The organism is Martinezella tropici (genome assembly GCF_003287875.1).
GTDB lineage: Bacteria > Pseudomonadota > Alphaproteobacteria > Rhizobiales > Rhizobiaceae > Rhizobium > Rhizobium tropici_C.
On record NZ_QMKK01000052.1, the window covers coordinates 57672 to 114450 of the forward strand.

Annotated in this window: 53 protein-coding genes, 1 tRNA gene and 1 pseudogene (2 of these 55 only partly in view); 37 read left to right on the forward strand and 18 right to left on the reverse strand. The window is 60.6% G+C overall.

Annotated features, from left to right (window positions below; genetic code table 11):
• Together DQ393_RS24730 and DQ393_RS24735 are read left to right on the forward strand one after the other, a co-directional pair.
• Positions 1–1226, forward strand: the 3' portion of a protein-coding gene (locus DQ393_RS24730) for an acetoacetate--CoA ligase (protein ID WP_112344339.1). The gene continues 727 nt to the left of window position 1, outside the view; 1226 of the gene's 1953 nt are visible here — the last part of the coding sequence; the start codon falls outside the window, past its left edge; it ends in the stop codon at positions 1224–1226.
• 354 nt (positions 1227–1580) lie between these two features.
• Complete coding sequence (locus DQ393_RS24735) at positions 1581–3500, forward strand: DEAD/DEAH box helicase (RefSeq protein ID WP_112344410.1); 1920 nt, start codon at positions 1581–1583, stop codon at positions 3498–3500.
• Between the two features lie 86 nt (positions 3501–3586).
• Here the strand turns inward: DQ393_RS24735 and DQ393_RS24740 are convergent, their stop codons facing one another.
• A complete protein-coding gene (locus DQ393_RS24740) occupies positions 3587–4609 on the reverse strand; it encodes a class I SAM-dependent methyltransferase (protein ID WP_112344340.1) in 1023 nt (340 codons plus the stop codon).
• Positions 4610–4946: 337 nt separating this feature from the next.
• On the opposite strand from DQ393_RS24740, the gene DQ393_RS24745 reads away from it, so the two are divergent.
• The 3 genes from DQ393_RS24745 (at position 4947) to DQ393_RS24755 (ending at position 7697) form a co-directional block, all read left to right on the forward strand.
• Positions 4947–5759 carry a chromate resistance protein ChrB domain-containing protein gene (locus tag DQ393_RS24745; RefSeq protein ID WP_112344341.1) on the forward strand — a complete coding sequence of 271 codons (813 nt, stop codon included), beginning with the start codon at positions 4947–4949 and terminating at the stop codon, positions 5757–5759.
• 6 nt (positions 5760–5765) lie between these two features.
• On the forward strand, positions 5766–7169 hold the full coding sequence (gene chrA, locus DQ393_RS24750) for a chromate efflux transporter (RefSeq protein WP_112344342.1): 1404 nt from the start codon (positions 5766–5768) through the stop codon (positions 7167–7169).
• Between the two features lie 126 nt (positions 7170–7295).
• Entirely contained in the window at positions 7296–7697 is a 402-nt protein-coding gene (locus DQ393_RS24755) for a GFA family protein (RefSeq protein ID WP_112344343.1), read from the forward strand.
• Positions 7698–7717: 20 nt separating this feature from the next.
• On the opposite strand, the gene DQ393_RS24760 is transcribed toward DQ393_RS24755, so the two are convergent.
• Entirely contained in the window at positions 7718–11371 is a 3654-nt protein-coding gene (locus DQ393_RS24760; protein WP_112344344.1) for an ATP-binding protein, read from the reverse strand.
• A 223-nt stretch (positions 11372–11594) separates the two neighbouring features.
• Here DQ393_RS24760 and DQ393_RS24765 point away from each other — a divergent pair, with 223 nt between their 5' ends.
• Both DQ393_RS24765 and DQ393_RS24770 read left to right on the forward strand, forming a co-directional pair.
• Positions 11595–12041, forward strand: a complete 447-nt coding sequence (locus DQ393_RS24765) for a phasin (RefSeq protein WP_112344345.1) — start codon at positions 11595–11597, stop codon at positions 12039–12041.
• Between the two features lie 221 nt (positions 12042–12262).
• Positions 12263–12339, forward strand: a tRNA-His gene (locus DQ393_RS24770).
• A gap of 47 nt (positions 12340–12386) precedes the next feature.
• On the opposite strand, the gene DQ393_RS33530 is transcribed toward DQ393_RS24770, so the two are convergent.
• Entirely contained in the window at positions 12387–12536 is a 150-nt protein-coding gene (locus DQ393_RS33530; protein ID WP_181592417.1) for a hypothetical protein, read from the reverse strand.
• A gap of 191 nt (positions 12537–12727) precedes the next feature.
• Here DQ393_RS33530 and DQ393_RS24775 point away from each other — a divergent pair, with 191 nt between their 5' ends.
• Complete coding sequence (locus DQ393_RS24775; RefSeq protein ID WP_112344346.1) at positions 12728–12937, forward strand: hypothetical protein; 210 nt, start codon at positions 12728–12730, stop codon at positions 12935–12937.
• A 12-nt stretch (positions 12938–12949) separates the two neighbouring features.
• Here the strand turns inward: DQ393_RS24775 and DQ393_RS24780 are convergent, their stop codons facing one another.
• Positions 12950–13831 carry a LysR family transcriptional regulator gene (locus DQ393_RS24780; protein WP_112344347.1) on the reverse strand — a complete coding sequence of 294 codons (882 nt, stop codon included), beginning with the start codon at positions 13829–13831 and terminating at the stop codon, positions 12950–12952.
• Positions 13832–13956: 125 nt separating this feature from the next.
• Here DQ393_RS24780 and DQ393_RS24785 point away from each other — a divergent pair, with 125 nt between their 5' ends.
• The 11 genes from DQ393_RS24785 to DQ393_RS24835 all read left to right on the forward strand — a co-directional run bounded on the left by DQ393_RS24785 (position 13957) and on the right by DQ393_RS24835 (position 25430).
• Entirely contained in the window at positions 13957–15453 is a 1497-nt protein-coding gene (locus DQ393_RS24785; protein ID WP_112344348.1) for a CoA-acylating methylmalonate-semialdehyde dehydrogenase, read from the forward strand.
• A gap of 143 nt (positions 15454–15596) precedes the next feature.
• Complete coding sequence (locus DQ393_RS24790) at positions 15597–15944, forward strand: VOC family protein (RefSeq protein WP_112344411.1); 348 nt, start codon at positions 15597–15599, stop codon at positions 15942–15944.
• A 227-nt stretch (positions 15945–16171) separates the two neighbouring features.
• A complete protein-coding gene (locus tag DQ393_RS24795) occupies positions 16172–17233 on the forward strand; it encodes a YjgN family protein (protein ID WP_112344349.1) in 1062 nt (353 codons plus the stop codon).
• On the forward strand, positions 17205–18308 hold the full coding sequence (locus DQ393_RS24800; RefSeq protein WP_112344412.1) for a M48 family metallopeptidase: 1104 nt from the start codon (positions 17205–17207) through the stop codon (positions 18306–18308). The genes DQ393_RS24795 and DQ393_RS24800 overlap by 29 nt, the downstream gene beginning before the upstream one ends.
• 117 nt (positions 18309–18425) lie before the next feature.
• Complete coding sequence (gene rirA, locus DQ393_RS24805) at positions 18426–18914, forward strand: iron-responsive transcriptional regulator RirA (RefSeq protein ID WP_112344350.1); 489 nt, start codon at positions 18426–18428, stop codon at positions 18912–18914.
• Between the two features lie 339 nt (positions 18915–19253).
• Complete coding sequence (locus DQ393_RS24810; protein ID WP_112344351.1) at positions 19254–20849, forward strand: ABC transporter substrate-binding protein; 1596 nt, start codon at positions 19254–19256, stop codon at positions 20847–20849.
• Positions 20850–20938: 89 nt separating this feature from the next.
• The gene (locus DQ393_RS24815; protein ID WP_112344352.1) at positions 20939–21943 is read left to right on the forward strand and encodes an ABC transporter permease subunit; all 1005 of its coding nucleotides are present in this window, start codon (positions 20939–20941) and stop codon (positions 21941–21943) included.
• Between the two features lie 10 nt (positions 21944–21953).
• On the forward strand, positions 21954–22862 hold the full coding sequence (locus tag DQ393_RS24820) for an ABC transporter permease subunit (RefSeq protein ID WP_112344353.1): 909 nt from the start codon (positions 21954–21956) through the stop codon (positions 22860–22862).
• The gene (locus DQ393_RS24825; protein WP_112344354.1) at positions 22862–23878 is read left to right on the forward strand and encodes an ABC transporter ATP-binding protein; all 1017 of its coding nucleotides are present in this window, start codon (positions 22862–22864) and stop codon (positions 23876–23878) included. The genes DQ393_RS24820 and DQ393_RS24825 overlap by 1 nt, the downstream gene beginning before the upstream one ends.
• Positions 23875–24828, forward strand: a complete 954-nt coding sequence (locus DQ393_RS24830) for a peptide ABC transporter ATP-binding protein (protein WP_112344355.1) — start codon at positions 23875–23877, stop codon at positions 24826–24828. The genes DQ393_RS24825 and DQ393_RS24830 overlap by 4 nt, the downstream gene beginning before the upstream one ends.
• A 74-nt stretch (positions 24829–24902) precedes the next feature.
• Complete coding sequence (locus DQ393_RS24835; RefSeq protein WP_112344356.1) at positions 24903–25430, forward strand: gluconokinase; 528 nt, start codon at positions 24903–24905, stop codon at positions 25428–25430.
• Positions 25431–25439: 9 nt separating this feature from the next.
• On the opposite strand, the gene DQ393_RS24840 is transcribed toward DQ393_RS24835, so the two are convergent.
• The 3 genes from DQ393_RS24840 to DQ393_RS24850 all read right to left on the reverse strand — a co-directional run bounded on the left by DQ393_RS24840 (position 25440) and on the right by DQ393_RS24850 (position 28368).
• Positions 25440–26687, reverse strand: a complete 1248-nt coding sequence (locus DQ393_RS24840) for an NAD(P)/FAD-dependent oxidoreductase (RefSeq protein ID WP_112344357.1) — start codon at positions 26685–26687, stop codon at positions 25440–25442.
• Between the two features lie 131 nt (positions 26688–26818).
• Complete coding sequence (locus tag DQ393_RS24845) at positions 26819–27316, reverse strand: isoprenylcysteine carboxyl methyltransferase family protein (protein ID WP_112344358.1); 498 nt, start codon at positions 27314–27316, stop codon at positions 26819–26821.
• The gene (locus DQ393_RS24850; RefSeq protein WP_112344359.1) at positions 27316–28368 is read right to left on the reverse strand and encodes a type III polyketide synthase; all 1053 of its coding nucleotides are present in this window, start codon (positions 28366–28368) and stop codon (positions 27316–27318) included. The genes DQ393_RS24845 and DQ393_RS24850 overlap by 1 nt, the downstream gene beginning before the upstream one ends.
• A gap of 198 nt (positions 28369–28566) precedes the next feature.
• Here DQ393_RS24850 and DQ393_RS24855 point away from each other — a divergent pair, with 198 nt between their 5' ends.
• From DQ393_RS24855 to DQ393_RS24875, 5 genes are all read left to right on the forward strand, one after another.
• Positions 28567–29109 carry a tetratricopeptide repeat protein gene (locus DQ393_RS24855; protein ID WP_112344360.1) on the forward strand — a complete coding sequence of 181 codons (543 nt, stop codon included), beginning with the start codon at positions 28567–28569 and terminating at the stop codon, positions 29107–29109.
• A 62-nt stretch (positions 29110–29171) separates the two neighbouring features.
• Entirely contained in the window at positions 29172–29816 is a 645-nt protein-coding gene (locus DQ393_RS24860; protein ID WP_112344413.1) for an RNA polymerase sigma factor, read from the forward strand.
• Entirely contained in the window at positions 29809–30612 is an 804-nt protein-coding gene (locus DQ393_RS24865) for an anti-sigma factor family protein (RefSeq protein WP_245430447.1), read from the forward strand. The genes DQ393_RS24860 and DQ393_RS24865 overlap by 8 nt, the downstream gene beginning before the upstream one ends.
• Positions 30613–30756: 144 nt before the next feature.
• Positions 30757–32337, forward strand: a complete 1581-nt coding sequence (locus DQ393_RS24870; RefSeq protein ID WP_112344361.1) for a Ppx/GppA phosphatase family protein — start codon at positions 30757–30759, stop codon at positions 32335–32337.
• Complete coding sequence (locus DQ393_RS24875) at positions 32334–33071, forward strand: RlmE family RNA methyltransferase (RefSeq protein ID WP_112344362.1); 738 nt, start codon at positions 32334–32336, stop codon at positions 33069–33071. Before DQ393_RS24870 ends, DQ393_RS24875 begins: the two co-directional genes overlap by 4 nt.
• Before the next feature lie 80 nt (positions 33072–33151).
• Here DQ393_RS24875 and DQ393_RS24880 read toward each other — a convergent pair whose 3' ends face one another.
• Positions 33152–34582: an MFS transporter gene (locus DQ393_RS24880; protein WP_112344363.1), complete on the reverse strand. Its 1431-nt coding sequence runs from the start codon at positions 34580–34582 to the stop codon at positions 33152–33154.
• Positions 34583–35026: 444 nt separating this feature from the next.
• Between DQ393_RS24880 and DQ393_RS24885 the strand changes: the two genes are divergently transcribed.
• Entirely contained in the window at positions 35027–35899 is an 873-nt protein-coding gene (locus DQ393_RS24885; protein WP_112344364.1) for an MBL fold metallo-hydrolase, read from the forward strand.
• Positions 35900–36074: 175 nt separating this feature from the next.
• Here the strand turns inward: DQ393_RS24885 and DQ393_RS24890 are convergent, their stop codons facing one another.
• On the reverse strand, positions 36075–37004 hold the full coding sequence (locus tag DQ393_RS24890; RefSeq protein ID WP_112344415.1) for a LysR family transcriptional regulator: 930 nt from the start codon (positions 37002–37004) through the stop codon (positions 36075–36077).
• A gap of 31 nt (positions 37005–37035) precedes the next feature.
• Here DQ393_RS24890 and DQ393_RS24895 point away from each other — a divergent pair, with 31 nt between their 5' ends.
• Positions 37036–38577 carry an MFS transporter gene (locus tag DQ393_RS24895; RefSeq protein WP_245430448.1) on the forward strand — a complete coding sequence of 514 codons (1542 nt, stop codon included), beginning with the start codon at positions 37036–37038 and terminating at the stop codon, positions 38575–38577.
• 42 nt (positions 38578–38619) lie between these two features.
• A pseudogene (locus DQ393_RS24900) lies at positions 38620–38915 on the forward strand (MBL fold metallo-hydrolase); the annotation flags it as partial.
• 53 nt (positions 38916–38968) lie between these two features.
• Here the strand turns inward: DQ393_RS24900 and plsY are convergent.
• Entirely contained in the window at positions 38969–39634 is a 666-nt protein-coding gene (gene plsY, locus DQ393_RS24905) for a glycerol-3-phosphate 1-O-acyltransferase PlsY (RefSeq protein ID WP_112344365.1), read from the reverse strand.
• A gap of 15 nt (positions 39635–39649) precedes the next feature.
• The gene (locus DQ393_RS24910) at positions 39650–40021 is read right to left on the reverse strand and encodes an NIPSNAP family protein (protein WP_112344366.1); all 372 of its coding nucleotides are present in this window, start codon (positions 40019–40021) and stop codon (positions 39650–39652) included.
• Between the two features lie 367 nt (positions 40022–40388).
• Between DQ393_RS24910 and guaB the strand changes: the two genes are divergently transcribed.
• From guaB to DQ393_RS24935, 5 genes are all read left to right on the forward strand, one after another.
• Positions 40389–41873 carry an IMP dehydrogenase gene (guaB, locus tag DQ393_RS24915; protein ID WP_112344367.1) on the forward strand — a complete coding sequence of 495 codons (1485 nt, stop codon included), beginning with the start codon at positions 40389–40391 and terminating at the stop codon, positions 41871–41873.
• Positions 41874–41998: 125 nt separating this feature from the next.
• Positions 41999–42571, forward strand: coding sequence for a hypothetical protein (locus DQ393_RS24920; protein WP_112344368.1), 573 nt, complete (start codon positions 41999–42001; stop codon positions 42569–42571).
• 42 nt (positions 42572–42613) lie between these two features.
• Entirely contained in the window at positions 42614–43036 is a 423-nt protein-coding gene (locus DQ393_RS24925) for an MAPEG family protein (RefSeq protein ID WP_112344369.1), read from the forward strand.
• Positions 43037–43180: 144 nt separating this feature from the next.
• Entirely contained in the window at positions 43181–44062 is an 882-nt protein-coding gene (locus DQ393_RS24930; protein WP_112344370.1) for a dienelactone hydrolase family protein, read from the forward strand.
• 206 nt (positions 44063–44268) lie between these two features.
• Positions 44269–44901 (forward strand): TetR/AcrR family transcriptional regulator, encoded by a 633-nt coding sequence (locus DQ393_RS24935; protein ID WP_112344371.1) that lies wholly within the window; start codon positions 44269–44271, stop codon positions 44899–44901.
• Positions 44902–44937: 36 nt separating this feature from the next.
• On the opposite strand, the gene DQ393_RS24940 is transcribed toward DQ393_RS24935, so the two are convergent.
• Positions 44938–45891, reverse strand: coding sequence for a LysR substrate-binding domain-containing protein (locus DQ393_RS24940; protein ID WP_112344372.1), 954 nt, complete (start codon positions 45889–45891; stop codon positions 44938–44940).
• Positions 45892–46091: 200 nt separating this feature from the next.
• On the opposite strand from DQ393_RS24940, the gene DQ393_RS24945 reads away from it, so the two are divergent.
• The 3 genes from DQ393_RS24945 (at position 46092) to DQ393_RS24955 (ending at position 48905) form a co-directional block, all read left to right on the forward strand.
• A complete protein-coding gene (locus DQ393_RS24945) occupies positions 46092–46388 on the forward strand; it encodes a DUF1127 domain-containing protein (protein ID WP_112344417.1) in 297 nt (98 codons plus the stop codon).
• A gap of 195 nt (positions 46389–46583) precedes the next feature.
• A complete protein-coding gene (locus DQ393_RS24950; RefSeq protein WP_112344373.1) occupies positions 46584–47156 on the forward strand; it encodes a dienelactone hydrolase family protein in 573 nt (190 codons plus the stop codon).
• 150 nt (positions 47157–47306) lie between these two features.
• Positions 47307–48905, forward strand: coding sequence for an ABC-F family ATP-binding cassette domain-containing protein (locus tag DQ393_RS24955; RefSeq protein WP_112344418.1), 1599 nt, complete (start codon positions 47307–47309; stop codon positions 48903–48905).
• Positions 48906–48914: 9 nt separating this feature from the next.
• Here the strand turns inward: DQ393_RS24955 and DQ393_RS24960 are convergent, their stop codons facing one another.
• The 3 genes from DQ393_RS24960 to DQ393_RS24970 all read right to left on the reverse strand — a co-directional run bounded on the left by DQ393_RS24960 (position 48915) and on the right by DQ393_RS24970 (position 52296).
• On the reverse strand, positions 48915–49793 hold the full coding sequence (locus tag DQ393_RS24960; RefSeq protein ID WP_112344374.1) for an aldo/keto reductase family oxidoreductase: 879 nt from the start codon (positions 49791–49793) through the stop codon (positions 48915–48917).
• A gap of 124 nt (positions 49794–49917) precedes the next feature.
• Positions 49918–50787: a DUF937 domain-containing protein gene (locus DQ393_RS24965; protein WP_112344375.1), complete on the reverse strand. Its 870-nt coding sequence runs from the start codon at positions 50785–50787 to the stop codon at positions 49918–49920.
• A gap of 135 nt (positions 50788–50922) precedes the next feature.
• A complete protein-coding gene (locus tag DQ393_RS24970; protein WP_112344376.1) occupies positions 50923–52296 on the reverse strand; it encodes a glutamate--cysteine ligase in 1374 nt (457 codons plus the stop codon).
• Between the two features lie 243 nt (positions 52297–52539).
• Between DQ393_RS24970 and DQ393_RS24975 the strand changes: the two genes are divergently transcribed.
• A complete protein-coding gene (locus DQ393_RS24975) occupies positions 52540–53154 on the forward strand; it encodes a LysE family translocator (protein ID WP_112344377.1) in 615 nt (204 codons plus the stop codon).
• A gap of 4 nt (positions 53155–53158) precedes the next feature.
• On the opposite strand, the gene DQ393_RS24980 is transcribed toward DQ393_RS24975, so the two are convergent.
• From DQ393_RS24980 to DQ393_RS24990, 3 genes are all read right to left on the reverse strand, one after another.
• Positions 53159–53896 (reverse strand): 16S rRNA (uracil(1498)-N(3))-methyltransferase, encoded by a 738-nt coding sequence (locus DQ393_RS24980; RefSeq protein ID WP_112344378.1) that lies wholly within the window; start codon positions 53894–53896, stop codon positions 53159–53161.
• A gap of 68 nt (positions 53897–53964) precedes the next feature.
• Positions 53965–55500: an inorganic phosphate transporter gene (locus DQ393_RS24985; protein WP_112344379.1), complete on the reverse strand. Its 1536-nt coding sequence runs from the start codon at positions 55498–55500 to the stop codon at positions 53965–53967.
• A gap of 96 nt (positions 55501–55596) precedes the next feature.
• Positions 55597–56055: an NUDIX hydrolase gene (locus tag DQ393_RS24990; protein ID WP_432422028.1), complete on the reverse strand. Its 459-nt coding sequence runs from the start codon at positions 56053–56055 to the stop codon at positions 55597–55599.
• Between the two features lie 302 nt (positions 56056–56357).
• Here DQ393_RS24990 and DQ393_RS24995 point away from each other — a divergent pair, with 302 nt between their 5' ends.
• A protein-coding gene (locus DQ393_RS24995; protein ID WP_112344381.1) for a LysR substrate-binding domain-containing protein crosses the window boundary here: on the forward strand, positions 56358–56779 show its beginning. The gene runs 484 nt beyond the window's last position; 422 of the gene's 906 nt are visible here — the first part of the coding sequence; its start codon is at positions 56358–56360; its stop codon lies off the right edge, out of view.

The window sequence follows — 56779 nt, forward strand, 5'->3', positions numbered from 1 at the left end:
TTGAGGATATGGTCGCGCCCTTCGAGGTGAAGGCCGTCGAATTTGTGCCTGTAGCGTTCTCCCACCCGCTGTTCATCCTGTTTTCCTCCGGCACCACGGGCGTTCCGAAGTGCATCGTGCATTCCACCGGCGGCGCACTGCTGCAGCTGATCAAGGAACACCGCCTGCATTGCGGCGTCGTGCCGGGCGAGAAGGTCTTCTACTTCACCACCTGCGGCTGGATGATGTGGAACTGGCTGGCGACCGGCCTTGCCGCCGGCGCGACGCTCTGCCTCTACGACGGATCGCCCTTCGCGCCCGACGGTAACGTCCTGTTCGACTACGCGCAGGAAGAAAAATTCGCAGTCTTCGGTACCTCGGCCAAATATATCGACGCAGTTCACAAGAGCGGCCTTACGCCGAAGACGTCGCATGACCTTTCGAGCCTGCGATTGATGACCTCTACCGGCTCGCCGCTATCGCCCGAGGGCTTCACCTTCGTCTATGAGGGGATCAAGGACGATATCCAGCTGGCCTCGATTTCCGGTGGCACGGATATCGTCTCCTGTTTCGTGCTCGGCAATCCCCTGCAGCCCGTCTGGCGCGGCGAGATCCAAGGGCCGGGGCTTGGCCTCGCCGTCGATGTCTGGAACGACGAAGGCAAGCCGGTGCGTGGCGAAAAGGGCGAACTCGTCTGCACGAAGGCCTTCCCCTCCATGCCGGTCATGTTCTGGAACGATCCGGAGCGCGCCAAATATCGCGCCGCCTATTTCGAGCGTTTCGACAATATCTGGTACCACGGCGATTTCGCCGAATGGACCGTTCATGGCGGCCTCATCATCCATGGCCGCTCGGATGCGACACTCAATCCCGGCGGCGTGCGCATCGGCACCGCCGAGATCTACAATCAGGTCGAGCAGATCCCCGAAGTTCTGGAAGCGCTGTGCATCGGCCAGGATTGGGACGACGATGTCCGTGTCGTGCTCTTCGTACGGCTTGCTGCGGGCGTGTCGCTGACGGAGGATCTCGTCAAGGCGATGAAGACCCGCATCCGCACCGGCGCTTCGCCGCGTCATGTGCCGGCCAAGATCATCGCCGTTGCCGATATTCCGCGCACGAAATCCGGCAAGATCGTCGAGCTTGCCGTGCGCGAGGTGGTGCATGGCCGCCCGGTCAAGAACAAGGAGGCGCTCGCCAATCCGGAAGCGCTGGATCTCTTTGCCGGGCTGGAAGAACTCAAAAGCTGAGCTCGTCCCTAAAATTGAGGGGCAAACGATGACCCTCCGCTGGTAACCCCGTGTTAAGAAAGCTTGGTCAAAGGTAAAGGCCAACTTGAGACCGTTCGCATGAGCTGGAGCGGATTGGAGCCGCCCTGGCTCCCGAGACATGAAGTTCACCGACTCGAGCTTGCTTTAGACAGCATCAACTTCAAAGGCAGCGCGGTTCGCTGCCTTTTTTTCGTTTCACCGTGCAGGAAAGCGCCTCTGCTCTGTACATCGGCCTGCCGAACAAGTATGTGCAGGCCTGAAGAAGAGGTTCGCGACGTGCGAACCACGATGATCGCCGCCTGAGGGTGTGCGAAGAATTCCGAAAGACAGATGATGACTGATTTCGAAGGCATCGCTCCTGCGATTGCCGAGGCTTTGTCGAAGCGTGGTTATGAAACGCTGACGCCGGTACAGAAGGCGATGCTCGATCCCGGCCTCGCCGGCAAGGATGCCCTTGTCTCGGCTCAGACCGGTTCAGGCAAGACGGTTGCCTTTGGTCTGGCGTTGGCGCCCGGCCTGCTCGACGGTGCCGAACGCTTCGGCCGCGCCGGCGCTCCGTTGGCGCTGGCGATCGCGCCGACCCGCGAACTGGCGCTGCAGGTCCAGCGCGAGCTGGAATGGCTCTACGGCCTGACGGGGGCGACGATCGCCTCCTGCGTCGGCGGCATGGACATGCGTACGGAGCGGCGGACATTGGAACGCGGTGCCCATATCGTCGTAGGCACGCCGGGGCGTCTCTGCGATCATATTCGCCGCAATTCGCTCGATATCTCCGAACTGAAGGCCGTCGTGCTTGATGAAGCCGACGAGATGCTCGATCTCGGTTTCCGCGAAGATCTGGAGTTCATTCTGGAAGCAGCACCCTCCGAGCGCCGCACCCTGATGTTTTCCGCAACCGTGCCGCGCTCGATCGCCAAGCTTGCCGAAAACTACCAGCGCGATGCCGTCCGCATCGCCACCGCCTCCGAGGCCAAGCAGCATGTCGATATCGACTATCGCGCGCTGACCGTGGTACCGAGCGACAGGGAAAACGCCATCATCAACGTGCTGCGCTACTATGAGGCGCGCAACGCCATCGTCTTCTGCTCGACGCGCGCTGCCGTCAATCATCTGACGGCGCGGTTCAACAATCGCGGCTTTTCGGTCGTAGCCCTGTCGGGTGAGCTCAGCCAGAACGAGCGCACGCACGCCCTGCAGGCCATGCGCGACGGCCGCGCCCGCGTCTGTATCGCAACGGACGTCGCGGCCCGCGGTATCGATCTGCCGGGGCTGGAACTGGTCATTCATGCCGATCTGCCGACCAATCCGGAAACGCTGCTGCATCGCAGCGGCCGCACCGGCCGCGCCGGCAACAAGGGCGTCAGCGCCATGATCGTGCCGCTGAGTGCCCGTCGTCGCACCGAACGCCTGCTGGAAGCCGCCCGCATCCGCGCCACCTGGGCAAAGCCGCCGTCGGCCGACGAGGTGAGCCAGCGTGACGACGAGCGTCTTCTCGCCGATCCCGTCTTTACTGCTGCGCTTGCCGAAGACGAGCAGTCGATCGTGCAGCAGCTGCTGCAGCGCCATGGCGCCGAGCAGGTCGCCGCCGCGTTCCTGCGGCAATACCGCGCCGGTCACTCCGCGCCCGAGGAATTGCAGGACGTGCCGGCAGAAGGCGAGCGCAGAAAGCCGCGTCGGGATGACTTTCCGGTCACGCCTCGCGATGAGGGCTCGTCTGCGGGACGCAACGATTTCACCGATGGAGCCTGGGTATCGCTCTCTGTCGGACGCAAGCAGAATGCCGAGCCGCGCTGGCTGATTCCCATGCTCTGCCGCAACGGCAACCTGACCAAGCGCGACATCGGTGCCATCAAGATGCAGCCCGAGGAGACTTTCGTCGAGCTCTCTCAGGAGAGTTTCGAGCGCTTCCTCGCGGCCATCGGCCCGGACAAGACGCTGGAGCGCGGTATCCGCGTCAAGCCGCTTGCCGGCATGCCGGATTTCCAGCAGGCCAAGCGGGAAGGCGGCTTCGCAAAGAAGAAGCCCTTCGCCGACAAGGGACCGCGTTCGAATGACGGCCCGAAGCCGAAATGGAAGTCCGACCGCAAACCGGAGCGGGCGCATGCAGGCGAGGGCGGCGTTTCCGAGCGCTCCGACAAGAAGCCCTGGGCGAAAAAGCCCGGCAAGCCGGGCTTCGCCAAGAACGACGGCCCGCCAGCAGGCAAACCGAATTCAAGGGCCAAGCGCAAGGCCGAGCGGGCGCAGGGAAATTAATTTCTATCTCCGTGTTCAAGGGGGCGGCCGCCCCCTTGGCGCTGTCTCCACATCTCCCGGCAAGAGGAGACCGGTGTTCCGGCCTGCTACTCGAAGAAGATCAGGCTTGCCGGCGATGGTGGTAGCGGCTTTATCCTCACATTATGAAAACCGGCGCGCCTAGCCATCTCGGCCAGGTCCTTCTGCGTGTAGGCCTCGCCTCTTGGCGTACTCGCCAGCATCTCCCATGAGAAAGCGGCTGGGAAGGGCGGCGATATGAGATCGTCGTTCGGCACGAAGTCCACCGCAACCACCTTGCCCTCGGCGCTCAGGGTAGCCCGGCTCTTCCTGAGCAATCCGGCGCAGGTTTCCAGGTCGAAGTGATGAAGGAAGTTCGGCAGCAGGATAAGATCATAGTCCGTGCCCCAGTCGACTTCGAATGCGCTGCCCGGAACGAGCTTGTAGCGTTCGGCAACGCCAAATTGCTGCGCGTTTTGTTTGGCCAATTCCAGAACGGAGCCCCAATCGACTGCAACGATCTCGGCCGAAGGAAAAGCCTTCGCCATCTCGATCCCGAAAAGTCCGTGCCCTGCGGCAATATCAAGTATCTTCCTTGGCTGTATGGGCAAGTTGGCCATTTCGGCGGCGAGGCCGATCGCGCTGCCGCCTATGAACGAGCCCATGCCGCGAGCAAATTTCACCCACACCGGATTGTCCGGAGACATGTTTGCCAATCCAATGGACCCGCCATTGCGGACATAAGAAGCCGGATCGCCCAGGATCTGCCTGAGGATTTCCGGTGCGGCCAGGAACTCGATGGCCGCGCCCATATAGGCCGGCGAATGCCGGTCGAGGAAGGCTCGGCTGGATGGTGTCAGAGCGTATTGATTGCCTGTTTTCGTGAGAAAGCCGTTCACAACGAGATAGTCGCACAGAATGCGCACGCCTCTTTCAGCTGCATTTGTTGCGGCCGCCAAGGATGCCGCATTGCTGCCGTCACCGATCAGAGTAAAAAGATCGAGTTCTATGGCGGCTACGATGGCAGCCGTCTTTCGGCACGCAAACATCGCATCGACCACCAGATTAGGTGAAACTTCGCCCACGTCTGCTTCTACTGCCGTCGTTGACATTGGATCCCCCCCTTATGTGCCCAATGACCGACCGGAATAGTCGGTCGCAATGATGAGTTATCTCACAAAAGGCGACTGAGTTTAAGTTTGTCGTCGCTAATACTGCCGAGACACATCAGATATTCTGGCGGCACGGCCGAAGTCATTCATGCGGCCCCAGCATCACTGGCAGGCCTATGAACATCGTCCATGGTTCGGAAAACAGCGGCAGCAAGCGGTTATCCGGCTTGACATTTGGATAATGTCGAGCAGAAAATTAATTATGGGGTTGCGATCACCCCACGAGGCTACGGCTGAAGAATCGCGTCCGTGAAACCGAGCCAACGGAGGACGCGCTATGCCGTCATTTCTGGAAATTACACCTGACAAGCTGAACCGTATTATCGGCACGCCCAACCTGCCGACGATCATCGACGTCCGCACCGACGAGGATTTCGCTGCCGATCCCCGTCTCATTCCCGGCTCGATTCGTCGCGACTATCGGACGGTCACCGACTGGGCGAGCGAATTGGCTGGGCCAGCCATCGTCCTCTGCCAGAAAGGACAGAAACTCGGTCACGGGGTTGCCGCTTATCTCCGGATCTTCGGAAAGGAAGCGGAGGTTCTTGAAGGCGGTTTCGAGGCATGGCGGAGCGCAAGAGGCGCGCTGATCCCCGAAGAGAAACTGCCCCCTCGCGATGACAAAGGGCGGACCGTATGGGTAACAAGGGCGCGGCCGAAGATCGATCGCATTGCTTGCCCATGGCTGATCCGGCGCTTCGTCGATCCCTCAGCGATCTTCCTGTTCGTTCCGGCGGTCGAAGTTACGGCTGTCGCTGATCGCTTCAAGGCGGTACCCTTCGACATCGAGGATGTCTTCTGGAGCCATCGCGGCGAGTTGTGCACCTTCGATGTCATGGTCGAAGAGTTCGGCCTCGGCACCGAGCCTCTTCTTCACCTTGCGACCATCGTTCGTGCCGCGGACACATCTCGGCCCGAATTGGCGCCTGAAGCACCCGGACTGCTTGCAGCCTCGCTCGGGCTTTCGCGGATGTTCAACGACGACTTGGAGCAACTGGAGGCCGGCATGACATTGTATGACGCCTTCTATCGTTGGTGCCGCGACGCGACGGAAGAGACGCACAATTGGCCCAACCCGAGGAAGGCATAAGAGACCATGACGGACCTCATAAAGAACACGGCCGCGCGACCAAGCGCGGCTGAACAGGATATCGTTCCCCTCAGCGAAGCCATAAAGGTCTGGACCCGTGTAGCCGCCCTAAGTTTCGGCGGACCGGCTGGGCAGATCGCCGTCATGCACCGCATCGTCGTCGATGAAAAGAAATGGGTAGGAGAGCATAGGTTCCTTCATGCCCTGAACTACTGCATGTTGCTGCCGGGTCCGGAAGCGCATCAGCTTGCCATCTATATAGGCTGGCTGCTGAACAGGACCCTGGGCGGCATGATCGCGGGTATTCTATTCGTGCTGCCGGGCTTCCTGGCGATCCTCGCGCTCAGTTATGTCTACGTCCTGTTCGGGAACCTGACCTTCATCGAGGGGATGTTCTTCGGGCTCAAATGCGCCGTGCTGGCGGTCGTAATCCAGGCCGTCTTCCGCATCGGCAGCCGAGCCCTCAAAAACAACGTTATGGTTGCATTGGCCGCCGTAGCTTTCGTGGCGATCTTCTTTCTGCACGTTCCGTTTCCGCTCATCATCGTTGGGGCCGGACTTATCGGCTATCTCGCCTCTCGCGGAGGGATCGCTGCTTTCAGGATAGGTGGCGGACACAAGTCGGGCTCCGGGACGATCCTCGAGGATAGCGACTCCGTTCTTGGCGAGGAGATCCCCTTGCACGCTCGACCGAACCTCGCATGGTCTCTGAAGACGTCAGGTGCATTGGCGGTCGCCTGGCTCATTCCGGTTGCGGCCCTCCTGCTGACCCTCGGTCCCGATAACGTTTTTTCCAAGATCGGCATATTCTTCAGCGAAATGGCAGTCGTAACCTTCGGCGGCGCCTACGCCGTGCTGGCCTATGTCGCGCAGGAGGCCGTGCAGCAGTTGGGCTGGCTGCGGCCGGGCGAGATGCTGGACGGACTGGGAATGGCGGAAACGACCCCTGGACCGCTGATCATGGTCACGCAGTTCGTTGGGTTCCTGGCGGGTTATCGCAGTCCCGGTACCCTCAACCCTCTCGCGGCAGCAACCTTTGCCGCCTTGCTGACGACATGGGTCACCTTCCTGCCGAGCTTCCTTTGGATTTTCGCGGGCGCGCCATTCATCGAGAAGATGCGTGGGAATGTCGCGCTGACCGGCGCCATGTCGGCGATAACGGCGGCGGTAGTGGGCGTCATCCTCAATCTCGCGATTTGGTTCGGGCTCCATGTGCTGTTCCGTGAGACAGCAAGTTTCACCTATGGTTCATGGACGATGGACGTGCCCGTCCTGACGTCGCTTTCACCGCCCTCGCTCATGCTGACCCTGTTGGCAGCGATGGCCATCTTTCGCTTGAAGATGTCAGTGATATCGACCTTATTGGCATCCGCCGCTTTGGGCGTCGGCTGGACTGTCTTCGTTTCCTGACGGCAGAGACACTCACCGCGCTAGTGGCCCGGAGTGGAGATTCGTCTCCTCCCGGTAATTTGCAGGGATCTCGCGACTGAGGCAGAATGCAGCCTTCGAGCAGGGAGTGAATGGAGTGGCGTGCCCATGCTGATCGGCTCATGTCATTGCGGCAAGACGGGCTGGAGGCTCGAAGGCGATCCAGGCTCGATTACGGCCTGCAACTGCACGCTCTGCCGGCGCTACGGCACGCTGTGGGCCTATGATTACGAAGGAGAGCGGGTCTCCGTCACTGGCCGGACCGCCTCCTACACCCGCGTCGGCAAAGACAAGCCATCCCTCGAAATATTGTTCTGCCCATCCTGCGCCTGCGTCGTGAGCTGGCGCGGCCTGCGGCTGCAAAAGGATGGTCGCCGGCGCATGGCCGTCAACGTGCGGCTGGCGCCGCCGGATCTCGTCGCCGACCTGCCGATCGATCATTTCGATGGGCTCGACACGTTTGAAGACTTGCCTTCCGACGGGCGATGCGTGCGCGATCTCTGGTTCTGATAGGGGGTAGGCGATCTCTCTCAGTTCGCCAACACCCTCGGCGATGGGAAGGTGATCTCGACCAGCGTGCCCTCGTTCGGAGCTGAGTTGATCGCGAAGGTCGCCCGATTGGCATCGACCATGGCCTTGGTCAGCGGCAGGCCGAGGCCCGTGCCGTCGCCGCGCTTGCGGGCATTGGTGGAGACCTGCCGGAACGGCTTCATGGCCTGCTCGAGCTCCGAGCGCGTCATGCCGACACCGGTATCCCTGATCCGCATCACGACACTGCCATTGCCTTCATAGGCGGTCGACACCACGATCTGACCGCCAGACGGCGTGAAGCGGATGGCGTTGGAAAGGATGTTGAGCGCGATCTGCTTGATCGAGCGCAGGTCGGCAACGACATTCGGCACCGATTGCGACAACGCCGTGCGGATGATGACGCGCTGGCTATTGGCTTGCGGCTGCACGAGCGACACCGCTTCGGTGATCGCCTCGTTAAGGCCGACGGAGGCGAAATCCAGGTCCATCTCGCCCGCCTCGATCTTGGAGATATCGAGAAGATCGTTGACGATGTCGAGCACATGGCGGCCGGAACGGCCGATATCGGTCGCATATTCGATATAGCGCGAGTGACCGATCGGCCCGAAGCGTTCGCCGGCCATCATGTCGGAAAAGCCGATGATGGCATTGAGCGGCGTGCGGATTTCATGGCTGACGCGCGCCAGGAAATCCGTCTTGTGGGCATTGGCGGTTTCGGCGGCACGCTTGGCGTTGCGCAGTTCCTCTTCCGTGCGCTTCCATTGCGTGATGTCGCGGATGACGGCGCAGTAGCCGTTCGAGGAGTTGAGGCGCCCCATGGTCATGAACAGCGGCACGAAGCCGCCGGAGGCCTCGCGGCCGATCACTTCGCGGCCGTCATTGAGTACGCTGGCGACGCCATGGCCCGAAAGACCGCCGAGATAATCGAGCACAGCCTTCTGGCTCTCATGGGCAAACAGCATAACGAAGGGTTTGCCGCGCGTTTCCTGATCGTCATAATTGAAGAGGGCGCTTGCCGACCGATTCATCGAGCGGATCTCGCCCTCCTGGCCGATAATGATCACGCCGTCCGTTGCCGTCTCCAGCGTCGAGCGCAGCTCCTCGATCTCCACCTGCAACTTCGCGACTTTCTCGACGATGCGCTCGTGGCGTGCCTCTTCGGGAATGGACTGCGGCGGCGGTGCCGGCGGCTCGCTTCTTTCCACTGGCATCAGCGCCAGCATCAATGCCGTACCATCTTCCCAGCGGATCGACTGCAAGCGTGCCGTAACCGGCACCAGTGCATCGTCGGCGCGCACGACCATCATCGTACCGGGCTGTTCGGTCTTGCCTTCCAGGTCGTTGCGCTGCAGCAGCGCGTCCAGCCCGCCGATCTGCTCGAGATCGTCTAGGTTCTCGTAGCCGGTCAGCCGCAGGAATTCCGGATTGCCGTGGATCAGGCGATCGCCGGCATGGATAAGGATCGCGAGCGGCAACTGATCGACGATCTCGGAAGACAGGCCCGTGCGCATCTTCACGCGCGGCGGAATGGCGGTGTTCAGGACGTCAAGCGGATCGAAATCCTCCTCCGGCTCGGCGGAAGCGGCCGGATTTTCGGCCTGAGCGCCGTCGACGGTCCCAAGGCTGTCGCCATCCGTGGTTTCGGCCAGCTTCTCGAGCGGATTGGATGCATCCTCCCCAGCCTCTGGAGCCGTTGTCTGCCCGTCCTGGACGTGGTCGCTTCCCTCAGTCGGCTCCTCCATATCCGACAGGATCTCGTCGGCCGCATTCGGCTGCGGGGCGATATCGGCATCGTCTTCGTGCCGTTCGTCGTGCGGCTGCTCCGTAGGCGGTTCCGTGCGCTTGCCAAAGGGCTCCAGCTGTCGCGCGATCTCCCGGAAGGCGGCCTGCTCGCTGAGCGAAAGGCCGGCCTGCGTCAAGGTCCGGCGCTCGTGCAGGCGAACCACCTTGTCCGATTCACGCCGGTTCGGAGTTTCGGAAATCCGCAGGGCAGGCGGTTCGTGGTGCTCGGCGGCAGCATCTTCCGCCGTATCCTGCGCCAGGCTCTCCGCCTCTTCCGTCGCGACCGGAGCCTCGGGCGCGGAAGCCGGTTGCTCCTCGGAAACCACCTCGACTTCCGCTAAAGGATCGGTGGCACGTGCCGCATCCTTGTCATCCTGATGGCCGAGATCCATGCCGCGTTTCATCGGATCGTCGATCGCGTCCGCCAAGCGTACGACGCCGAAGCCGCGGAAACCGTCGAATTCGCGGCTGCGGGTATAGGTCGGTAGCGCCGCCAGATCGACCGGCACCATCAGGCTCGTGCCTTCTACCGGCCAGTAGATCGTCCGGCCAGACCATGTATCGCGCCGCGCGAGCAATTCCGCAATCTTGCGGTCCGGATCGAGATTGAAGCGCTGGGCGACATCGGCGAAGGCCTCGCCCGCAATCTGGGCCGCATGGGGACCGACCGCGTCGGCGAATTCGCGGGAAACCTCGCTGAACCGGCCAGCCGCATCGATCTTCCACACGAAACGTGTGGCGCGCCCATTGCGCTGGAAGGTAAAGCCTTCGACAGGATGATTCTCGGCGGACGAACTTTCCGATGAAGGCTGTTCAACACGCGTTTCCGCCGGAGCATCCTTGGCCGGCTCTTCGTCGCTGGTTGCCGCCTGTTCCTGCGGCGTCCCGTTATGAAGGGCGGCTTCGTCCTCCGCCGCGTCGGCGCCATTCGCCAGCACCGGCGCATGCATATCCTTGTCCGTGCTTTCCGAATACGGCGGCGCTTCTTGCTGCTCGTCGGAGCGATATTCCGACGGCTCGTCCAGTTCCTCGATATCGGCCACGGCCTCGATGACATCGCCGAAAGGCACGTCCTCGACAGGCTTTGCAGTCTCATCCGCCGCCGCCTCGAGCTCCTCGCGTACCCCTTCCGTCTGCGGTTCAACCACGGCAGATACGGTGGAGCCTGCCTTTTCGGTGCGGTCCTCCGCCGGATCGAGGCGGCCCATCGCGGCCTCGACGACAAATAGCAGATGCAAGGCTGGAATTTCCGACAGCTTGCCGATCGCGGCAGGCAAATAGCCATGACCGGTCGAGATCGGCCGCTTGATCAGCCGGTCGGGCTGGGCGCCAGCCATGGTCGTCAGCATCCGTGCCGTCTGCGGCGTCACGCCGAGTGCGCCGAAGCCGGCGGAAGCGGCAATGATATCGCCGTCGCGGCCGATGACCGCCATGTGGGTATCGGGATCGTCGAACCCGTCGATCATGCGCCTGGCGCATTCGGCCGATGCGAGCGGCTTCGATGAGACCGGAGAAGAAAACAGGACCGCCTCTTCGCCGGCCTGGATGCGGATGAGCTCGACGGCCGCATTGACAACAGCCCGCTGGAAGCCCGAGGCCATGCGGATCAGGAATGTGCGCTGGTCGCCGACCGCACCGAGGCCGCGCGCCGTTGCCTCGATCTGACGGAACGAGACGTCGCCGGGCTTCGGTCCTTGTTCGACAAAATCATAGATGACGTCATAGCCGAAGAGGTTGGCGCCGGCACCATTGGCCCAGAGCACGCGGTCCATGCCGGTCGAGAACATGACCATGGCTTCGCCGCGTGCGAAACGTTCCCGGACGCGGGGATGCACGGCAATGTCAATGAACGGATATTGAATTGCGGGCATTTTCCAACCTGTTTTGCGGGCGTAATCGCCTCTCTTGCTTTAATGGTTTATTAATAACGGCGCGCCGCTTTTCGGTCCAGCGAAGGGCCCATTTTTCGGCCGGAAAGGTTAACGCCTTGTGCGCCGCACAAAATATATTGCACTGCACAATTTTTTATATTATATAGGCCTCACACAAGTTCACGACGGGCACCTCAGAGAGGACCCTTTTAGGAGCGTAATCATGGCTACTGTAAAGAAAGACGACGTTTTTTCAACGGCGGCATTCGATCCGTCCAAGTTCTCGGAAACCTTCCGCGACTTCGCTGAAAAGGGCGCTGCCCAGTCCAAGGAAGCCTTCGCGAAGCTGAAGGCTGCGACCGAGGAAGCAGGCAAGACGGTTGAGGCAACCGTGCAGACCGCGCAGTCCGGTTCCGTGGAAATCGGCCTCAAGGCGATCGACGTTCTGCGTACCAATGCCGAAAGCTCGCTGGCTCACATGGAAGCCCTGCTTCGCGTCAAGTCCGTTGCCGAACTCTTCGAACTTCAGACCGCCTTCATCCGCAAGCAGGCCGAAGTCACCGTCGAGCAGGCCAAGTCCATCCAGGACACCACCAAGAAGGTTGCCGAGAAGCTGGCAAAGCCCGCTAAGGACGCCGCTGAAAAGGCAATGGCCTCCTTCAAGGCCTGATCATTTTCCGACAATAAGCCTCCCAAGGCGCGAACGTCCCGTTCCCAGGTGCAAGCCTGGGGCGGGGCTTTTTATTTCCGGCATAAGCCGGCTTGCCCGGTATTCCGCCGGGCTTCATCATTGGGATATCTGCAAAGCTTTTTTATATTGCGGGGAGATAGGACTTGAAATAATTTTAAAGTCCTCGTATGTCACCCCCGTTCGCGGCGACGCGGGCATGTGCGGTTGTAGCTCAGTTGGTTAGAGCGCAGGTTTGTGGCACCTGAGGTCAGTGGTTCGACCCCACTCAACCGTACCATTCTCTCCTCTGTTCATCTTGTACAGCTGACCCGTCAGCCACAGAGCCTATTTCTTATCTTCAGGCTTCTTCGAGACGTGACCGGGCGATATCGGATCGCTCGCGGGAAAAGTCTCCTCCAGCGCTTCCTCCAGGTAATCGTCCTGTTCCTTGCGCTCCTTCTCGCTCAGTTTCTGCTGCTTCTTGTCGCTCATCATCGTAGCTCCCTGGCTCAGGTCTGAAATACTAGGCTTTGAGAGCGCGTTGTCCAGCACCGGCGATTTCGGATAATGCCGGTGTGTGCTGGTGGATGGCGATGCGCTTGCCGATATCACGACATTAATCTTGGAACCCCGCCGGCCTCCCATCGTTCTGTCCTTATCAGCAACGAGACGAAAGGATCAGGCCGATGTCGGTGCCGAACGAGCCGATCCCCGAAAAGCCGCCGATGCCCGGCCCCGGATGGACGCCGGAGCCGCCGGTCGAAGAGCCGGAGCCCGACAGGCTGCCGGACGAGATTCCCGTTCCCAATCCCGACGAGAACAAAGAGCCGCCGAAGCATGCCGCAGCCGAGGCTCCGCCGCATCCTCCATGCTGGTGGAACAGCTTGCTGCCGTAACGCGTGCGGGCGTTACAAGAAGATCCGCCGCTCTTCGCTCACCAGTTCCTGCAGGAAATCCACGACGGTGCGCACGCGCACGAGGTCGCGGGCACTTTCATGATAGGTCGTCCAGTAGGCCCGCTTGATGGAGACATCGGGCAGGATACGGTTGAGCTCGGGAAACTGCCTGGCGATATAATCGTGCAGGATGCCGATGCCGGCGCCGGAGCGAACCGCTTCCGTCTGGCCGATGGCGGTGGAGATCTCGAAGGAGGCATCCCAGCTGCGCATGATTTCGCCGGAGAAATTCAGTGACGCCGTGAAGATCAGATCCTCGACATAGCCGATGCGGGGATGCAGCTTCAGCGCCTCGACGCTGTCGGGTAGTCCCGCCTGGGCCAGATAGGCTTTCGAGGCGTAGAGACCGAGCGTGTAGTCCGTGAGCTTGGACGAGACCAGCCGGCCCTGCTCGGGGCGCTCCAGCGTGATCGCGATATCGGCCTCGCGCTGCGACAGCGAAAAGGAGCGGGGAACGGGCACGAGCTGGATACGCAGCTCCGGATACCGGGCGATCAGCCGCCCGAGACGCGGCGCGAGAAATGAGACGCCGAAACCGTCGGGCGCGCCGATCCGCACCGTCCCTGTTATGGCGCTGTCGAGATGGCCGACGCTTGCCTGCGCGCGCAGCATCTCCGTTTCCATGCGCTCCGCCGCGTGCAGAAAAATCTCGCCTTCCGCCGTCAGGTCACAGCCATTGGTACGCCGCACCAGCAACCGCGTCTTCAGCCGCTCCTCCAGCGTCGTCACACGGCGGGAGAGGGTCGCGTGGTTGACACCCAGCCGTTTCGAAGCCGCCAGAATCTGCCCGGTTCGCGCGACGGCGAGAAACATGCGGACATCATCCCAATCCATTCACATATCCAATTTGCACATCGAGGGCTTTAATTTTTGCACAACGGTTGCTTATATCAGCTCATTGATTTGTGCAAATTGAAGTGCGATCCTGTCAGCATCGAAGAAAACGAGGAGGCACATCCATGCGTGAGATCGGTCATTTCATCGGCGGCAAGCATGTCGCCGGCACGAGCGGGCGCATCAGCAAGGTCTGCAACCCGGCAACCGGCGAAATGCAGGCGACCGTCGCGCTCGCCAGTGTCGAGGAAATCCGCGCCGCGGTTGAGAATGCCAAGGCCGCGCAGCCCAAATGGGCGGCTACCAATCCGCAGCGCCGCGCACGCGTCTTCTTCAAATTCGTCGAGCTGCTGAACAAGAACATGGATGAGCTCGCCACGCTTCTTTCCAAGGAGCACGGCAAGACGGTCGAAGATTCCAAGGGCGATATTGTTCGCGGCCTGGAAGTCTGCGAATTCGTCTGCGGCATCCCGCATCTGCAGAAGGGTGAGTTTACCGAAGGCGCCGGCCCGGCGATCGACATGTACTCCATCCGCCAGCCGGTCGGCGTCGGCGCGGGCATCACGCCGTTCAACTTCCCGGCGATGATCCCGATGTGGATGTTTGCGCCAGCGATCGCCTGCGGCAATGCCTTCATCCTGAAGCCGTCCGAGCGCGATCCGTCCGTGCCGCTCCGCCTGGCCGAACTGATGATCGAAGCCGGCCTGCCGGCAGGCATCCTCAACGTCGTCAATGGTGACAAGGCCGCGGTAGACGCCATCCTGACAGATCCGGATATCGCTGCCGTTTCCTTCGTCGGCTCCACGCCGATCGCCCGCTACGTCTATGGCACCGCCGCCATGAACGGCAAGCGCGCCCAGTGCTTCGGCGGCGCCAAGAACCACATGATCATCATGCCTGACGCCGATATGGACCAGGCCGTCAACGCCCTGATGGGCGCCGGCTACGGTTCGGCCGGCGAGCGCTGCATGGCGGTATCGGTTGCGGTTCCGGTCGGCGAAGACACGGCCAACCGTCTCGTCGAGAAGCTGGTGCCGAAGATCGAATCCCTGCGCATCGGCCCTTATACCGATGACAAGGCCGACATGGGCCCGCTCGTCACCAAGGATGCCTATAACCGCGTCAACGGCCTGATCGATCGCGGCGTCGAAGAAGGCGCCAAGCTGGTCGTCGACGGCCGCGGCTTCAAGCTGCAGGGCTATGAAGATGGCTATTTCGTCGGCGGCACGCTGTTCGACCATGTCAAGCCCGAGATGGACATCTACAAGACCGAGATCTTCGGACCGGTTCTCTCGGTCGTCCGCGCCAAGAATTACGAAGAAGCGCTCGACCTGCCGATGAAGCACGAATACGGCAACGGCGTCGCCATCTATACCCGCGACGGTGATGCGGCCCGCGATTTCGCCTCGCGCATCAACATAGGCATGATCGGCGTCAACGTTCCGATCCCGGTTCCGCTCGCCTATCACTCCTTTGGCGGCTGGAAGGCCTCGAGCTTCGGCGATCTCAACCAGCACGGCACGGACTCGATCAAGTTCTGGACGCGCACGAAGACGATCACCGCCCGCTGGCCGTCCGGCATCAAGGATGGCGCCGAATTCGTCATGCCGACGATGAAGTAAGTATCGCCACCATTGGTATTATCGGCCGCCGCCCGGCACGTTTCGGGCGGCGGTTTTTTGTTGCACCCGTTTTCGATAGAGTGATCTTGTCTGTGTCATCGTTTTGGTCTAGAACAAAACGAGAACAATTGGAGGGCCGCACTGTGCCTGTGACCTATCAGATCGACTATCTCGAATTTCCATCGAAAGACGGCCTGAAAACCCGGCGCTTCTTCGAGGAAGCCTTCGATTGGAGTTTTGTCAGCTATGGGCCGACCTATCATGTCATCGAGGCGGCCGGTATAGATGCCGGCATAGACGGGGACGCGGGGGAGGCCGCCGGCACGCCCTTGCCCGTCGTGCGCGCCACCGATCTGGAAGCGGCCCAGCGCGCCGTCGAATTCGCCGGTGGCGTCATCACCCGGCCCGCCTTTGATTTCCCAGGCGGCCGCCGATTCCATTTTCGCGAGCCGGGCGGCTGCGAAATGGCGGTCTGGGTTGCGACGCCCTGAGCATCCAAGTCGGCATGTCATTCAGGTTGCATCTGCCTGAGCTGGTTGCTCTTTCGCGGGCCGAATGCCGCCGGCTGATATTTTTCCATTGATCGGCGCTCGATTTCCTGCTTTCAAGTGCAACGTTAAGGCGAGTTGTGTGTGGCGCAACACACCTCCGGGCTGATCGTGTTCATATGGCATGCTTCCGGGGAACGCTCGTCCTCTTGTGGGGTGGGGACTACTGTATGGCAGTTGTTGAGCAAAGCTATCCGTTGGACGGAAGGCCCTTTTTCCAGAGGGCTTCCTTTACGGGCAACGCCTCCGAATATTTCGGCATCTGGATCGTCAATATTCTGCTGACGATTGTTACGCTGGGTATTTATTCGGCCTGGGCGAAGGTACGCCGGAACCGGTATTTCTATGGGAACACGGTCCTGCTGGGACATAGTTTCGAATATCACGCCAGGGGCAAGCAGATACTGATTGGACGGTTGATCGTTTTCGGCCTTTTGATCGTGCTGAACATATTTTCACATGTGGCGCCGTTGGCAGTCTTGGCAATCTGGCCTGTCATGCTGGTGATATTTCCATGGTTTCTCATGCGTGGCCTTCGCTTCAACGCGCGCGTGACGAGCTATCGCAATGTGCGCTTCGATTTCGTCGGGACCTATGGCGGTGCATTCAAGGCGATCTTTTTGGGCGCTCTTATAACGGTGATATCGCTCGGGCTATTGTCTCCGATCGCAAGCCGCTGGTTCTACAAATATATCTTCGATAATCTGCGCTATGGTGATCGACCGTTCTCGACCGAGCCGCCACTGGGTGCGCTCTATAGGGCTTTCGGAGGCATGATCGCAATTGCCATCGGCGGAGGCTTAGTGCTCGGCTTTGTTGCCGCCATTGGTCTCCACGGCCTTGTGGCAAATTCAGCCGGTGCCGGCCTCAGTTCGGCTCATGTGGGAGCTGCCGCTGGCCTGCTCGCATATATATTTGCCGGCCTCTACTATCGGGCGTCGATCCGCAACATCGTCTGGTCGGCGGCTACGATTGATGGCCGCCATCAGCTCCGCAGCAATCTTGGTCGCCGGCAATATATTTGGGTCGTGATTGTCAATACGGTGCTGACGCTTATAACGCTGGGCTTGATGCGCCCATGGGCTGCGGTGCAGATGCAGCGCTTCTTGGCGGAGCACACAGCGATCAGTGTCGATGGCGAAATCGGCGTCGTGTTCGACCAGATCCGCTCGACCGGAAGCGCGATCAGCGCGGAATATCTCGATGTTGATGGATTCGACTTTGGCTTCTGATCCGAAGACGATCGCGACGGGCGTTTGGCATCCGCCGCATTCCAGCCGGGAGGTTCCGTCCCGGCTGATGGATATCGGCGGGTCGCTCATTGTGATCTCATCTGAAGAGGATACGGAAGATAAGCGGCTTGCCTGGGGTATCCGGTCGGATATCGAAGTGAGCCAGCGTGTCGGCTCCATTCCGCGTCGCATCACGTTCGGGAATGAATCGGTTTTTGAAACCCGTGATAATGATGCCGTCGATGCTTACCTGTGGAGCCGAGGCGAGGGACGCAGTGGTTTCATTCATGGGCTTGAGAGCGTTCGGCCGCGGCTGGTCGCCTTTGCTTTTGCGACGATCATCCTTGCTTCGGTCATTTATCGCTATGCCCTGCCGGTCCTGGTGGAGGTTGCGGTGCTGATGACGCCGCCCGTGATGCCGGAGATGATGTCGGCAGGGACGCTGAAGACATTGGACCAGGTGACCTTCGGCCCCAGCAAGCTGCCGGCGGCACAGCAGACGGAAATTCGCGATGATTTCGCCACGATAGCCGCAAACGCGGAAGGTGGTGCCAGCCGCTACCATCTGAATTTCCGCGATGGCGGCCTCATCGGTCCGAACGCCTTCGCGCTGCCGGACGGAAACCTCGTTCTGACCGATCAACTGGTCGAACTCGCCGGCGGCGACAAGGAAGTGATGACTGCCGTACTCGGCCATGAGATCGGTCACGTCGAATATAAGCACAGCCTGCGCCAGCTTTACCGCGCGGCGGGTGTTGCAGGTCTCGTGCTGTTGATAGCCGGCGACGTAGGCTCCGGCATTCAGGATCTATTGACCCAAGGGGGCGGCCTGCTTGCGCTTTCCTATTCTCGCGAGGCCGAGGCTCAGGCCGATCGCCGCTCTGTGGAGCTGATGCAGGCGGCGGGCATGGATCCGACGGCCCTCTCACGCTTCTTCGATATCCTCGAAACGAAACTTGGCGATCATGGCAACACCAGCATGCTCTCAACCCATCCGGGGACACCCGAGCGCAAGCAGGCAATCCTTGATTACGCCAGGGAGCTGAAGGAGAAGGGGGCGAAGCCGAACGGGTGAGGAGCTCAGGTTTCGAATAACGTGAATATGAATTTCATATTTTGGAATTGTTCAAAACTAAGAAAGCCACTATATACGGGTCCAGCCCCTAAGCAGCCTTGATTCCAGGAGATCGGCATGCGTTTGACGAAACAGACCAATTACGCGGTGCGCATGCTGATGTATTGTGCCGCCAATGAAGGCCATCTGAGCCGCATCCCGGAGATTGCCAGGGCCTATAGCGTGTCCGAGCTGTTTCTCTTCAAGATCCTGCAGCCGCTGACGAAGGCGGGTCTTGTCGAAACCGTGCGTGGCCGCAATGGTGGCGTGCGTCTTGGCAAGCCCGCGACCGATATCAGCCTTTTCGACGTGGTTCGCGTTACCGAAGACAGTTTCGCCATGGCGGAATGTTTCGAAGATGGCGTGGTGGAATGTCCGCTGGTCGATAGCTGCGGTCTCAATTCCGCACTGCGCAAGGCGCTGAACGCCTTCTTCGATGTTTTGACCGAATATTCCATCGATGATCTGGTCAAGGCCCGGCCGCAGATCAACTTCCTTCTCGGCCTGACCGATGCGGATCACAAGGCGATCGCCAAGAAGCCTGCGATCTCGGCGCCGGCTGCCTGATCACTCGTCCGAGTTCGATTGATTTTGTCCGCAGCTGCCGCCGGTAGCTGCGGATTTTCGTTTATATTGCCTCCTATACGGGCAATAAACGGTTAGCGAAGTGCGGACGGAAAACATCAAATCATTCTGAATATGCTAAAACCGTGCAAAATTTTGCCAGAATATTACCAATTCAAAGGCATTTTCGTCCAAAAATTTCCAAACTCTGCAAATTGGAAAAATTTTAGGCGGCGCTTGTTGCTTTCAAACTTAAAATAAAGTTCCATCGGCGCGATCCGGATGGGAACCTCTGGTGGTGTCCACGGCTTCAGAAGAATAACAAACCTGGGAAACGATATCATGAAAAAGATTTCTGTCCTGCTGGCAGTGACAGCCTTGACTTCTGTCATGGCGACGTCCGCCTGGTCGAAAACGCTTGTCTATTGCTCGGAAGGTTCGCCGGAAGGTTTCGATCCCGGCATCTATACCGCCGGCACCACATTTGATGCTTCCTCGCGTGCGGTTTATAGCCGTCTCGTCGAATTCAAGCACGGCAGCACCGAGATCGAACCCGGCCTCGCCGAAAGCTGGACCGTTTCCCCCGACGGCAAGGAATACACCTTCAAGCTTCGCAAGGGCGTGAAGTTCCAGACGACCGATTTCTTCACCCCGACGCGTGATCTCAATGCCGACGACGTCATTTTCTCGATCGGCCGTCAGCTCGGTACGGACAATCCGTGGGCCAAGTATGTTGCCGGCGGTTCCTATGAATATGCCGACGGCATGGGCTTCCCGAAGCTCATCAAGTCGATCGACAAGGTCGATGACCTCACCGTCAAGTTCGTCCTGAACCGTCCGGAAGCGCCGTTCCTTGCCGACCTCGCCATGGACTTCGCCTCGATCCTGTCGAAGGAATATGCAGACAAGCTGCAGGCCGACAAGAAGATGGAGCAGATGAACCAGCAGCCGCTCGGCACCGGCGCGTTCACCTTCGTCGCCTACCAGCCGGATGCCGTCATCCGCTACAAGGCAAACGAGACCTACTTCAAGGGCAAGGAAAAGATCGACGATCTCGTCTTCGCGATCACGCCGGATGCATCCGTCCGCGCGCAGAAGCTGAAGTCCGGCGAATGTAACCTCATGCCTTACCCGAACGCAGCCGACATCAAGGACCTGAAGGCTGACAAGAACCTCAAGGTTCTCGAACAGGCCGGCCTGAACGTTTCCTACCTCGCCTACAACACGCTCGTTGCGCCGTTCGACAAGGTCGAAGTTCGCAAGGCGATCAACATGGCCGTCAACAAGCAGGCCATCGTCGACGCCGTCTTCCAGGGCTCCGGCAAGGTTGCGACCAACCCGATCCCGCCGACCATGTGGTCCTACAACAAGGACGTGAAGGACGACGCCTACAATCCGGAAGAAGCCAAGAAGCTGCTTGAAAAGGCTGGCGTCAAGGATCTCAGCATGAAGATCTGGGCAATGCCGGTTTCGCGTCCGTACATGCTGAACGCGCGCCGTGCCGCCGAACTCATGCAGGCAGACCTCGCCAAGATCGGCGTCAAGGTCGAGATCGTCACCTATGACTGGGCTCAGTACCTGAAGCTCTCCTCCGCCAAGGACCGCGATGGCGCGGCCATCCTCGGCTGGACCGGTGACAATGGCGATCCGGACAACTTCCTTGACACGCTGCTCGGCTGCGATGCTGTCGGCGGCAACAACCGCGCGCAGTGGTGCAACAAGGAATTCGACGATCTCGTGAAGAAGGCCAAGCAGACCGCCGACGTGAAGGAGCGCACCAAGCTCTACGAACAGGCTCAGGTCGTCTTCAAGCGCGAAGCTCCCTGGATGACCATCGACCATTCGGAAGAGTTCATCCCGATGACGAAGAATGTCTCCGGCTACTTCCAGGATCCGGTCGGCGTTCATCGCTTCGACGGCGTCGATATCGCCGAATAACGAAAAATCTGTGAGAATGCCCGGCTAAGACCGGGCGACCCGGCGGTCAGACACCCTGTCTGACCGCCGGAAAAATTTGGACATCTGCCATGTTGCGATTTCTTCTCAGCCGGCTAGCGGTGCTGATCCCGACATTCCTCGGCGTATCGATCGTCGCCTTCTCCTTCATCCGCCTGCTTCCCGGCGATCCTGTCATGCTGCTGTCGGGCGAACGCGTTATGTCGCCGGAACGCCATGCGCAGATATCCCACGATCTCGGCTACGACCAGCCGATGATCGTTCAGTACGGCCGATATATCTGGAACGCCCTGCATGGCGACCTCGGTACCTCGATCACCACCAAGCGCGACGTACTGACCGACTTCCTGACCTTCTTCCCGGCAACGCTCGAACTGTCGATCTGCGCCATGATCCTCGCGATCTGTCTTGGCATTCCGGCCGGCGTCTTCGCCGCCGTCAAACGCGGCACATGGTTCGATCAAAGCGTCATGGGCGTGGCTCTTGTCGGCTATTCCATGCCGATCTTCTGGTGGGGCCTGCTGCTGATCATCGTCTTCAACGGCTATCTGCATTGGACACCGGTTTCCGGCCGCATCGGCCTCATCTATTTCTTCAAGCCGATTACCGGCTTCATGCTGATCGACAGCCTTCTGTCCGGTCAGAAGGGCGCCTTCTGGTCCGCTTTGAATTCGCTGATCCTGCCGACCATCGTGCTCGGCACCATTCCGCTCGCCGTCATCGCGCGCCAGACGCGCTCCGCCATGCTGGAGGTGCTGGGCGAGGATTATGTGCGCACGGCCCGTTCCAAGGGTCTGTCGCCGCTGCGCGTCGTTTCAGTACATGCGTTGCGCAATGCGATGATCCCCGTCGTCACCACGATCGGCCTGCAGGTCGGCGTGCTGCTCGGCGGCGCTATCCTCACGGAAAGCATCTTCTCCTGGCCGGGCATCGGCAAATGGATGATCGACGCCGTCTTCAAGCGCGACTATCCGGTCGTGCAGGGTGGCCTGTTGCTGATCGCCGGCATCGTCATGCTCGTCAATCTTGCTGTCGACCTGCTCTACGGCTTCGTCAATCCACGCATTCGTCACTAGGAGCGGCCCCATGAGCACGGTTAGCGTCAAAACGGTTAGTGTCAAATCCGACCGTCCTTCCGCTCTTGCGGAGTTCTGGTATTACTTCTCTCGCAACAAGGGCGCCGTCATCGGCCTCGCGATCTTCCTCTTCGTCCTGTTTCTGGCAATCTTTGCCGGCCTCGTGGCGCCTCACAATCCCGATGCCGCTTACGGCAGCGACATGCAGCGCCTGCCGCCAGCCTGGGCGGAAGGCAGCAACAGCAGCTTCCTGCTCGGCACCGATGCCAATGGTCGCGATCTTCTGTCGCGCCTCATCTACGGCACGCGGTTCTCGCTGTTCATCGGCTTGGTCGTCGCTTCACTTTCGGCCATCGCCGGCATCCTGATCGGCCTTGTCGCCGGCTATGTTCGTGGCCGCACCGATACGATCATCATGCGTATCATGGACATCATTCTTGCCATCCCGTCATTGCTGCTTGCCCTGGTGCTGGTGGCAATCCTCGGCCCAGGCCTGACCAATGCGATGATTGCGATCTCCATCGTCAACCAGCCACATTTCGTTCGTCTCACGCGGGCATCCGTCATGTCCGAGCGCGACAAGGAATATGTCATCGCTTCACGTGTTGCCGGCGCCGGTCCGCTGCGGCTGATGTTCAAGACGATCCTGCCGAATTGCCTTGGTCCCCTGATCGTGCAGGCGACGCTCGCCTTCTCGGCCGCCATTCTCGATGCCGCAGCCCTCGGCTTCCTAGGCCAGGGCGCGCAGCCGCCGACGCCGGAATGGGGCACGATGCTCGCGGATTCGCGTGAATTCTTCCAGAGCAACCCTTGGCTCGTTACTTTCCCCGGTCTCTGCATCCTGATCACGGTGCTCGCCATCAATCTGATGGGCGACGGCCTGCGCGATGCGTTCGACCCGAAGCTGAAGAGGTCGTAATGGCACTCCTCGATATTGAAAACCTCTCCGTTGAATTCCAGACATCGTCCGGCCTGTTCCGGGCGGTCGATGGCGTTTCGCTCACCTGCGACAAGGGAGAAATCCTGTCGATCGTCGGTGAATCCGGTTCCGGGAAGTCGGTCTCCATGCTCGCCATGATGGGGCTTCTGCCCTGGACGGCGAAGATCACCGCCGACCGCATGATGTTCGATGGCAAGGATCTGCGCGGCATCTCCTCGCGCCAGCGCCGCAAGATCATCGGCAAGGACATGGCGATGATCTTCCAGGAGCCCATGTCGAGCCTCAATCCGTGCTTCACGGTCGGCTTCCAACTCGGCGAGACCTTGCGCATCCACATGGGGCTCGACCGCAAGGCGCGTCGCGAGCGCGCGATCGAGCTTCTGAATCTGGTCGGCATTCCCGCGCCCGAGGATCGGCTGTCGAACTTCCCGCATCAGATGTCCGGCGGCATGAGCCAGCGCGTCATGATCGCCATGGCGCTTGCCTGCAATCCGAAGCTTTTGATCGCCGATGAGCCCACGACCGCGCTTGACGTGACGATCCAGGCGCAGATCCTCGATTTGCTCGTGCGCCTGCAGCGGGAGCAGGGCATGGCGCTCGTGCTCATCACCCATGACATGGGCGTCGTTGCCGAAACGGCAGAGCGCGTGCAGGTGCAGTATGCCGGCCAAAAGGTCGAGGAGCAGCCCGTCAAGGAGCTGTTCCGCGATCCGCATCATCCCTATACGGCAGCCCTTCTATCGGCTCTGCCGGAGCGTGCCGAAGTCGGCGAGCGCCTGCCGTCGATTGCCGGTGTGGTTCCTGGCCAGCATGATCGTCCCAGAGGCTGTCTCTTTGCGCCCCGTTGCTCCTTCGCAACGCCGGAATGCGACAAGGGCGTCAAGCGTCAGGGCGCCGAACTCGGCCTGACCCTTTGCAACTATCCGCTGGAACATGGCAAGCCGCTCGGCCATCCCGGCATTGCCCCCACGCAAAAAGCAGGAGGTGCCGCATGACCGGCGCTGTTCTCGAAGGGCGCGATCTCGCCCGGTTCTACACCGTCAAGCGCGGCAGCTTCAAACCGGAGGCGACCGTCAAGGCATTGAACGGCGTCAGCTTCAGCCTGCAGTCGGGGCGCACGCTTGCGGTCGTGGGCGAATCCGGCTGCGGCAAGTCGACGCTTGCCCGGCTGGTGACGATGATCGAAAATCCGACGGCTGGTGAGCTGCTGATCGACGGCAAGCCCGCCAAGCTCGGCGACCGTAGCCTGCGCAGTGCCGTGCAGATCGTATTCCAGAACCCTTATGGCTCGCTCAATCCGCGCCAGAAGGTCGGCTCCATCCTGGAGGAGCCACTGAAGATCAACACCGACGACGATGCCGCCACCCGCCGCCGCAAGGCGGAGGAAATGATGGCGCGCGTCGGCCTTCGGCCCGAGCACTACGATCGCTACCCGCATATGTTCTCCGGCGGCCAGCGCCAGCGTATCGCCATTGCACGCGCCCTCATGCTGCGGCCGAAGGTGCTTGTGCTCGACGAACCGGTCTCAGCGCTCGATCTGTCGATCCAGGCGCAGGTTCTGAACCTTTTGATGGACCTGCAGAAGGAGATGGGGCTTGCCTATCTCTTCATCTCGCATGGCCTCTCCGTCGTGCGCCATATCGCCGACGACGTGATGGTGATGTATCTCGGCCGCCCGGTCGAAACCGGCACGGCGGAAGAAGTCTTCAACAGGCCGCGCCATCCCTACACCGCAGCCCTTCTGTCGGCGACGCCGATCGCCGATCCGGAGCGCGAGAAGAACCGCATCCGCCTGCAGGGCGAGCTGCCGTCGCCGCTCAATCCGCCGAAGGGATGCCACTTCAACCCGCGTTGCTGGCGTGCCCAGGACAAATGCCGGCAGGTCGAACCGGAACTGGCGGGCGAGGGAACGCATAAATTTTCCTGTTTCTTTCCGCTGGATTGATCCAAGTTGTGAGTCGGGCACGGCTGGCGAGACCGGTCGTGCCCGGTTCAAGTCAATCATTCCGGACAGGCCTTATGCGCGATAATCAAGACATTCCCCTTGCCATCATCGTCATGGGTGTCAGCGGCAGCGGCAAATCCTCGATCGGCGAGGGTGTCGCGGCCAAGCTTGGCATCCATTTCATCGAAGGCGATACGCTGCATCCGGCCGCCAATGTCGAGAAGATGAGCAAGGGCATTCCGCTGACCGATGAGGATCGCTGGCCCTGGCTGGAAAAGATCGGCCAGGAAATATCGGCAAGCCTTGCGAAAGGCGAAGGCGTTGTCGTTACCTGCTCGGCGCTGAAGCGCGTCTATCGCGAACGCCTGCGGGCGTCTGCCGGCGGCCATCTCTATTTCATCTATCTCGCAGGCTCGAAGGAGCTGCTGACGAAGCGCATGGGCGAGCGCAAGGGGCATTTCATGCCGACGTCATTGCTCGAAAGCCAGCTGCAGACGCTGGAAGTGCCGACCGGCGAAGCCGGTGTCGTGACTGTCGATATCGACGATACGATCGAAGGCATTGTCGAAGCTTCCGTCAAAAGCCTCCGGACAATCCTCTAAGCCAAAGGCTCAAGGGGCAAATCGGTCCGGCGCATAGGCGGAAATATCGATGAAGGGCTTCTCGCCGGTGATGAGTTCGGCGAGCACGCGGCCCGTCACCGGCCCGAGCGTTAGTCCGTGATGCGCGTGGCCGAAGGCGAACCACAGACCATTGTGGCGCGGGGCCTTGCCGATAATCGGCATCATGTCGGGCGTACAGGGGCGGGCGCCCATCCAGGGTTCCGGGTCCAGTCGTTCGCCAAGCGGGAAGGTGGCACGCGCGACGGCCTCGGCGCGATCGAGCTGGACCGGTGTCTTGGGTGCATCGCGCAGGGCGAATTCGGCACCGGTTGTCAACCGGATGCCGCGGCTCATCGGCGCCAGCAGATAGCCGCGCTCGGCATCGAGTGTCCAGTTGTTGAGGACGGCGTTGCCCTCGGTGGCGTAATGCATGTGGTAGCCGCGCTTGACGCCGAGCGGGAAGGCATAGCCGAAGCGTTTCGTCACGATATCGGCCCACGGGCCGAGTGCGACGACGACATCCTCCGCCTCGATCGATCCTTCCGCCGTCACCATTCGCCAGCCTGAGCCGGCCATTCCGAGCGAGACGGCATCCCCGGTCGTCACGCGGCCGCCAATGCTTTCGAAATATCGCCGATAGGCTGCTGTCAGCCCGTGCGGGTCGAGCACTGACCAGGGATCGCGCCAGCGCAGGGCGCCGGCAAAGCTGCCCCTCAGATGCGGCTCCGCTGCTGCGACCTCCGGACCGCTCAAAGCGTCGTAGCCGATCCCGAATTCGCGGTTTAGGCGCTCGGCCTCGGCAAATTCCGCGTCACGCTTCTCGTTCGAACGGAACAGTTCCACCCAGCCGTTCTTGCGAATGAGCTCCTCTGCATGCGAGGCTTCGATGAGATCGTTATGCTCGCTGACGGAATGTTCGATCAGCGGCGCGTAGGCGCGCGAAATCATCTCATGGCGTTTCGTATTGGAATTCCACCAATAGCGGGCGAGGAAGGCGATCTGCGCCGGCAGGGCGCGCAGATGATAATGGGCGTCGATGCGATTGTTGAAAGCATAGCGCAGCAGCAGGCCGAATTGCTGCGGAAAGCCGTAGGGCACCACGCCCTCGCGCTGGATGAGGCCGGCATTGCCGAAGGATGTTCCCTGGCCCGGCGGCTGGCGGTCGACGAGGACGACTTGCCGTCCCCGCCGCTGCAGATGGATTGCCGTCGAAACACCGACGATGCCCGCACCGAGAACGATTGCGTCCTTTGTCATCTTATCCTGCTATCCGCATGCCTATTGCATTGCCGCGCGACCTTCAAAGGCAGTGAATGCCAGTGCCCGGCGCGCGATCTAAGCATCGAAAATGCCTGCCAAATTTCAGCGGCGCAATTGAAAAATGCGGGTCAGGCCGCACTCTGTTTCAGGCAGGCGTTTTCGGCGCGGATGCGGATGGCGAGAATGATGCCGTTCAGCAGCGAAAAGATTGCGGCAAAGACAGGCAAACCGAAGGCGAGGGGCAGTACTGCGATCTCGCCGATGACGATCGCATAGTTCGGATGGCTGAGGAAGCGATAGGGTCCGCTGGTCACGAGAGCGGCGCCCGGCAATATGATGATGCGCGTCGTCCATCGTCCCTTCAACGTCGCCAGCACCCAGATACGCAGTCCCTGCAACAGCATGAAGAGCAGGAACCAGCCGGGATCGATTGGCCGGCCGATGGCGAACAACCAAAGCCCGATCAGCCAGGCCGCATGCAGCGCCACCATGAAGGGATAGTGTTCCGAGGCATATTCCCTGGCGCCGCGGGCAAGCAGGGCGGCGGTATTGTGCCTTGCATAGATGAGTTCCGCCAGACGCTGCAGCGTCACGAAGGTCAGAAGCGCGATCGATAGCCACAGCATCAGGCGGCCCTCTTCAAGGTGATGCAGCTTGCCGAGAAGCCGGGACCCATGGCGAGCAATGCCGAGCGGGACGGAAGTCCGGCCGCGATCATGCGCTCCAGCACGAAGAGCACGGTGGGGGAGGACATATTGCCATAGTCGCCGATCACCTCGCGCTCGATATCGAGCGATCCCTCTTGGAGGCCGAGCGCCTTTTCGAGCGCTATCAGCACCTTGGCTCCGCCGGGATGGCAGATGAAGCGGTCGATATCCGAGATCAAAAGCCGCGATCGCTCCAGAATGCCGGCAACCGCACCCCTCAGATGTGTTTCGGCAAAGACCGGCAGCGATTGCTCCAGCACGATGCCGAAGCCGGTATCGTCGATCTTCCAGCCCATGATGCCGAGGCTGTCGGGAAAGAGATGTTCGCCCGTCGATTCGATCTCCGCGATGCCGCTTTCGCCGGCCCGCAGCACGCAGGCCGCCGCTCCATCGCCGAACAGCGCCGTGGCAATGATGTTGGGCCGCGTCAGCTCGTCCAGGCGGAAGGCGAGCGAGCAGAGTTCGATCGCGATGAAGAGCACGACGGCGCCCGGCCGACTTCTTGCCATCTTCGTCGCGACGGCAAGGCCGGATACGCCGGCTGCGCAACCGAGCCCGAAGATCGGCACGCGTTCGATATCGCCGCGGAAGCCCATCTCGCCGGCGAGCCGAGCCTCAAGGCTCGGCGTTGCAAGCCCGGTGGACGAGGCCGTGACGACGCAGTCGACCTCCCTGGCTTCAAGGCCGGCGCGTTGCAGCGCCGCAGTCGCTGTCCGGCGGAAAAGTTCGGAGGCCACCTCCGCATAGGCGGCCATGCGGTCCTGCCAGCCATGCGGCTGTTCGAACCAGGAAAGCGGCCGCGCCAGATGGCGCTGGCGAATGCCGGTGCTCTCAAACACGCGGGCGAGATATTTGAAATCCTGAAAGCGATCCGAGAACAGACGGCTCGCCGTCTCGGCGGCTTCCGTTTGAGGGATGATGTTGTCGGGTGTTGCTACGGCGAGGCTTAGAAGTTTGATGCTATCGGTCACGGGTTTCTCCTGTGCCCTTGAGGGGCATGTGGTGGAAACACGCAATGGCGACGGTCTATTCGATGCCGGAACAGTCACGAAAGAGTGACGGCGCTCGGCCCCAGGGATGATCAGAAAAAAATTCGCGCGCCCTCCGAATAAAATGTCCGGACGGTGTGTTCTCTCCTCGCAACGTTCATTTTGCCAAGGAGACAGTTCATGACGACCAAAGCATTTCGCCTGGCTTCCATCGCCCTCGGTGCAGGCCTGACCCTCGGCGCTTTCGCCGTTCCGGTTTTTGCGGCCGGCGACGATTCCAGCACGACGCCGACCTGCAAGAAGGGTGAGATCTACGATCAGAAGGCGAAGAAATGCGTCAAGCAGCAGAGCGCCAACGTCACCGATGAAAACCGCGCCGACTATGCCTATTCGCTGGCCAAGAAGGATCATCGCTACGAAGAAGCCCTGGCGGTTCTGGACACGATGAAGAACCCGAATACGGCCGAGGCGCTGAACTATCGCGGCTATGCCACCCGTAAGCTCGGACGCACGGACGAGGGCATTTCCTACTACCAGAAGTCCGTCGCCATGGACCCGAAGTACACGCTGGTTCGCGAGTATCTCGGTGAAGCCTACGTCATCAAGGGCCAGATGGATCTCGCCAAGGACCAACTGAGCACGATCAAGACGCTCTGCGGCAATACGAGCTGCGAGGAATATCGCGATCTTCATGCCGCGATCCTGAATCCGTCCAGCCTGTAACGGCGGGCCTGGGTCAACGATGAAGACGGTAAGCAGGGAGCTTTGCGAGAAATATGGGAGTGATGCCGGTCGCTCGTAGCGCAATTTCTGCTTATAGTCCGACAGTTGCGAGGCCGCCGAAAAGGTCGGCGGCTTCCGGACATGCGAATGCGGCGGAGGATGTCATAGCGAGCGAAGAGGATATCAGGACGGGCCTGTCCCAGCATTTGACGCGGCTATGGCGCTATGGCGTAGTGCTGTCGCGTCAGCGGGACGTGGCCGACGATCTCGTTCAGGCGACCTGCGTCAGGGCTCTGGAGCGGGCCGCTCAGTTCACATCGGGCACACGGCTCGATCGCTGGCTGTTCGCCATCCTCCATTCGATATGGCTGAACGAGGTCCGCTCGCGCCGTGTGCGAATGGGGCAAGGCTTCGTCGATGCCGACGAAACGTTGGTTTTCGACGGCGCGCAGGAAACCGAAACGCATATTTTGGCTGGGCAGGTATTGCAGCGCGTGCAGGCATTGCCGGAGGCGCAGCGCACCGCGGTATTTCTCGCCTATGTCGAGGGGCTTTCCTATCGTGAAGTGGCCGAGATTCTGGAGGTGCCGATCGGAACGGTCATGAGCCGGCTGGCGGCGGCGCGGGCAAAACTCGCTGATGGCATGGGGATGGTGGCTGACGGAAAATCTTCCGGAGGTGGGCGACTGGGGAATGGAAATGAGTGAATTGGATAAAGGACAGATGCCCTCGGACGAGCAGCTCACCGCCTTCATCGATGGCGAGCTGGATGCCGCCGAGCGCGAGCGGATCGAACGATTGATCGCCGACGACGAGCGTGTTGCCGAGCGTTTCGACTTCCTGTCCCGCAGCACGCTGCCCTTCAGGGCAGCGTTCGAGCCAATGCTTGCCGAGGCACCGGCTGCGAAGCTGGAGGCCATGCTTGCGGCTATTCCTCCAGCAAAGGAGAGCAAGGCGCGGGCTTCCGGCATCGGTCGCCGTGGTTTCCTGGCCGCGGTTGCCGCGAGCTTCGTCGCCGCCATTGCCGTCGACCGCGCCGTGATCGGCCTTGGCCATCGGCTTTCGAAGCCGGATGAAGAGACCGAGTGGCGTGCCGTGGTCGCGGAATATCTTTCGCTCTATACGGCGGATACGCTCAGCGCCCCGGCCGGCGACCGTATGCAACAGGTCGCGCAATTGAATGAGGTCGGTGCCAAGCTGGGCTTGTCTTTGGCGCCGGAAGCCGTGGCGATGCCGGGCGTCGAATTCAAGCGCGCCCAAATCCTGAATTACGACAGCAAGCCGCTGGCCCAAATCGCCTATCTCGATCCGGAAAGCGGCCCCATGGCGCTTTGCATCGTCCAATCCGCCAGGGGTGCGGCCGCGCCGGACATGGAAAATCGCAAGGGCATGAATGTCGTCTACTGGTCGAGCCCCAGCCATGCCTTCATGCTGATCGGCCATGCGCCGATCGATCGCATGCAGCAACTTGCGGCTGATGTCCGGGCACACCTGGTCGCCTGAGAGCTGTTCCGCGCGCGGCTAAATTGGCGCGATTCAAAAAGAATTTGGCGAAAACCCATCCTGCTGGTATTCTCTGCCCAACGAAAATCGAACGAGCGCCTGCAGCATGCCCTAGGGCCTTGCGCGGCGCGGTGGAAAAGATACGTGAGTGACCCCGACAGCGGCCTAGCGCCGCAGGCAGACGGGGCGTCGGTAGCAGAGCGCAGGAAGGGTAAATCCTCCCGGCGTGCGAAGCGTAAGCGCAGCCATGGCCGCCCGAACGCTCATTCTGCGAAAGCCAGCCAGGCAGGCAAGTCCAGCCAGGCGGCGCAACGCCCAGCAGAGGATGACGCCGGCTCGCCGGCCAGAAAACGCAAGCGTCGGCGCCGTGCGCGCGGCGCAGCCCATGGTGGCGCGCAATCCGCTTCCCAAACACAACAGCAGTTTTCATCCGCGCCGGAACACCGTGCGGCAGCGGATCACGGCCATCCCTCATCGCACAAGAGCGGCAAGAATCGCCGCAAGCACCGCAGCAAGCGCGGCCTGCAGGGCCGGCCATTGGCGCATGAGAAGACGGCGCAGATCGTCGCTCCCGCGAACATGCCGGCAAACGCCCACGCTCCGGCCCATGACGATCATCGCCAGAGCCGGCAATCGCCGCCGCGGCGCGAAGGCCAGGGGCAGCATCATTTTACCGAGGCTGATTCCCGGCCGCTCGATCTCTATGCCGCCCTCGATCTCGGCACCAACAATTGCCGCCTGCTGATCGCGCAGCCGACCCGTCCGGGGCAGTTCCGGGTGGTCGACGCGTTCTCCCGAATCGTGCGCCTCGGGGAAGGGCTCGGCGCCAGCGGACGCCTTTCGAGCGATGCCATGGATCGGGCTGTGGAGGCGCTGCGCATCTGCGCGGCCAAGCTGAAGGCCCGCGAAATCCGCCGCATGAGGTTGATCGCGACCGAAGCCTGCCGCGCTGCTGACAATGGCGAGGCATTCCTTGCGCGCGTGACCGAAGAGACCGGATTGCAGCTCGAAATCATCGACCGCGAGACCGAGGCGCGGCTTGCCGTCTCGGGCTGCTCGTCGCTTGTGGGACCCGAGGCGCGCTCCGTCGTGCTGTTCGATATCGGCGGCGGCTCTTCCGAGATTGCCGTCATCCGCATCGGCGAGAATCGCTCCAGCCGGCTTGCCAATCACATCACTCATTGGACTTCGCTGCCCGTCGGCGTCGTGACGCTCTCCGAGCGACATGGTGGACGCGACGTGACGCCGGAGCTGTTCGAGACGATGGTGTGCGAAGTCCAGCGTATGCTCGAGCGTTTCGATTGTCCGCCGGTGCAGGGTGCCGCACGCGACAGCGGCGACTTCCATCTGATCGGGACTTCCGGCACGGTGACGACGCTTGCCGGCGTTCATCTCGATCTGCCGCGCTACGATCGTCGCCGGGTCGACGGCGTCTGGCTTTCGGATGACGAAGTGAGCGCGATGCAGGCGAAGCTCTTGTCCTGGGATTTTGCCGGCCGCGCCGCCAATCCCTGCATCGGGCCGGATCGCGCCGATCTGGTCCTCGCCGGCTGTGCCATTCTGGAGGCGATCCGCCGCCGCTGGCCGAGCCCGCGCATGCGCGTTGCCGACCGCGGCCTGCGCGAGGGACTGCTGACCGACATGATGGCAGACGACGGCGTGTGGCGGCGAGGCCGCTCGCGCCGAGGTCATCGACCGAGGGATATGAAGGGGCCGCAGACGTGACCAAGCCAACTATCGCCGGCAACCGGACGGGCCGCAAGCTCGGCCAGCGCGTCAAGAAGAAGAAACTGAAGGCCTCCTCGCGGCAATGGCTGCAGCGCCATATCAACGATCCCTATGTGCAGCGCGCCCAGCTTGAAGGCTATCGCGCCCGCGCCGCTTTCAAGCTGCTGGAGATCGACGAGAAGCATCAGATCCTGAAAGGTGCGCGCCGCATCATCGACCTGGGTGCGGCACCCGGCAGCTGGTCGCAGATCGCGGCCAAGGTGACCGCATCGACCGAAGAGGATATCCGCGTCGCCGCCATTGATTTTCTTGAGATGGCGCCGATCCCCGGCGTCAGCATCCTGCAGCTCGATTTCCTTGATTCGACGGCGCCGCAAAGGCTGATCGATGCCGTCGGCGGCACGCCGGATCTCGTGATATCCGATATGGCGGCGCCGACGACGGGCCATCACCGCACCGACCATCTGCGGACCATGCATCTCTGCGAAGTGGCGGCGCATTTCGCCGTCGAGGTGCTGGCCGAAGGCGGACATTTCCTTGCCAAGACCTTCCAGGGCGGCACGGAGCGCGATCTGCTGACTTTCCTCAAGCAGAATTTCCGTCAGGTCATCCATGTGAAGCCCGGCGCATCCAGAGCCGAGTCGGTGGAAATGTTCCTGCTAGCGAAAGGCTTCAAGGGACGCAAGCCGGAAGGTGAGAGGGAAGAAGAGGAATCCGTCGCCGATCGCTAGATCCGACTATCCTCAATCGCTAAACTGACGAAACCCTCGCTGCGCTGCCGCTTGGCTGAAGCACGATAAGGGCCGCATCATCACTTTGCGGCCGTCTGTTCCACCTGCGGCTGCAGCGTTGCGACGCGCTTCAGGCCGGCCCTGTGGCCGGAAACCATGGCGCCGGCGCTGCGATCCATCCGGATGAAGGGGATGGTTGCAAGCACGGTCAGCACCGAGATGCAGAAGAAGGCGATATGGAAATCGCGCACCTGCAGTTGCGTGCCGCTGAAGAAGGTGGAGGCCTCCAGGATCATGGCGGCGACGGCGACGCCAAGCGCCAGGCTGATCTGCTGCATGACGGAGCTCATCGATGTTGCCTGGCTCGCCTGCCTGTCGCTGATATCGGCAAAGGCAAGCGCATTGACGCCGGTGAAGAAGAACGAGCGCGAGAAGCCGCCGATCAGCAAGATGCCGATGATGATGAGGTGCGACGTCCAGGGCTGGAAAAAGCCGGTGCAGATCGTGGTGATAGTCGTGATCGCAGCGGCCGAAAGCAGCGCCGTCTTGAAGCCGACAGCGGTAAAGACCCGGCGTGCGATGAACTTCGTCGAAATCGCGCCGATCGCGCCGGCAAAAGTGATTAGGCCGGATTGGAATGGATTGAGGCCGAAGCCGAGCTGCAGCATCAAGGGTGTCAGGAAGGGCATGGCGCCGATGCAGATGCGAAACAGCGTGCCGCCGGTGACCGAGGCGCGGAAGGTGATATTCTTCAGCAGCGACAGGTCGAGGATCGGTGCCGGGTGGCGGCGGGCATGGCCGACATAAAGAACGCCGCAGACAAAGCCGATGACGATGGCGGAGATGCCGATATAAGGCGGCAGCGCCGGCAGGCTGATGACGGACATGCCGAAGACGACGCCGGATGCGGCGAAGGATGTCAAAAGGAAGCCGATGACATCGAGCTTCGGCGGCTTGGTCGCTTTCACCTCAGGCAGGAAGATTGAAGCCAAGATCACGCCGAGGACGCCGACGGGCACGTTGATCAGGAAGATCCAGTGCCAGGAGGCATAGGTGGTGATGAAGCCGCCAAGCGGCGGGCCGGCAAGCGGGCCGACGAGCGCGGGAATCGAAAGCAGTGCCATGGCGGAAACCAGGTCGCTTTTCTGCGTGGTGCGCACCAGCACGAGGCGCCCGACCGGCGTCATCATCGACCCGCCGACGCCCTGCAGGAAGCGGGCGAAGACGAATTCGAGCAGGCCGCCCGAAAAGGCGCACATGATGGAACCGATGACAAAGACGCAGATTGCGATGCGGAAGATGTTTTTCGCGCCGAAGCGATCCGCCATCCAGCCGCTGATCGGGATGAACACGGCGAGCGACACCATGTAGGAGGTCAGCGCCAGCTTCAGCGTGATCGGCCCGACATGGAGATCGTTGGCGATGGCCGGCAGCGCTGTCGCGATGACGGTGGAATCCATCTGTTCCATGAAGAGTGCGACGGCGAGGATCAATGGAACGATGCGATTCATAGGCATCTGCCTTGATGGGTCTGTCTTCGGGAAGGCTGTCGCCCACTGCATAATTCCTTAAAATCGGAATCGATTTAAGGAATTATGCAGCAGATTGAAGGTGCTACAGCGCCTGGCGCCTCACATGCGACGCGCGGTGCTGTAGTGCGATCAGCCGCTCTGTAGTCCTATGCGAGGCTGCTGCCAATCCCGGATATTGCTCCATGAATGCTTGGGGTCACGTCTTCGTGATAGCCGCCGTCGCATGCCGCGGAACGCAGGATTTGACATATGCTGAGAGCATGTAAATGCTAAACGCATAAAACGTCGTCGGTGTATTAGCGGAATTGGATTGTCTTGTCATGACGAAAATTTTGGCCGGACAGAATGATCTCCCGAACCGTTGCTGCCGGCGGCGGCGATAGGCGTGGCTTACGCCGCGCATCAGCAGAAGGAGTGAAAATCATGACTGCCGTCCCGCCCCCAGACACGCATCAGTTCAAATTGGGATCCTGTACCATCACTGTCGTCAAGGACGGCGCCAGCATCATGGACAATCCCTGGGAGACTTTCGGCACAAACCAGACGCCCGATACGGTTCGCAAGCTGCTGGAGCAGAATTTCCTGCCGACGGAAAAGCTTGTGAACAGCTATGCGCCCGCCATCATCGATACCGGCTCCGACGTGATCGTCGTCGATACCGGCTTTGGTGCGGCTGGACGCGCGCGTGGCCTCGGTCGCTTTCGCGAGGGGCTGAAGGCCGTCGGCTACAGGCCGGAACAGGTTACCGTCGTTGCGCTGACGCATCTGCACGGCGATCATATCAACGGATTGATGGAGGAGGATGGCCCGGCCTTTCCAAACGCTCGCTACGTTGCCGGCGAGATCGAGTATGGGTTCTGGACCGACAAGGCGCGCGAGGGAACGCCGGCGGAAGGCGGGCATAAGGCTGTGCTTGCCAATGTCGTGCCCTTCGCCGAGAAGATGACCTTCCTTAGGGATGGCGACCAGATCGTCAGCGGCATGACCGCCATGCTGGCGCCCGGCCACACGCCCGGCCATCTCGTTTTCCATCTGGAATCCGACGGCAGGCAGCTCGTCATGACCGGCGACACCGCCAACCACTATGTCCTGTCGCTCGGCCGCCCGGACTGGGACGTGCGTTTTGATCTGGACAAGCCGCAGGCGGCAAAGACACGCCGCCGCATCTTCGACATGATCGCCGCCGACCGCATCCCCTTCCTCGGCTTCCACATGCCTTTCCCCGCCGTCGGCTTCGTGGAGAAGCAGCCGGAAGGTTTTCGCTATATTCCGAAAAGCTATCAGTTCGACGTTTGAGGGCGAACTCAAGGAAGATTGAGGTCTGTTTTCAAAGTGAGATCGCAAGGCTGATCAGCGACAAAAATGCGGATGGCTTCTGCCGCGAAAGTCGGTGGCTCAAATCGAGTTTTCGAGAGCAAGTTCGCGACAGAATCGTTCCCGACGTCTAATTATGGATAGCTTATCGCTGACCTTAGGAGTTTCGCTTCAGCTCCGCCGCTGCTTCGAAAGCATTCGGTCGTGCTGCGAGATGCTCGGCCACGAAGTCCACAAATGCCCGGACCTTTGGGGACAGTTGGCGATTGGACGGCCAGACGAGCGACAAAGAGCCAAACGGGACCATATGTGAGGTGAGCACGGGAACAAGCAATCTTGCGCGGATGTGAGCCGCCGCGACATAGATGGGCAGGTGAGCGATCCCCAAGCCGTCCAACGCCGCCCGTAAGCTCGCGTCTGTATTGTTAAAGATCAGGCTCCTGGGCAAGATCAGCTTTTCGCTTGAAGGAGCAAAGGCCCAGGGCGCCAGCCGGCCGCTTGTGGGATATTTAAAATGGATGCACGCATGTAAAGCAAGGTCGGCCGGCGTCGTCGGAAGAATGTGGCGATCGAAATAGGCAGGGCTTCCGCAAACAACAAAATGCTGCTCCCCGAGATGTCGGGCAATCAAGCGGGTATCGGCAAGTTCGCCGCTACGAACAGCGACATCCACCCCTTCACTCACCAGGTCGGTGACGTGGTCTTCAAAGTCGATATCCAGCTCGATCTCGGGATACCGTGCGACGAAGGCCGGCAGCAGGGGCATCAAGAGGTGATGACCGACGATGTGCGGGACACTGATGCGCAGGCGCCCTTTTGGGCGCTTCCGGCTTTCTATAAGGCTAGTCTCCGCATCTTCGAGGTCATCGATGATACGCTTGCAGCGCTCGTAGAACGCTGAACCTTCCTCTGTCAGGCTGATGTTGCGCGTTGTCCTGTTGAACAGCCTGACGCCAAGCCTGGCTTCGAGGCGTGCAATGGCCTTACCGATGGCCGATGGCGAAAGGCCGGCGACGCGAGCCGCCGCCACATAGCTGCGTTGCTCGGCAGCGTGAACGAAGGCAGCAAGACTGCTGAAGCTATCCATAGCGACACCCATTAAAGACATATTGTCGTTAATGAAAGTCTTTTTCCCGTTATTGATCAATATTCAAGACCAGATATCGTTTCTCCTACGGGAAGGCGCAACCCTGCTTCCCTTTCAGCCGGAGATACAAATGAAGTTGGTAAGAAAAGAGCCTCGCTGGGCGGGAGCCAATTCATCGCTTGCAGTGTTGCTGACAGGAAACTTTGTCACCATCCTCGATCTCTTCATCGTCAACGTGGCGCTCCCGAATATTCAACGGGACTTGCACGCCTCGAACGCCGAGTTGCAGATGATCATGGTGGCCTACAGCGTCTCCTATGGCGCGATGCTGCTCAATGGCGCCCGGTTGGGCGATCTCTACGGCCGACGGCGGCTGTTCCTTTATGGCATGGCCATCTTTGCGGGGGCCTCCTTACTGTGTGGCCTCGCTTCATCACCCTGGAACCTGATCGCCGCGCGGGCATTGCAGGGCATTGGCGCGGCGCTGCTGATGCCGCAGGTCTATGCGTCGCTGCGATTGCTGTTCGACGGAGAGAAGCGCCGCTGGGCGTTCGGCGTAATGGGGAGTGTACAGGGTGCTGCCGGCGTAGCCTCGCAAGTGCTCGGCGGTGGCTTGATGGCGCTCGATATTGGCGGCCTTGGCTGGCGCCTGATCTTTTTTGTCAATCTGCCGGTCGCCGCCTACGCCATCATTGCCGGGAAGTGGTTCATCGTTGAAACCAGAGAAGCTGTATCGGCGAGGCTTGATGTGTTCGGGGCATTCCTGGGTGCCTCTGCCCTCACGGCAATCCTCCTGCCAGCGATGATAGGGCGAGAGCAGCATTGGCCTTGGTGGACGATCATCGGTCTGTTGTCATCTGTGCCTTTGTTCGCAACCTTTATCGTGTATGAAAACCGCTTGACGCAGCGGGGAGGTGTCCCGATTATTGATCCGTTGCTGTTCAAGAACGACGGCTTTGCCTTCGGTATGCTGGCATCGTTTCTGTTTTTCTCTGCGATCAGCTCTTTCTCGCTGTCGCTGACGATCTTTTTACAGGTCGGCCTCGGCAGGACTCCTTTACAGGCGGCGATGCTGTTTCTGCCCTCCACCATCGCTTTCTTCGCAGGCTCCCTGATGTCGGCCTTCTTGGCCAAGAGGATGGGGCATCAGACGCCAATCTTTGGCATGGCTATCTTCAGTTTGGGCTTGCTAATCGCAGTTGCTGACGGCTTTCTTGGTCGGGAGGCATCGACCCTGACTATCTCGGTGATACTGCAGGGGCTTGGGCAGGGAATTGTCATTCCGCTTTTGCTCAACATGGTTCTGAGCACCATTGCCGATTCGGAGGTCGGAATGGCGTCTGGCATCTTCAGCACCATACAGACAACGGGTTCGGCGTTCGGACTGACGATTGTCGGCATCATCTTGTTCGGTATTATTGACGAGAGCGGCGTGGAGGCAAATTCAGCGGTACCGGCCGCCGGTGGCTACGGGGCGGCATTCGCAGTCGCGACGCTTTACAATTTGGCCGCCGTCACCCTGAGCCTTGTTCTGTTCGACGCGCTACATGGACGAAGGAGATCGTCTGGATAGATCAAGAGTTTAGTTGTTTCGAAAATCCTGGTCGAAGCGTCCGTTTTCCATCTGGAATCCGGCGGCGGGCAGCTCGTCATGACCGGCGACACCGCCAACCATTATGTCCTGTCGCTCGGCCGCCCGGACTGGGACGTGCGTTTTGATCTGGACAAGTCGCAGGCGGCAAAGACACGCCGCCGCATCTTCGACATGATCGCCGCCGCATCTTCGACATGATCGCCGCCGACCGCATCCCCTTCCTCGGCTTCCACATGCCTTTCCCCGCCGTCGGCTTCGTGGAGAAGCAGCCGGAAGGTTTTCGCTATATTCCGAAAAGCTATCAGTTCGACGTTTGAGATGAGTCAATCATGGCGAACCGGATCGCACATGCTGGATCTGCGATCCCGTTTCAGTTTTGGACCACAGCACTTCGCCCGAGACGAGGTTCCGTTCCTACAAGCAGTCGCTGAATGTTCGTGCGATGGCGCACTATCACGTAAAGGCTGCCGGCGATCACCAGCAACCGATAGGGCAATGGCTGCTCCAGGCAGCAGACCAGGGCAATCGCAGTCAAGGCTGCCAGGATTGATCCCAGAGAAACAATCCGAAAAATAGCCAACGCAACGCCAAAAACCGTCACTGCACCCAATCCCACCGGCCAGGCTATCGCCAGCAACAGGCCAAGTCCCGTTGCGACGGATTTGCCGCCTCTAAAATTCAGCCATATCGGGCGGCTATGCCCCAGCAATGCGGCAAGTCCTGCCAAACAAACAGCCCATGGAACCAAGCTTTGCTGGCTCTGCGGACCAAGCATGGTCGGCAGCGTATAGAGCCAGGGATAGAACCAACGGGCAAAGACGATTGCCGCGGCACCTTTCAGCACATCGACCAGGAGCACCACCAAGGCCGGCCATTTCCCAAGGGTCCGCAATACGTTCGTTGCGCCGGTGGACTTGGAGCCGAGTTCCCGAATATCAACGCCCTTGAGCAGTCTCCCTGCCAGATAGCCCGTGGGTATGGAGCCCAAGAGATAGGCGATCGCTAATCCTGCGACGCTTGCTATCCAGAAATCCATGAGTGTCACCTCTGTCTAAGTCTTTGCCGGTAGCACCGGCCGCAGGAAAGTTCGCTCGTAGCTGATGAATGGCGGATTCTTTCCGAAGCGTTCGTTTGCGGCAATTCCGTCCGGATCGGCTGCAACACGCTCGCGGTATTGCAGGTAGGTTGTCTCATCCGGAAATGTGAATAGTGCGACCGCTATGTCGCCGGGGCCTTCTTCACTTATGCCCGGGAAGCTCACTCCGGCCTCTGCCGGCTTGTCCCGGGGTAGGAAATAGCCGTGATGTGTTCCGCCATGGCGTTCGATGAGCTCAATCCAAATCCGGCTGTAAGCTTCGAATTCCGAAATTCTGCGATGATCGATGCGGTAGCGAACTTCGCACGTAACCGGGCTTTTGAGCATTGAAAGATCATTTCTTTAGGTCACAAGCAGGCACCAGGAATCCTGCGTCCAATCGACCGTGATACCTTATGTCATGGCGCACTCTTCCGGAATAGACTGCTCGCAATTGCTGCTCCCGCCGAAAGCGACCGACGATGACGAGGACTTTCGCCTGTGTTTGACAACGCCCGCATGGAAATCTCTGAACACCGCAGCCGAATCCCGCATTGAAGCCACGGCTTGGCATATCTGCCCCGCGCTTTTTGCTATTCCCTTCCTGTCATAGACGTGTTACCAGCCCTCGCCAACTTCCAAGCAACACTTGCAAGATCGCCCGGTAGACGATTCGTTCCGGGCTTTCCTGTTTTCACAGACGAAGGAATTGGCCATGGCACGCATTATTGAAACGTCAACCGGGTTGGATGCCCTCACATTCGACGACGTGCTCCTGCAGCCGGGACACTCCGAGGTCATGCCCGGCCAGACGAATATCGCCACCCGCATCGCCCAGGACATCGAGCTTAACCTGCCGATCCTCTCTGCCGCCATGGACACGGTGACGGAAAGCCGTCTGGCGATCGCCATGGCTCAGGCCGGCGGCATGGGTGTTATCCACCGCAACCTGACGCCGGTGCAGCAGGCCGAAGAGGTCCGCCAGGTCAAGAAGTTCGAAAGCGGCATGGTGATCAATCCGGTCACCATCGGCCCGGACGCAACGCTTGCCGAAGCGCTGAGCCTGATGAAGGCGCATGGTATTTCCGGCATCCCGGTCGTCGAAAAGTCGCATCGCCTGGTGGGCATCCTCACCAACCGCGACGTCCGCTTCGCTTCCGACCCCTCGCAGAAGATCTACGAGCTGATGACCCGCGAAAATCTGGTCACGGTCACGGAAAGCGTTCAGCAGCAGGAAGCCAAGCGCCTGCTGCACAAGCACCGCATCGAAAAGCTGCTTGTCGTTGACGCTGACAGCCGTCTGGTCGGTTTGATCACCGTCAAGGACATCGAAAAGTCGCAGCTCAACCCGAACGCTTCGAAGGATGCGCAGGGCCGCCTGCGCGCCGCTGCCGCGATCAGCGTCGGCGACGATGGTTATGAGCGCGCCGAACGCCTGATCGATGCCGGCGTCGACCTTCTGGTCGTCGATACCGCACATGGTCATTCGCAGCGCGTTCTCGATGCCGTTACCCGCGTCAAGAAGCTTTCCAACTCCGTCCGCATCATGGCCGGCAATGTCGCCACCTATGACGGCACGCGCGCGCTGATCGATGCCGGCGCGGATGCCGTCAAGGTCGGTATCGGTCCCGGCTCCATCTGCACGACCCGTATCGTCGCCGGCGTCGGCGTGCCGCAGCTTGCCGCCATCATGTCGGCCGTTCAGGCCGCGCAGGATCAGAACATCCCCGTGATCGCCGATGGCGGCATCAAGTTCTCCGGCGACCTCGCAAAGGCGATCGCCGCCGGCGCTTCCGCCGCGATGATCGGCTCGCTGCTCGCTGGCACGGATGAAAGCCCGGGCGAGGTCTATCTCTACCAGGGCCGTTCCTTCAAGGCCTATCGCGGCATGGGCTCCGTCGGCGCCATGGCGCGCGGCTCGGCAGACCGCTATTTCCAGGCCGAGGTTCGCGACACGCTGAAGCTCGTGCCGGAAGGCATCGAAGGCCAGGTTCCCTATAAGGGGCCGGTCTCTGGTGTGCTGCATCAGCTTGCAGGCGGCCTCAAGGCAGCCATGGGCTATGTTGGCGGCGCCGATCTCAAGGATTTCCAGGAACGCGCCACCTTCGTGCGCATCTCCGGCGCGGGCTTGCGCGAAAGCCACGCCCACGATGTCACGATCACCCGCGAAAGCCCGAACTATCCGGGCGCAGGCGGCTGATTGATGGCAGATCGCGCTCGGGATGATGCCAGGTCTTTACTGCATAATTCCTTAAATCGTGATCGATTTAAGGATAAAATTATGCAGCAGATTAAAAGTGCTGCAGCGACCTTTGCGTGTCACATATGACACGCGGCGCTGTAGAGGGCCTGGCGGCGGTCCTCGCGGCTCTTTCGCTGGCACTCTTCGCCTGGATCTATGCCGGCTTCGTCAGGGCATTCAGCGATGCCGCAGCCGGCCAGCAGATGCTCGACGCACGCGTCGGCGGTTATGAGCGCGACGATGTCATCGCCATGCTGCGCTATCTCAGGGATCATCCCGATCCGGCCGCCATCCTGCATTCCATGTATCTCGGGCCGGAGCTGATCTTTCCACTGGTACTGGGCGGCCTTTTGTTCTGCCTGCTGCGGCTGATCGGCCCCAGCGGTTTCTTTTTCGGCCGACCGATTCCACCAGGCGCGGCCACTGTCATTTTCTATCTGCCGATCTTTTATGCGGCCGTCGACTATGCCGAGAATATCGCCGGCCTCCTGCTTTATCCCCCTGCGATGCCATCGGACGAGACTGTGGCGCTTCTTGCAAGCGTACTGCCTGTTCTCGTCAGGCTGAAATTCCTGACGCTGGTGGTGACGGTTATTCTACTGGCCCGCTTCGCGATTTTTCGTTACCTGTCGCCGGACGGCACGCGGCCGTCCTGATTGTCCCTATCGGCTTTCGGAAATTCCAAAGGAGTTGGCGGCGTGACCGGCTATGAAATGTTTTGGCCCATGGTGGCGCATGCGGTATTGGTCTTCATCCTCTATGCTCTCCTCGGATGGCGTCGTCGCGTTCTCGTCAAGGCCGGCCGGATACAGCCTGTGAACTTTCGTGAGAACCATTCCGCCAATGAGCCGGCCGAAAGTCTGGTGGTGCGAAACAGTCTCGCCAATCAGTTCGAGCTTCCCTTGCTCTTCCACGTCTGCTGCATCCTCCTTTACACCACTCAGGCCGATAATTTGCCGGCCGTGATCCTCGCCTGGATCTTCGTCGCCACGCGCTACGCTCATGCCTTCGTGCATGTGACCAGCAACGACCTGCGTTATCGCAGCCCGCTCTTTGCTCTTGGCTTTGCGGCGCTCGTCGGCATGTGGGTCTGGCTCGCTATCTGGCTTGCCTTCTCCTGACACCGCGCGTGTCGTCGCGGTAACAACCTGCGATAACGCATTTGTGTTTTACCTTACCCTCACGTCGCCATCCGCTGACCTATCTTGTCAACGAGTGGCTGGCCGCTTCGCGTCGGCTGCCGGGGAAACAGGGAGAAGAGGACTATGAGCACGGAAAAGCCGGTCGTGACGCAGGCGATGATCAACGCCTATGACGAGTACACGCATCTGACGCTCGATCGTCGGGGTTTCATGGAAAAGCTGACCAAGCTTGCGGGTTCTGCCGGGACCGCCGCCGCGATTGCGCCGCTGCTTGCCGCCAACAAGGCGAGCGCCGAGGTCATTGCCGCCAATGACGGCAGGCTGGAGGCGAAGGATGTGACTTTTGCCGGCAGCAAGGGCGAAATGAAAGGCTATCTCGTTCGTCCGAAAGATGCGGCCGGCAAGCTCGGTGGCGTCATCGTCATCCATGAGAATCGCGGTCTCAATCCGCATATCCGCGATGTGGCCCGCCGTGTGGCGCTGGAAGGTTTCGTGGCGCTGGCGCCGGATTTCCTCTCTCCGCTCGGCGGCACGCCGGAGGATGAAGACAAGGCACGCGACATGTTCACCAATCTCGATCCAACGCTGACGGCCGCCAATGCCGAAGCGAGTCTCGCCTATCTCGCCAAGGCCGATGGCGCCAATGGCAAGGTCGGCGCTGTCGGCTTCTGCTGGGGCGGTGGTCTCGTCAATCGTTTCGCGACAATCTCGCCTGAGCTGAAGGCAGGCGTCGCCTATTACGGCGCACAGCCGCCGGCAAGCGATGTGCCCAAGATCAGGGCCGCTCTGCTCTTGCATTATGCCGGCCTCGACGATCGCATCAATGCCGGTATCGATGCCTATCGCAAGGAGCTGCAGGCGGGCGGCAAGACCTTCGAGATCTTCGTCTATGACGGCGTCAACCATGCCTTCAACAATGACACTTCGGCCGCGCGCTACGACAGGAAGGCGGCCGATCTCGCTTGGGGCAGGACGGTCGATTTTCTGAAGAAATATGTATCGTAACGACGCAAGTCATTGATAGCGGCTTGCCAGCCATCCGCGGATTACCGAGGTCGAAACCATGTTCCGGCCTCGATTTTCATAATAGCGATGGCACCTAAGTGATGATTAAAATTGGACTTTTCCCGTTTACGCGCATTGAACGCGTCTGGTGTCATAGCCTCTGCCGTGTCCAGCGTCGTTGAGTATGAAAATGAAACGGGGAAAGAATGAATCCGGACAGGCCTGACCGCGTCACGTTCCGCAAAAGGCCGCAGCAGGAGCGAAGCATTCAACGCGTCGACGCCATCCTGTCGGTCGCAGCCAGGCTGATCGCCGAAAAGGGCGTCAGTGCGATGAAGATGACCGAACTTGCCGCGGTCGCGGGAATTCCGATCGGTTCAGTCTACCAATATTTTCCGGATAAGGCCGCGATCGTCGGAGCGCTGCTTGATCGGCACTCCCGGCTGATCCAGCAAAAGGTCGGGGAAGCCTTTGCGACCGTAACATCGCTGGATCATGCCATCGACCTCGTCTGCGGCATGATCGATTGGTACTACCACGAATTCCGCAGCGATCCCGCATATCTCGGCGTCTGGCTCGGCACGGATATCGACAGGGATATCCTGAAGCTCAACATCGCGCACAGCAATCGTGTCGCCGAAATTTTCCTTGAGAGTATTCTGCCTTTCCTGCCGGCCGAAAGCCGCATCGACTTGACGGCGCGCACTCAGCTCTTCAGCCATCTGATCGGCGCATCCGTCCGCTTTGCCATCATGAGCGACAATGAGATGGCCGTGCGCATGCTCCATGAATGGAAACAGGTGATCCGCACTACTTTGCTGGCGGAGCCGGCACTGTAATCGTGACCGAAAGTGATTGGTTGGTGAGCGCTGAGATCACCAACCCGGCAGAATATGCCCGGCGCGCAGCCGCGGATAGAAGCGCGTATAGGTCTTCACCTCGCCATCGAGGTCATCGTCGACCGCAGCTGGCGTGATGTTGTCCAGGCAGGCCGAGATATGGGCGGTGATCGCGTTCATCAATGAAACGGAAAGCCCAGGACGTTTCATGATGCCGATCTGCACTGGCGGCAGCGGCGGGAAGCCATCAGCCTGAGTCAGCACCTTCATGCCAGTCCTGAGCGCCGATTCCGGCATGACCGAAACCGCCATCCCGGCGAGCACGGCTGCGGCAACGACGGTGCAGGACCAGCTGGTGAACAGGATCTGATAGTCGCGGCCGCCGGCATCGAGAGCCGAGCAGGCAAGCTGGCGCCACTGGCAGTCGCGCCGCCCGACGGCGAGCGGAATGGGCGCATCGTCGCGCAGCGGGTGATTGGCCGAGCCGACCCAGCAGAGCGGCTCCGTTCGAACCACATCGGACATGCGTTCGCGCGGATTATGGGTAACCAGTGCGATGTCGAGTTCACCGCGATGCATGCGCTCGGCGAGATCGACCGAAGGTTCGCAGACGATATAGAGCTCGACATTCGGATGCGTCTTGGCGAAGCGGCCGATGATCTCCGGCATATAGCGGTCGGCGTAATCGTCCGGCGTGCCGATGCGCAGCGTGCCTTCGAGACGATTGTCGTCGAAAGCGGCCATCGCCTCATTGTTCAGGCGAATGATGCGGCGGGCGTAGTTCAGCAGCTTTTCGCCCTCGGCCGTCAGGCGGTTGCCGCGCCCGTCCTTGATGAAAAGCTGCTTGCCGACGCGCTCTTCCAGCCGTCGCATCTGCATGGAAACGGCCGATTGCGTCTTGAACACCCGGTCGGCCGCCTTGGTGAAACTGCCGGAATCCACGATGGCGATGAAGGTCTGCAACTGATCGATATCAAGCGGCGCGGACATGAGTTCACCTATAAAGGAGTTTGATAGTTATCATTAGAAACATTCGTTGGACTGATCAATAGGGCTTTGGCATCTTCTGAATGCAATTCAGCATACCAATCGAACAGAACTCTTGTCGAACTCCTCCCGGCCTGCGCCCCTTTTCCGGATCATCGGAAAGGGGCTCTGCCGGCGTGTGCCCCAAGGAAAGGACCATGGAAATGCGCACGATAGATCGGACCCTTGACCTCGGCCCTGCAACGCCATCGCTGTCACTGACGGCACGCATGATGCTTGCTTTTGTCAATGTGGCATCCATCTGGCGCGCAATCCGAAATCGTCGGGAAATCCACTATCTCAATGAGCTGAACGATGCTCAGCTGCGGGACATCGGCCTGACAAGGCAGGATCTCGACGCTGCGCTGACCACCTCGACCTTCTTCGAGGATCCGTCCAGCCATCTGACCAATTCCGCGCGTCGCTGCACGCGCCCCTCCGCCTTCAGCTTTCGCGGCTGATATCGGACAAAAGTTTCCCCGCAGGGTGATAGCCAATAAGCCCTGCCTCTTTCCCGGTGTTCGGCCCAAGGCCAACACCGGGTTTTTTCGTTTATGACCGTGCTTTCGCAATGGATCATACCCGGGCAAGTTGCCTCCGGTGGCAACTGTCTTATGTTCATGTGATCCGACAGCAGGGATTCGGCGACGGCAACGGTGATCTTCTTCCACTCTGTCTACGGCTTGCGCTCGCTTGAGCATGAGGCGGTGGAGCGCGTGCAGGCCGCGGGGCACAAGGCTTTCGCGCCGGATCTCTATGATGGGCTGATCGCCCGATCGATCGATGAGGGCTTTGAGTTCAAGGAGGAGATCGGCTGGCCGACGATCTGCGAGCGCGCAGAATGGGCGCTGGCCGGTTTACCCGCCTCGACCGTGCTTGCAGGTTTCTCGATGGGCGCCGCCGTCGCTGCAAGCCTCTGGCCGAAGCGGGAGAAGACCGCCGGCATCCTTTTCCTGCATGGCATTGCCTCCATCGCCGACAATGCCCGCAAGGGCCTACCGTTACAGCTTCATCTGGCCGATCCCGATCCGTTCGAACCAGAGGAAGAGGTTGCAAGCTGGCGGCAGGCCGTCACCAAGTCCGGCGTCGCGGCGGAGATCTTCCCGTATCCGGGTGGGGGCGGCCACCTCTACACCGATGCCAGCCTGCCAGATTATAACGCCCAGGCCGCCGATCTCACCTGGAAGCGTGTCATCGATTTCCTTGATGCCATCGACGCCAAGGGTTGAACTTGCTCCTGACTTTGCGCGCCGGCCTTGAACTGAAGCTGCCGGTCGCCTAGTTTATGGGCATCCGCAATACCAACAGGATGTGTGCAGCAATGGATTCCATCTCGACCGCAATGCCGTTCAGCCTTGCCATCGAGGACATTCTTGCTCATGCCCATATCCATCGTTCTATCCAATCTTTCGTGGTCCACGCCTGACGGCCGGCCGCTCCTTTCCCATCTCGATCTCAGCTTCGGTGCCGAACGCACCGGCCTTGTCGGACGCAACGGCGTCGGCAAGACGACGCTGATCAAGCTCGTCTCCGGCGAGCTGCAGCCGCAATCCGGCAGCATCTTCTTCAGCGGTCGATTGGGGATTTTGCGCCAGAACGTGCAGGTGGAGGCGGACGAAACCGTTGCCGATCTCTTCAGTGCGAGCGAAGCCCTTGCCGTCCTGAAGCGGGCGGAAGCCGGTGAGGCGACGAATGAAGAGCTCGCCTCGGCTGACTGGACGCTCGAGGCGCGCATCGCCGCAGCTCTTGATCGTGTCGGCCTCGACGTCACCCCGGAAACACCTCTCGTGACACTGTCGGGAGGACAGCGCACGCGCTGCGGACTTGCTGCCCTCATCGTCGACGATCCCGATTTCCTGATCCTCGACGAACCCACCAACAATCTCGATAGGGACGGTCGCGCAGCTGTCATCGATCTGCTTGCCGGCTGGAGGGCAGGCGCCATCGTCATCAGCCACGATCGCGAATTGCTCGACACTATGGATGCGATCGTCGAACTGACATCGCTCGGTGCATCGCGCTATGGCGGCAATTGGAGCCAGTATCGCGAACGCAAGGCGCTGGAGCTCTCCGCCGCCGAACATGATTTCGCCGAAGCGGAGAAGCGTGTCGCCGAAGTGGAGAGAAGCGCCCAGACCGCCGTCGAACGGCAGGCAAGGCGGGACAAGGTCGGCCGGAAGATGGCGGCCAAGGGCGGTATTCCGCGCATCATGCTCGGCGGCTTGAAGGAGCGGGCCGAGATGACAAGCGCGGAGAATAAGCGCCTCGCCGAACGCCGCCGCGCCCAGGCTCTGCAGGATGCCGCTGCCGCGCGCGGGAAGATCGAGATCCTGCAGCCCCTGACCGTGAAACTGCCGACATCTGAGCTGCCGTCAAACAGGATCGTCCTCAAGATGGAGGGCATCACCGCCGGTTATGAGCCGGAACGGCCGATTCTGCGCGATTTCGATTTCGCTATTACCGGGCCGGAACGCGTTGCCGTCACCGGGCCGAACGGCTCGGGTAAGACGACGTTGCTGGCCTTGATATCAGGTGCGCTGGAACCGTGGAGCGGCACGGTGCGGGTCGTCCACTCCGCTCTGCTGGACCAAAGGGTCAGCCTTCTCGATCCATCGCCGTCGATTCGCGATAATTTCCGAAGGATCAACCCGGAGGCTGACGAGAATGCCTGCCGGGCGGCTTTGGCGCGCTTCATGTTTCGGGCCGATGCCGCGCTGCAGATCGTCTCCAGCCTCAGCGGCGGCCAGCTTTTGCGCGCCGGGCTTGCCTGCGTGCTCGGCGGCTCGGTGCCGCCATCTCTGCTGATCCTCGATGAGCCGACCAACCATCTGGATATCGATTCCATCGCGGCGGTCGAGGCCGGGTTGCGAGCCTATGACGGCGCGCTTCTGGTCGTCAGCCACGATGAGGTGTTTCTCGAGAATATCGGAATAGAGAGACGGCTCGAGCTGCCTGCTCGAACCGTCTCGGATCGGTGAGGGGGCGCGTCAGGCGTGGTTGGCGCCGGCGATGCGATCGAGTTCGGCGATCGCATCTTCCGGCAGCTTCAGCTCGGCCGCCGCGATGTTCTGCCTGAGGTGAGCAAGCGACGATGTGCCCGGAATGAGCAGAATATTCGGTGCGCGCTGCAAGAGCCAGGCGAGCGCCACCTGCATCGGCGTCGCCTCCAGACGCGCGGCGACATCGGAGAGCGCCGAGGACTGAAGCGGCGAAAATCCGCCGAGCGGGAAGAAGGGCACATAGGCGGTGCCTTCGCGGGCAAGCGTGTCGATCAGGGCATCGTCCGCGCGATGGGCGAGATTATATTGGTTCTGGACGCAGACGATCTCGGTGATCCGGCGACCCTCGGCGATCTGGTTGGCTGTGACGTTGCTGAGCCCGATGTGACGCACCAGGCCCTGCCGCTTGAGATCGGCCAGGATTGTCAGGGGTGCTTCGATCGACCCTTCGGCCGGACCATGTACATCGAACATGATGCGGATATTGACGACATCGAGCACGTCCAGTCCCAGGTTGCGCAAATTGTCATGCACCGCCTGTGTCAGTTCTTCCCGGGAAAAAGCCGGCAGCCAGGAGGCATCCGCGCCGCGCCGCGCGCCGATCTTGGTGACGATGACGAGATCGCCGCGATAGGGATGGAGCGCTTCCCGGATCAGCTGATTGGTCACATGCGGACCGTAGAAATCGCTGGTATCGATATGGTTGATGCCGGCGGCGATGGCTTCGCGCAGAACCGCGAGCGCAGTGTCATGATCCTTTGGCGGGCCGAAGACGCCGGGGCCTGCAAGCTGCATGGCGCCGTAGCCAAGCCGTTTGACCTTGCGGTCCCCAAGGGTAAAGCTGCCGGATTGATCGATACTGGACATGGCTATCTCCTTTCAAGATGAAAGCAGAAATAGGCTCAGCTTCGGTGTGTGATAAGCGGGCGCAATGCGCACGGGCTGTGCGGAATTGCGAACAATCGATGGGGTCGGAAGTGGCGACCCGCCGTCACTCCTGTTTGGATGCCGGCTTGTCCTGCGTGTTCAAATAGCTGTCGAAGATCGCTTCCATGTTCTTCTGATAGCTCTTCTGCACTTCCAGGCCGCTGTCGAACATGGCGTTGAACATTTCGGTATAAGCGGCCATGTCAACGCCGGCGGCAGGCTTGGCCTTTGGCTCTTCCTTCGGCGGCTCCGCCGGCATCGGGAAGTTCTTCATCATGTCCTGAAAAGCCTTGGCAAAGGGATTGTCGAGAAACGGATTGGTCGGCGCCGGCTTCTCGCGCTTGACCGAATCGGCGCCGAACATCAGCTCCATCGCCTGGGTGAAGGGGTTATCGAAGATGCTTGCCTGCGGCGTCGGCTGCTGCTTGGGCGCAAAGCCGATGCTCTGCAGCCAGCCCTGCATCATTTCGCCCATATCGGTGTTGAGGAAGGGATTGGCCATCTGCGGGATCTGGCCGCTGGTTTCCTTGAAGAGACCGCCCATCAGCGTATCCGCCATGGCCGGCAGCATGCGCTTGTAGATCTCCTGGCCTATGCCGGTCATCTGCGCAGCCTGGGCAGCGACCGCGCGGGAAACCTCCTTCGAGCCGAACAGCCTTCCGAGCACCGCATTGCCGTCGGCAATGCCCTCGGGCGTAAAGGCCTTGGTCATGTCCTCGAAATATTTGGCATAATTGCCGGACGAGATATCCCGCATGACGCCGACGAAATTGTAGGGATCGGTGGCGCTGCGCTTGAAGCCGGAGGAAAAGGCCGGCATCAGCGCGGCCATCGCTTTCGTCGCCTGCTCCTGCGCCAGATTGAACTGCTTGGCCATGGCCTCCGTGGCGGCGCCGTTCTGTGCCTGCATCATCATGTCGAAGAGTGGCAGCATCGAAGTCCCTTTCCCCGCTATGAGGCCGCTTCGGAATCAGGCGGCGCTTGATTCCGATAGTATAGCGGAAAAAAGAGAGCGCATACCGGTTTCTGCCGTCCTCTCACCGAGACGATGACAGCAGCCGACCGGCTATCAGTACTGATATTCCTCGAAGATCGGTTCGACCGACTGGTTCCAGCGGCCGTTGTAGAGCATCAGCAGATCGTCGGCGAGCGTGCCCTTCTTGGCGAGCACCTCATCGAGCGGCGAAAGGAAGACGGTTTCATCCTGCCCGTCGCCGTTCAGGCGATTGCGATTCTTCAGGCCGAGGCGGGAAATGCCGACCACTTCGCGTGCCACGTCGAGCAGGCCATGGCCTTTGATCGCCGCCTTCAGGCCCTGTGTCGGCACCACGTTCCGCAGCGCGTTGACCTCTTGGAAGTTCCAGTCCCTGGTCAGCTCGTCGGCGGCCGCCAGTGCCTCGTCGTCATAGAGCAGGCCGACCCAGAAGGCCGGCAGCGCACAGATGCGGCGCCAGGGGCCGCCATCCGCGCCGCGCATTTCGAGGAAGCGCTTGAGGCGGACATCGGGGAACAGCGTCGAGAGATGGTTTGTCCAGTCGCCCATCGTCGGTTGCCAATCGGCGATCTCGCCCTTCAGCGCACCGTCCATGAACTGGCGGAAAGTGACATGCGTACAGTCGTGGTAGCGGCCGTCGCGAACGACGAAATACATGGGAACGTCGAGCGCCCACTTCACATAGTCTTCAAAGCCGAAATCGTCGCGGAAGGTGAAATCGAGCAGGCCGCCGCGGCGGTTGTCTGTATCTTTCCAGATTTCGCCGCGCCAGGAGGAAAGCCCGTTCGGCTTGCCATCGGTGAAGGGCGAGGAGGCGAAAAGCGCCGTTGCCAGCGACTGCAGCTTCATCGAGACGCGCATCTTGCGGCGCATATCCGCTTCCGAGGAGAAGTCGAGGTTCACCTGGATGGTGCAGGTGCGGTACATCATGTCGAGACCCATGGTGCCGACCTTCGGCATGTAGCGTGTCATGATCTCGTAGCGCGATTTCGGCATGCGCGGCGTTTCGGCGAGCGTCCATTTCGGGCTGCCGCCGATGCCGAGGAAGCGGATGCCCATCGGCTCGGCGATTTCGCGCACCGTCGCTAGATGGGCATTCGATTCTTTGCAGGTCTGGTGAATGGTTTCGAGCGGCGCGCCGGAGAGTTCGAACTGCCCGCCCGGTTCGATCGAGATCGCGCCCATGCCCGAGGGTTCACCGAGCCCGATGATGTTGTCACCGTCCATGATCGGATCCCAGCCGCACTTTGCCTGCAGCCCCTTCAAGAGCGCGGAGATACTGGCCTCGCCGAAATAGGGCACAGGGCTGTTGTCGGCGCGGAAGAACACGAATTTCTCGTGTTCCGTGCCGATGCGGAATTTCTCCTTCGGCTTGCTGCCGGCAGCCAGATAGGCCGTCATTTCCGAGACCGAGGGGAGCGGAGTCTGGTCGGTGGTATCGCGCGCCATGGTATTACCTTAGATCTCGGAGAAGAACCCGCGCAAGCCGCAGGTCAATAGGAGGGTGATTGACGCGGATTGACGTACGGTGCAAGTGAATTTCTTTCAAGGGTCGTTCAAAAAAATAGGATTTTGTGTCTCGCCAGTGCATCACAGCCGTGCCAGCCGCCGTCCTATTTGCACAAGCGTTCAAGACGTTTCGCCGTGAGCACGGATAGTTTTGCTTCGATTGACATCAAGCGGAGCATATCGATGAACGGCCCGAACGCGCTTTACTATCCCATATTGACTTTGCTTCTGGCCTCGCTGGTCATCATGGGAAGCCCAGGCCCTTCGACGATCAGCGCCACTGCGATGGGAGCGGCCTATGGCTTCCGGCGCTCGCTCGGTTATGTCTCCGGCCTGATCGCGGGCACTGTGGCGGTCTTGCTGGCCGTGGCCGCCGGCGTCGTTGCGATCCTGCTGTCGGTGCCGCATGGTGCCTTCCTGCTGACGGCGGTCTCGGCCGTCTATATCCTGTATCTCGCCTTCAAGATCGCCACCGCGCCGCCGCTGTCGCGCCGCGACGATCGGGCTGCGGCTCCGGCCTTCTCCGGCGGCTTCCTGCTGGCGGTTGCCAATCCCAAGGCCTATCTGGCGATTGCTGCCGTCTTTGCCGGGGTCAGCCTGTTTCATGATCAGAGATTGCTCGACGCCGCCGTCAAGATCGTGCTGCTCACGGGAATGATCGTCGCAATCCACATGGTGTGGCTTCTTGTCGGCGCTTCGCTGTCCCGCTTTCTCCAAAATCCGAGGACCTCGCGGATCGTCAACATCTCGCTGGCGGTCCTGCTGGTCGTTGCGACCATCGTCGCTGTTTTGGAGTGAAGGCTCAGTCCCAGTCGCCTATGACAGCCTGGATGACCGCCATGGCGGCAACGGCGGCCGTATCGGCGCGCAAAATGCGCGGCCCCAGGGGAATGGCCGTGACGAAATCGAGGCTGCGCAGAAGAGCACGCTCCTCTTCCGAAAAGCCGCCTTCGGGGCCAACCAGCAGCGCCAGATGCTTCTCCTTCACCTGTGTCAGCAGCGGCAGCGGATTTTGGCCGGCATCGCCTTCGTCGCAATAGATGATGCGACGCTCGTGCGGCCAGCGGGCAAGCAGGTCGGCAAGCTTTACCGGCTCGGCCACGTCCGGGATGCCGAGAATGCCGCATTGCTCCGCGGCTTCGATGACATTGGCCTTGACCTTGTCCAGATTGGTGATCTTGCCCTGCACGTGCTGCGTCATGACCGGCTGCAGCAGGCCTGCACCCATTTCCACCGCCTTCTGCACGAGATAATCGAGCCGTCCGACCTTCAGCGGCGCGAAGAGATAGTGCAGGTCGGAGGGAGCGGGCTGCGGTCTCGTTTGCTCGGCGGGCGTCAGCAGGATGCGTTTGCGGGTTGGGAAGGAGATGCTTGCTTTCCACTCACCGTCGCGGCCGTTGAATAGAAGCAGTTCGGCGCCATCCTCCATGCGCAGCACGTTGGCGAGATAATTGAACTGATCCTGATCGGTCTCGATGGCGATGCCTGCCTTGATGTCTGCGGTCATGAACAGCCGCTGCATGCGGAAATTGGCGCGCATGAATTACCCCCGGAATTGCTTGGAACAATGAGATCGAGCGGTTCGCAGATCCGGTGAGCAGAACCGTCCTAAATGAAGAGCGCGACCATAACCCAATATACGGTGGCGGCAAGCAGGGCTGCGACCGGCACGGTGATCGCCCAGGCCGCGACGATGGTCATGAAATGCGAACGGCGCACCAGACGCCGCCGATGGATCTCGTCCGGATTGCGCTCATCCGTGATTTCCGGTTCAAGCCAGGGAATGCCCGCGGCTTCGGCCTTCTTGCGCATATAGTCAAATCGCCTCCTGGAGCGGACGGTGTACCACTCGCGAAAGAAGCCGACGCCGAAAACGGCGCCGACGGTAATGTGGGTCGAACTCACCGGGAAACCGAACCAGGCCGCGACGATGACGGTGAGCGCTGCGGATACGGCAACGCAATAGGCCCGCATCGGATTGAGTTTGGTGATCTGCTCGCCGAGCAGGCGGATGAGTCGCGGGCCGTAAAGCAGCACGCCGACGGAAATGCCGCAGCCGCCGATCATCACGACCCAGAAGGGCGCCTTCTGCGTGGTCGTCTCGGCAACCACGCCGAGCGAGCCGCCGAGGCCGATATCGCGCACGATCGCCGACAGCGGTCCGATGGCATTGGCGACGTCGTTGGCGCCGTGCGCAAAGGACATCAGCGCCGCCGAGCAGATCAGCGGCAGGCGGAAAAGCTTGCGCAGCGAGCTGTTCTTGTTTTCAAGCCCGAGGGATTGTGCCGCCACGAGCGGCCGCGCCGCCAGCCAGGCGCCCATGCCGACAATGATGCCGATCGCAAGGTTGAGGATATTGGGTATCGTGCCCTTGGGCTCGAGCTGAACCACGAGATAGCCCGAGAAAGCGCCGGCCATCAGACCGATCAGGATGGGGATCCAGTATCTGGCAGCGGCGATCTTGTCGTCGCGATAGACGATGAAGCTCTCGATGAAGAACAGGATGCTGGCAGCGATGGCGCCGCCAAGGAAAGGTGTCACGACCCAGCCGGCGGAGATCGCCGCGAGAAGGTTCCAGTTCACCAGTTCCGGGCCGACCGCTGCGGCTCCCGCGCCGACCACGGCCCCGACAATCGTATGCGTGGTCGAAACGGGCGCCTTCAGCCAGGTTGCGAAATTGATCCAGAGCGCCGCGGCGAGAAGTGCGGCCATCATCAGCCAGGCAAGCTTGCCGATACTGATGATACGATTGGTGTCGACGATATGCGCGGAGATGGTGTTGATGACGGGGCCGCCGGCAATCGTCGCGCCGAGGATTTCGAAAATGGCCGCCATGACCAGCGCCTGCGTCATGGTGATCGCGCGCGCGCCGACCGCCGCTCCGACATTGTTGGCAACGTCCTTCGCGCCGATGTTCATGGCCATGTAGCCGGCAAGGCCGACGGCGGCAAGGATCAGCGTCGCGCTCGGCTGGTCGAGCACGTAGATGCCGGCGAAGACCATGGCGAGGCCGAGGAAGATCAGGCCGATGCCCGGCGCCACGAGGCGCCTCGCGACGTGATGGGTCGCGTCCTCGACATAGGTGAACTTGTCGAGGTCCTTGTCGAGCGTCCTTTTTATGGGTGTGGCCGGTCGGTCGGGCATGCAATTCTCTGGGTCAAAACTCTCGTATTGCGCGGCGTGACGGGGCACGCAATATCCGCCATACACACTGGCACAGTTTTTTGTGACTAATGTGGCTTATTTCGCCTGGGTTGCGGCGGAAGCCGCCGTCATCCGCCGTGCGAAGGCGACGATGAGATCGCGCAGTTCCGGTTCGCGAACGCGTTCGGCGGCCACGTCGCAGGAGACCCACTCCAGGGAGCGCTCGCCTTTTTCCTTGAATTGCTTGGCGAGCTCGTTGACTTCGAGCGCATAGACCTGCACGCGGCATGGCACCTGAATGCCGTCCCTCAGCATCTTGTCGTAACCGAACGAGCCGAGCGGTTCCGTTTCCACAGTGCCGCGTACGCCGGCCTCTTCATAGGCTTCGCGGGCGGCGACCTCATGGGAAAGCTTGCCCGGCATGGGCCAGCCCTTGGGAATGACCCAGCGGCCGGTATCGCGGCTGGTCAGCAGCAACACTTCGAGATCACCCGTTTTCTTCTTCAATCGATAGCAAAGCGCAGCATATTGTTGTCGCGGCGGGCGCCGAAACATAAGCTGCACGTCATTCGCTATACGGTTGAGAAAGGCCAATTGTCGGATCACCTTTTGGGCTGGAGTGAAGCTCAGGTTGCATAATAACATCGGGAGGAAAAAAATTGCGATGCATATAATGCTATATGGTATTTCCCCACATATTTATTCAGTACTGCGTAGATAAAAAACAAAAGGTCTGTTTTCTGATATTCGCCAGCTGTTGTGCTGAAAACGACATTGAACAGCATTTTTATGCCGCAGATGGCGCAGTTGCTTGAACACCGTCGCTATCATACTGGGAAAAAAGATAAATTCTTGTCATGTCAGAACGCCTACCCCGACGCTTGCCACCTTTGAATGCATTGCGCGCTTTCGACGCGGTGGCGCGGCGAGGCAGCATTCTGAAGGCAGCCGACGAGCTTGGGGTCGTGCGCGGCGCCGTCAGACAGCAGTTGAATCTGCTGGAAGCCCATTTCGGCATGGCCTTGTTCCACCGGGAAAATGGGAGGCTGGTGCTGACGGCGAAGGGCAGGACTTTCGCTGATTCGGTCGGTGTCGCCCTTGGCATCCTGGCGCGGGCTGCGGCAGACCTATCGATCGAAGGCAGGCGGTCCATCCGACTTGGGGTCCCCTCGGCCTTCGCGGTCTGGTGGCTGATGCCGCGCGTCGCCGGCCTGCAGGCAGCGCTTCAGGATATCGATGTAGACATCGTGCCGATGGCAGCGGTGGAGCCTTTGGCCAA

Coding starts and splice junctions, on each gene's coding strand:
- DQ393_RS24735 (WP_112344410.1), top strand. CDS start 1,581: ATGACTGATTTCGAAGGCATCGCTCCTGCGATTGCCGAGGCTTTGTCG.
- DQ393_RS24740 (WP_112344340.1), bottom strand. CDS start 4,609: ATGTCAACGACGGCAGTAGAAGCAGACGTGGGCGAAGTTTCACCTAAT.
- DQ393_RS24745 (WP_112344341.1), top strand. CDS start 4,947: ATGCCGTCATTTCTGGAAATTACACCTGACAAGCTGAACCGTATTATC.
- chrA (WP_112344342.1), top strand. CDS start 5,766: ATGACGGACCTCATAAAGAACACGGCCGCGCGACCAAGCGCGGCTGAA.
- DQ393_RS24755 (WP_112344343.1), top strand. CDS start 7,296: ATGCTGATCGGCTCATGTCATTGCGGCAAGACGGGCTGGAGGCTCGAA.
- DQ393_RS24760 (WP_112344344.1), bottom strand. CDS start 11,371: ATGCCCGCAATTCAATATCCGTTCATTGACATTGCCGTGCATCCCCGC.
- DQ393_RS24765 (WP_112344345.1), top strand. CDS start 11,595: ATGGCTACTGTAAAGAAAGACGACGTTTTTTCAACGGCGGCATTCGAT.
- DQ393_RS33530 (WP_181592417.1), bottom strand. CDS start 12,536: ATGATGAGCGACAAGAAGCAGCAGAAACTGAGCGAGAAGGAGCGCAAG.
- DQ393_RS24775 (WP_112344346.1), top strand. CDS start 12,728: ATGTCGGTGCCGAACGAGCCGATCCCCGAAAAGCCGCCGATGCCCGGC.
- DQ393_RS24780 (WP_112344347.1), bottom strand. CDS start 13,831: ATGGATTGGGATGATGTCCGCATGTTTCTCGCCGTCGCGCGAACCGGG.
- DQ393_RS24785 (WP_112344348.1), top strand. CDS start 13,957: ATGCGTGAGATCGGTCATTTCATCGGCGGCAAGCATGTCGCCGGCACG.
- DQ393_RS24795 (WP_112344349.1), top strand. CDS start 16,172: ATGGCAGTTGTTGAGCAAAGCTATCCGTTGGACGGAAGGCCCTTTTTC.
- DQ393_RS24800 (WP_112344412.1), top strand. CDS start 17,205: ATGTTGATGGATTCGACTTTGGCTTCTGATCCGAAGACGATCGCGACG.
- rirA (WP_112344350.1), top strand. CDS start 18,426: ATGCGTTTGACGAAACAGACCAATTACGCGGTGCGCATGCTGATGTAT.
- DQ393_RS24810 (WP_112344351.1), top strand. CDS start 19,254: ATGAAAAAGATTTCTGTCCTGCTGGCAGTGACAGCCTTGACTTCTGTC.
- DQ393_RS24815 (WP_112344352.1), top strand. CDS start 20,939: ATGTTGCGATTTCTTCTCAGCCGGCTAGCGGTGCTGATCCCGACATTC.
- DQ393_RS24820 (WP_112344353.1), top strand. CDS start 21,954: ATGAGCACGGTTAGCGTCAAAACGGTTAGTGTCAAATCCGACCGTCCT.
- DQ393_RS24825 (WP_112344354.1), top strand. CDS start 22,862: ATGGCACTCCTCGATATTGAAAACCTCTCCGTTGAATTCCAGACATCG.
- DQ393_RS24830 (WP_112344355.1), top strand. CDS start 23,875: ATGACCGGCGCTGTTCTCGAAGGGCGCGATCTCGCCCGGTTCTACACC.
- DQ393_RS24835 (WP_112344356.1), top strand. CDS start 24,903: ATGCGCGATAATCAAGACATTCCCCTTGCCATCATCGTCATGGGTGTC.
- DQ393_RS24840 (WP_112344357.1), bottom strand. CDS start 26,687: ATGACAAAGGACGCAATCGTTCTCGGTGCGGGCATCGTCGGTGTTTCG.
- DQ393_RS24845 (WP_112344358.1), bottom strand. CDS start 27,316: ATGCTGTGGCTATCGATCGCGCTTCTGACCTTCGTGACGCTGCAGCGT.
- DQ393_RS24855 (WP_112344360.1), top strand. CDS start 28,567: ATGACGACCAAAGCATTTCGCCTGGCTTCCATCGCCCTCGGTGCAGGC.
- DQ393_RS24860 (WP_112344413.1), top strand. CDS start 29,172: ATGCCGGTCGCTCGTAGCGCAATTTCTGCTTATAGTCCGACAGTTGCG.
- DQ393_RS24865 (WP_245430447.1), top strand. CDS start 29,809: ATGAGTGAATTGGATAAAGGACAGATGCCCTCGGACGAGCAGCTCACC.
- DQ393_RS24880 (WP_112344363.1), bottom strand. CDS start 34,582: ATGAATCGCATCGTTCCATTGATCCTCGCCGTCGCACTCTTCATGGAA.
- DQ393_RS24885 (WP_112344364.1), top strand. CDS start 35,027: ATGACTGCCGTCCCGCCCCCAGACACGCATCAGTTCAAATTGGGATCC.
- DQ393_RS24890 (WP_112344415.1), bottom strand. CDS start 37,004: ATGGATAGCTTCAGCAGTCTTGCTGCCTTCGTTCACGCTGCCGAGCAA.
- DQ393_RS24895 (WP_245430448.1), top strand. CDS start 37,036: ATGAAAGTCTTTTTCCCGTTATTGATCAATATTCAAGACCAGATATCG.
- plsY (WP_112344365.1), bottom strand. CDS start 39,634: ATGGATTTCTGGATAGCAAGCGTCGCAGGATTAGCGATCGCCTATCTC.
- DQ393_RS24910 (WP_112344366.1), bottom strand. CDS start 40,021: ATGCTCAAAAGCCCGGTTACGTGCGAAGTTCGCTACCGCATCGATCAT.
- guaB (WP_112344367.1), top strand. CDS start 40,389: ATGGCACGCATTATTGAAACGTCAACCGGGTTGGATGCCCTCACATTC.
- DQ393_RS24920 (WP_112344368.1), top strand. CDS start 41,999: ATGACACGCGGCGCTGTAGAGGGCCTGGCGGCGGTCCTCGCGGCTCTT.
- DQ393_RS24930 (WP_112344370.1), top strand. CDS start 43,181: ATGAGCACGGAAAAGCCGGTCGTGACGCAGGCGATGATCAACGCCTAT.
- DQ393_RS24935 (WP_112344371.1), top strand. CDS start 44,269: ATGAATCCGGACAGGCCTGACCGCGTCACGTTCCGCAAAAGGCCGCAG.
- DQ393_RS24940 (WP_112344372.1), bottom strand. CDS start 45,891: ATGTCCGCGCCGCTTGATATCGATCAGTTGCAGACCTTCATCGCCATC.
- DQ393_RS24945 (WP_112344417.1), top strand. CDS start 46,092: ATGCGCACGATAGATCGGACCCTTGACCTCGGCCCTGCAACGCCATCG.
- DQ393_RS24955 (WP_112344418.1), top strand. CDS start 47,307: ATGCCCATATCCATCGTTCTATCCAATCTTTCGTGGTCCACGCCTGAC.
- DQ393_RS24960 (WP_112344374.1), bottom strand. CDS start 49,793: ATGTCCAGTATCGATCAATCCGGCAGCTTTACCCTTGGGGACCGCAAG.
- DQ393_RS24965 (WP_112344375.1), bottom strand. CDS start 50,787: ATGCTGCCACTCTTCGACATGATGATGCAGGCACAGAACGGCGCCGCC.
- DQ393_RS24970 (WP_112344376.1), bottom strand. CDS start 52,296: ATGGCGCGCGATACCACCGACCAGACTCCGCTCCCCTCGGTCTCGGAA.
- DQ393_RS24975 (WP_112344377.1), top strand. CDS start 52,540: ATGAACGGCCCGAACGCGCTTTACTATCCCATATTGACTTTGCTTCTG.
- DQ393_RS24980 (WP_112344378.1), bottom strand. CDS start 53,896: ATGCGCGCCAATTTCCGCATGCAGCGGCTGTTCATGACCGCAGACATC.
- DQ393_RS24985 (WP_112344379.1), bottom strand. CDS start 55,500: ATGCCCGACCGACCGGCCACACCCATAAAAAGGACGCTCGACAAGGAC.
- DQ393_RS24990 (WP_432422028.1), bottom strand. CDS start 56,055: ATGTTTCGGCGCCCGCCGCGACAACAATATGCTGCGCTTTGCTATCGA.